General features: G+C 43.6%; 38 protein-coding genes (1 of these 38 running past the window's edge). 18 read left to right on the top strand and 20 right to left on the bottom strand.

The genetic code is table 11. From position 1 onward, the window contains the following. Together RDN93_RS03070 and RDN93_RS03065 are read left to right on the top strand one after the other, a co-directional pair. Window positions 1-236, top strand: the final stretch of a protein-coding gene (locus RDN93_RS03070) for an alpha/beta hydrolase (RefSeq protein ID WP_308744189.1). The gene continues 754 nt to the left of window position 1, outside the view; only the last 236 of its 990 coding nucleotides appear in the window; the start codon falls outside the window, past its left edge; the stop codon is at window positions 234-236. 6 nt (window positions 237-242) lie between these two features. Next, entirely contained in the window at window positions 243-1,136 is an 894-nt protein-coding gene (locus RDN93_RS03065) for a hypothetical protein (protein WP_308744188.1), read from the top strand. Window positions 1,137-1,265: 129 nt separating this feature from the next. Here the strand turns inward: RDN93_RS03065 and RDN93_RS03060 are convergent, their stop codons facing one another. Further along, window positions 1,266-2,474, bottom strand: a complete 1,209-nt coding sequence (locus RDN93_RS03060) for an ATP-binding protein (RefSeq protein ID WP_308744187.1) — start codon at window positions 2,472-2,474, stop codon at window positions 1,266-1,268. A 269-nt stretch (window positions 2,475-2,743) separates the two neighbouring features. Here RDN93_RS03060 and RDN93_RS03055 point away from each other — a divergent pair, with 269 nt between their 5' ends. From RDN93_RS03055 to RDN93_RS02995, 13 genes are all read left to right on the top strand, one after another. Beyond that, window positions 2,744-3,256, top strand: a complete 513-nt coding sequence (locus RDN93_RS03055) for an RNA polymerase sigma factor (RefSeq protein ID WP_022137451.1) — start codon at window positions 2,744-2,746, stop codon at window positions 3,254-3,256. 38 nt (window positions 3,257-3,294) lie between these two features. Continuing rightward, window positions 3,295-4,350, top strand: a complete 1,056-nt coding sequence (locus tag RDN93_RS03050; RefSeq protein WP_308744186.1) for a FecR domain-containing protein — start codon at window positions 3,295-3,297, stop codon at window positions 4,348-4,350. 150 nt (window positions 4,351-4,500) lie between these two features. Beyond that, window positions 4,501-7,860: a SusC/RagA family TonB-linked outer membrane protein gene (locus RDN93_RS03045; RefSeq protein ID WP_308744185.1), complete on the top strand. Its 3,360-nt coding sequence runs from the start codon at window positions 4,501-4,503 to the stop codon at window positions 7,858-7,860. 11 nt (window positions 7,861-7,871) lie between these two features. Continuing rightward, complete coding sequence (locus RDN93_RS03040; RefSeq protein ID WP_308744184.1) at window positions 7,872-9,590, top strand: RagB/SusD family nutrient uptake outer membrane protein; 1,719 nt, start codon at window positions 7,872-7,874, stop codon at window positions 9,588-9,590. 15 nt (window positions 9,591-9,605) lie between these two features. Continuing rightward, complete coding sequence (locus RDN93_RS03035; protein WP_167960575.1) at window positions 9,606-9,986, top strand: hypothetical protein; 381 nt, start codon at window positions 9,606-9,608, stop codon at window positions 9,984-9,986. An 8-nt stretch (window positions 9,987-9,994) separates the two neighbouring features. Further along, window positions 9,995-10,975, top strand: a complete 981-nt coding sequence (locus tag RDN93_RS03030) for a DUF4466 family protein (protein ID WP_308744183.1) — start codon at window positions 9,995-9,997, stop codon at window positions 10,973-10,975. Window positions 10,976-10,981: 6 nt separating this feature from the next. Beyond that, complete coding sequence (locus RDN93_RS03025; protein WP_308744182.1) at window positions 10,982-12,748, top strand: hypothetical protein; 1,767 nt, start codon at window positions 10,982-10,984, stop codon at window positions 12,746-12,748. A 13-nt stretch (window positions 12,749-12,761) separates the two neighbouring features. Further along, the gene (locus tag RDN93_RS03020; RefSeq protein ID WP_308744181.1) at window positions 12,762-14,639 is read left to right on the top strand and encodes a heparinase II/III family protein; all 1,878 of its coding nucleotides are present in this window, start codon (window positions 12,762-12,764) and stop codon (window positions 14,637-14,639) included. Window positions 14,640-14,660: 21 nt separating this feature from the next. Further along, window positions 14,661-15,833: an alginate lyase family protein gene (locus RDN93_RS03015; RefSeq protein WP_308744180.1), complete on the top strand. Its 1,173-nt coding sequence runs from the start codon at window positions 14,661-14,663 to the stop codon at window positions 15,831-15,833. A 22-nt stretch (window positions 15,834-15,855) separates the two neighbouring features. After that, complete coding sequence (locus RDN93_RS03010; RefSeq protein WP_308744179.1) at window positions 15,856-17,100, top strand: glycoside hydrolase family 88 protein; 1,245 nt, start codon at window positions 15,856-15,858, stop codon at window positions 17,098-17,100. Window positions 17,101-17,243: 143 nt separating this feature from the next. Next, window positions 17,244-18,191, top strand: a complete 948-nt coding sequence (cysK, locus tag RDN93_RS03005; protein WP_308744178.1) for a cysteine synthase A — start codon at window positions 17,244-17,246, stop codon at window positions 18,189-18,191. 89 nt (window positions 18,192-18,280) lie between these two features. Further along, the gene (locus RDN93_RS03000) at window positions 18,281-20,047 is read left to right on the top strand and encodes a CotH kinase family protein (protein ID WP_308744177.1); all 1,767 of its coding nucleotides are present in this window, start codon (window positions 18,281-18,283) and stop codon (window positions 20,045-20,047) included. A 53-nt stretch (window positions 20,048-20,100) separates the two neighbouring features. Next, on the top strand, window positions 20,101-21,150 hold the full coding sequence (locus RDN93_RS02995; RefSeq protein ID WP_308744176.1) for a hypothetical protein: 1,050 nt from the start codon (window positions 20,101-20,103) through the stop codon (window positions 21,148-21,150). A gap of 212 nt (window positions 21,151-21,362) precedes the next feature. Here the strand turns inward: RDN93_RS02995 and RDN93_RS02990 are convergent, their stop codons facing one another. The 18 genes from RDN93_RS02990 to RDN93_RS02905 all read right to left on the bottom strand — a co-directional run bounded on the left by RDN93_RS02990 (window position 21,363) and on the right by RDN93_RS02905 (window position 53,487). Next, window positions 21,363-23,753 carry a glycoside hydrolase family 3 N-terminal domain-containing protein gene (locus RDN93_RS02990; RefSeq protein WP_308744175.1) on the bottom strand — a complete coding sequence of 797 codons (2,391 nt, stop codon included), beginning with the start codon at window positions 23,751-23,753 and terminating at the stop codon, window positions 21,363-21,365. Window positions 23,754-23,761: 8 nt separating this feature from the next. After that, window positions 23,762-26,074, bottom strand: a complete 2,313-nt coding sequence (locus RDN93_RS02985; protein ID WP_308744174.1) for a glycoside hydrolase family 3 N-terminal domain-containing protein — start codon at window positions 26,072-26,074, stop codon at window positions 23,762-23,764. A gap of 46 nt (window positions 26,075-26,120) precedes the next feature. Then, on the bottom strand, window positions 26,121-27,761 hold the full coding sequence (locus RDN93_RS02980) for a cellulase family glycosylhydrolase (protein ID WP_308744173.1): 1,641 nt from the start codon (window positions 27,759-27,761) through the stop codon (window positions 26,121-26,123). Between the two features lie 21 nt (window positions 27,762-27,782). Continuing rightward, window positions 27,783-28,172, bottom strand: coding sequence for a hypothetical protein (locus RDN93_RS02975; protein WP_308744172.1), 390 nt, complete (start codon window positions 28,170-28,172; stop codon window positions 27,783-27,785). A gap of 36 nt (window positions 28,173-28,208) precedes the next feature. After that, window positions 28,209-29,831 carry a SusD/RagB family nutrient-binding outer membrane lipoprotein gene (locus tag RDN93_RS02970; RefSeq protein WP_308744171.1) on the bottom strand — a complete coding sequence of 541 codons (1,623 nt, stop codon included), beginning with the start codon at window positions 29,829-29,831 and terminating at the stop codon, window positions 28,209-28,211. 12 nt (window positions 29,832-29,843) lie between these two features. Beyond that, a complete protein-coding gene (locus RDN93_RS02965) occupies window positions 29,844-33,023 on the bottom strand; it encodes a SusC/RagA family TonB-linked outer membrane protein (RefSeq protein WP_308744169.1) in 3,180 nt (1,059 codons plus the stop codon). A 751-nt stretch (window positions 33,024-33,774) separates the two neighbouring features. Then, window positions 33,775-33,921 carry a hypothetical protein gene (locus RDN93_RS02960; protein ID WP_308744168.1) on the bottom strand — a complete coding sequence of 49 codons (147 nt, stop codon included), beginning with the start codon at window positions 33,919-33,921 and terminating at the stop codon, window positions 33,775-33,777. 87 nt (window positions 33,922-34,008) lie between these two features. Then, window positions 34,009-38,049 carry a two-component regulator propeller domain-containing protein gene (locus tag RDN93_RS02955; RefSeq protein ID WP_308744167.1) on the bottom strand — a complete coding sequence of 1,347 codons (4,041 nt, stop codon included), beginning with the start codon at window positions 38,047-38,049 and terminating at the stop codon, window positions 34,009-34,011. Continuing rightward, entirely contained in the window at window positions 38,046-38,525 is a 480-nt protein-coding gene (locus RDN93_RS02950; RefSeq protein WP_308744166.1) for a pyridoxamine 5'-phosphate oxidase family protein, read from the bottom strand. Before RDN93_RS02950 ends, RDN93_RS02955 begins: the two co-directional genes overlap by 4 nt. A gap of 90 nt (window positions 38,526-38,615) precedes the next feature. Continuing rightward, window positions 38,616-40,772 carry a ribonuclease R gene (gene rnr / locus RDN93_RS02945; RefSeq protein ID WP_308744165.1) on the bottom strand — a complete coding sequence of 719 codons (2,157 nt, stop codon included), beginning with the start codon at window positions 40,770-40,772 and terminating at the stop codon, window positions 38,616-38,618. A gap of 239 nt (window positions 40,773-41,011) precedes the next feature. Then, window positions 41,012-42,961, bottom strand: coding sequence for a hypothetical protein (locus RDN93_RS02940; protein ID WP_308744164.1), 1,950 nt, complete (start codon window positions 42,959-42,961; stop codon window positions 41,012-41,014). A gap of 30 nt (window positions 42,962-42,991) precedes the next feature. Beyond that, window positions 42,992-44,035 carry a BACON domain-containing protein gene (locus RDN93_RS02935; RefSeq protein ID WP_308744163.1) on the bottom strand — a complete coding sequence of 348 codons (1,044 nt, stop codon included), beginning with the start codon at window positions 44,033-44,035 and terminating at the stop codon, window positions 42,992-42,994. A gap of 13 nt (window positions 44,036-44,048) precedes the next feature. After that, complete coding sequence (locus RDN93_RS02930) at window positions 44,049-45,386, bottom strand: DUF4302 domain-containing protein (RefSeq protein WP_308744162.1); 1,338 nt, start codon at window positions 45,384-45,386, stop codon at window positions 44,049-44,051. A gap of 11 nt (window positions 45,387-45,397) precedes the next feature. Beyond that, window positions 45,398-46,294: a putative zinc-binding metallopeptidase gene (locus RDN93_RS02925; protein WP_308744161.1), complete on the bottom strand. Its 897-nt coding sequence runs from the start codon at window positions 46,292-46,294 to the stop codon at window positions 45,398-45,400. 20 nt (window positions 46,295-46,314) lie between these two features. Next, the gene (locus RDN93_RS02920) at window positions 46,315-47,889 is read right to left on the bottom strand and encodes a RagB/SusD family nutrient uptake outer membrane protein (RefSeq protein WP_308744215.1); all 1,575 of its coding nucleotides are present in this window, start codon (window positions 47,887-47,889) and stop codon (window positions 46,315-46,317) included. Window positions 47,890-47,910: 21 nt separating this feature from the next. Next, on the bottom strand, window positions 47,911-51,501 hold the full coding sequence (locus RDN93_RS02915; protein ID WP_308744160.1) for a SusC/RagA family TonB-linked outer membrane protein: 3,591 nt from the start codon (window positions 51,499-51,501) through the stop codon (window positions 47,911-47,913). Window positions 51,502-51,653: 152 nt separating this feature from the next. Continuing rightward, window positions 51,654-52,820 (bottom strand): FecR family protein, encoded by a 1,167-nt coding sequence (locus RDN93_RS02910; RefSeq protein ID WP_308744159.1) that lies wholly within the window; start codon window positions 52,818-52,820, stop codon window positions 51,654-51,656. Between the two features lie 64 nt (window positions 52,821-52,884). Continuing rightward, the gene (locus tag RDN93_RS02905) at window positions 52,885-53,487 is read right to left on the bottom strand and encodes an RNA polymerase sigma-70 factor (RefSeq protein ID WP_308744158.1); all 603 of its coding nucleotides are present in this window, start codon (window positions 53,485-53,487) and stop codon (window positions 52,885-52,887) included. 64 nt (window positions 53,488-53,551) lie between these two features. Here RDN93_RS02905 and RDN93_RS02900 point away from each other — a divergent pair, with 64 nt between their 5' ends. Continuing rightward, complete coding sequence (locus RDN93_RS02900; RefSeq protein ID WP_308744157.1) at window positions 53,552-54,559, top strand: NAD(P)-dependent oxidoreductase; 1,008 nt, start codon at window positions 53,552-53,554, stop codon at window positions 54,557-54,559. Beyond that, on the top strand, window positions 54,550-55,515 hold the full coding sequence (locus RDN93_RS02895) for a phosphatase PAP2 family protein (RefSeq protein WP_308744156.1): 966 nt from the start codon (window positions 54,550-54,552) through the stop codon (window positions 55,513-55,515). The genes RDN93_RS02900 and RDN93_RS02895 overlap by 10 nt, the downstream gene beginning before the upstream one ends. A 57-nt stretch (window positions 55,516-55,572) precedes the next feature. Here the strand turns inward: RDN93_RS02895 and dusB are convergent, their stop codons facing one another. Further along, the gene (dusB, locus tag RDN93_RS02890; RefSeq protein WP_308744155.1) at window positions 55,573-56,568 is read right to left on the bottom strand and encodes a tRNA dihydrouridine synthase DusB; all 996 of its coding nucleotides are present in this window, start codon (window positions 56,566-56,568) and stop codon (window positions 55,573-55,575) included. A 124-nt stretch (window positions 56,569-56,692) separates the two neighbouring features. Here dusB and RDN93_RS02885 point away from each other — a divergent pair. Next, window positions 56,693-57,671 (top strand): peptidase U32 family protein (locus RDN93_RS02885; protein ID WP_308744154.1); only part of this gene is annotated, 979 nt, incomplete at its 3' end.

Here is a 57,671-nt window from a genome sequence, read left to right as displayed (position 1 = left end):
TAAATCTGATTCCGAAGAAGAACGTTCCTGCTTCCATGTTGGTATGTGGCACGTGCGATGTTACGGTAGAGTGTGAACAGAGCGAAATGTTCGCATCGGCATTAAAGAAAAGAGGGGGAGTCTGCGACTTGTTGAAGTATGAATACTATGACCATAACGTAAGTTCGAAGACTTCTGACAAGATGGAAGAGATTTTCTTCAAGTCGGTAGATTTCCTGACCAACCATATTAAATAAATCCAAATGAGAAAAGGAATCCTATTCTTAGCCCTTTTTGCCTTTATCGCCTGCTCCAACAGTTCATCGGAAGTGATAGACGAGAAAGAACAGCCGAAACCGGAACAACCGATGGACGGCACATTAATCGCTGACGGTAATAGTGCAAAAACGTATGACTTGATTAAACGTTCGGGCTATAACCACGAAGCTCCCGACTCCTCGCGCGAACATAAGACGGAGCACTTCCAACATATTCAGCAGGTACATGACAACCAGTTGAATAAGTCTGTATTCGCTTTCTTTATCCATGCTGAGATAGACGATGACCGCGGACTGACAAACATCACCGACCGCCAGCGTAATGAGATAAAGACGGATAATAAATCTCCGAAAAGCCTTGTCGGACAAAAGGGAGAGACTATGGTGTTTTGCTGGAAATTCTGTTTGCCGGCGGGATTCCAGACGACAACCAAATTCTCCCATCTCCACCAGTTGAAGGGTATTGATAATTCATCGGGCACGGCAGACGTCAGTTCCCCGCTTATCACCCTGACTGCTTATTCCAACAGCGGCAGCAAAGGCGGTCAGCAACTGCGGATACGTTATGACAAACGTGGTGGAAGCACTACTACTCTTGCCAGTACAGACCTTGCCGGTTTCCTCGGCAACTGGGTAGAGGTGGAAGAGAAAGCCTGTTTCGGTGAGAATGGTTCCTATGAAGTAACCATCACACGCATCAAAGACGGAAAAGTTCTTTTAAAACTCGGACCTGAAAAGATGGATATGTGGCGCACGGACTGTACGGGACTTCGTCCCAAATGGGGCATCTACCGCTACTTGGGCGAAAACCGGAGTTGGCAAGACCAGTTGCGTGACGAAGAAATCCGTTTTGCCGATTTCTCCATCAAGAAACTTTAGAGAGGGATTTTAAAGAAAACCTTAGAAAAGGACAGACTGTTAGTTTTGTCTATTATGGTGGTCTCCTGTCCGGGATATACTTTCGGGTATATTTTCGGGCGGGAGATTGTTATTTTAAGAGATGGGATATTACAATCGGTTCATTTTTAGAAAATCAGCAAGATGCAGATGATGGATACCTTCTACATTACTTCCTCTATTGAATTCGTCAAGACTGACAACATATTTAGGATAATTATCCTGAATATTCATTAGATTGCCAAATTCACGTTTCTGTGTTTTTTCGTCAACAATTAAATAAGTGACCTGTACATAGACTTTCATCCCTTGTTTAATGCCAATGAAATCTATTTCCTGTTGTTCGTTTTGTCCGGTGTAAATTTCATATTGTAATAAACTAAGATGTAGATATACTGCATTTTCAAGTAGTTTATGTATATCTCGCTGGAGATTGAAACCTATATGGCAATTCCTGAGTCCCAAATCCTCGAAGAAATATTTGTCCCCTACTTCAAATTTCTTTAGTCCTTTAATATCAATACGTCCTATTCTGTTTATCAGATAGGCATTATTGAGTGCTTTCAGGTAGTTGATAACCTGAGTGGTAGATATATCAATACGTTGGGATTTCAAATACTTGCTAATGTTATTGGCTGAAAACAAACTGCCGATATTATCAGCAGTGTAGAGAGCCAGTGTCTCGAGAAAATCCACATTGCGTATGCCTTCCCGTTTTATTACGTCTTTTAATAAAATAGTGGCATATATATTTCTCAAATATTCAAAGGCTAGTTCATCCGTCAATTGTAAACGGGAAAGATAAGGAAGTCCGCCATATGTCAGATAAAGCATCAGGCTCTGATTGTTATCGTCCAACTGATGGAATGCAAGAAATTCGGTATAGCTAAGACTATGGATATGGAATTCGATATATCGTCCGGATAAGTAGGTTGCTAGTTCTCCTGACAGCATTTTAGCATTACTTCCTGTTATGAAAATATCACAGCTGTCTTTGGCTTGCAGACTGCGGAGAACATTCTCAAATCCTTCAATATCCTGTATTTCGTCAATAAACAAATAATTATTTTTATCCAATGGCATCCTGTCCTTGAGATACAAGAATAAATCAGAGTCATTATGAATCATCCGGAATTCTTCATGCTCCATATTGATATAGATGATATTAGCTTGAGGATTATCCTTTTTTATATCTTCCATTAGTTGCATGAGGATACAGCTTTTGCCTACTCTTCGTTGTCCTGTAAGTACCTTGATGATACCTTTTCCAATGAATGGACGAATACGCTCTGTATAAATGGGACGATTGATAAGTTTCATGATTTTATAAGTTATGGTTGATAAACGAAACAAATATAGCGATTTTATTAATCATAACTTATAAAAAACGGATAAACTATCGTTTTATTAATCATAACTTATAAAATGATAGTAGCAATGAACCGGTATAATACGTGTAGTCCGGTTCAAAGCAAAAAAAGTATAGAAATTCTTCCCTAAATAATATATTTAAGTAACTTTGCTTCATCTCGAATTCACGTTGAACTTTAAGCTGTTATACTATTGGAATGGGAAAAAGTGCAGATTGGATGAAGGAAGAGAGATTTAAATCCTTCTTTACTCAATACTACAAAGAACTCTATTATTTCGCCTGTGGATATGTGAAAGATACATGCATTGTAGAAGATATCGTCAGCGAGTCTTTCGTCAAGTTGTGGGCAAATATGGAAAATATCCAGGAATTTGCTGTGAGAAGATATTTACTGCAAACAGTGAAAAATGCCTGTATTGACTATCTGCGAACTCAGAAAGAGTTTTTCCCGGTGGAAGAATGTTACACGTTGGCAGATTTGGATGAGAATCCGTTAGACTATCTTATCTCTCAAGAAGATGAATCCCGTATCATTACTGCCATAAAAGAACTTCCACAACGCTATCAGGAAACTTTAAAGCTCCGAAGTTTTGAAAAACTCAAATATAGTGAGATTGCCCAAAAGATGAATATATCCGTAAATACGGTGAAATCCAATCTGCGTGAAGCCATCCTTATTTTAAGGAAAAAACTGGGAATCTTGCTAATCTTTATTTTTTTTCAGATTTAGACCCACCCTTTTTCTAACCAACATCGTCTTTAATATATATGCAGGAAAATAATAACATAAATAGGATAAATGAACTGATATCTTCTTTCTTTGAAAAAGGATTATCGGAAAAGGAACGGATTGAACTGAAAAAGATACTGGAAAATCCGGAGAATAAACGCTATTTTAGGGAAGCCTATAACATCGAACTGGTCGCAAGGAATATGAAGCCTGATGATTATATGGATTCTGCCTACGACAGGGTGATGGATACTATCAAGGGACAATCTCATGCCCGCCCTGTGCAGAAGAGAAGGTATTTGCAGGTGTGGAAGAATATTGCTGCGGTCATCCTGTTTACAGTATCTTGCTGGGTTGCTTATGAATGGGGAAGTCGTACTGATGGTCTTATAGATGGGATGACTGAAGTAAATGCCCCTTTAGGTTCCAAGTCCGTTTTAAGTTTGCCAGATGGTTCTGTTGTTACATTGAATTCGGGTAGTAGCATCGCATATGCCAAATCTTTCGGAACTGAAGTGCGGAAGATTGAACTACACGGAGAAGCTTTCCTGGAAGTACAGAAAGATAAGAAGCCGTTTATCGTTTCTGCCAAAGGAACGGAAATAACAGTGCTGGGAACCAGTTTCAATGTGAAAGCATACGATGACGAGGATATTGTAGAAACGACGCTGGTTAAAGGTTCTGTAAGAGTGAAACCTGATACAAGCCGGGAAATTCCCGAAGTCTACCTGAAACCGAATGAAACCATCCTGATTTGTAAGAAAAATAAGGATGATATACAGGTAGAACTTAAGAAAGATGTGAATACGCTGTTATACACATCCTGGAAAGACCCTAAATGGATAATTCAGAAGGAGACATTAGAAAGTATAGTCAAGAAGCTGGAACGCAAGTATAAAGTGGAGATAAGTATCGAAGACGAACACTTGAAACACTATAAGTTTACCGGAATCCTGATGGATGAAACGATACAGCAGACACTTGATTTGATGAGGGACACAGCTCCTATTGACTATTGCTGGGAACAGGGAGTGATTAAGATTGGAATAGATAAGCAAAGAAGTAAAGACTTTGAAAAGATAATGAGCAATTGACCTTAAAATGTTTAACTTTATAAATTAATATGACGCCTATGAGACACATCTGACCAAGAAAAATGCAAGGTCGAAGAAAAGGGTAATTCCTTCGACCTTAATTAAATTGTCCTAATCACTAATTATTAAAAACAATTTATTCACAAAGATATGAAAAAATATCTGAAAGTAAAATTCTTGCAGTCAAGAATTACGGGATTCCTATGTCTGTTTTGCTGCCTTATCATGTTCATTTCCGAATGTTACGGCCAACAGGCGAAACGGGAAAAAATTACTTTGAATGTCACTAATCTCCCTGTCAGAGAGGTAATCAGGAATATTGAAAAGCAGACTGATTATCGTTTCTTCTATTCGGAGAACCTGAAAGATTTGGATAGACCGGTTTCTATCAAATGTGAGAATGTGGGAATAGAATACGCAATGCAGAAGATTCTGTCCGGCACTTCTCTGGATTATAAGATAAATGAGAACCGGGTTGTTTCAATTGTTCCTAAAACCCAGTCGAAAGAAAAACTGCAACGGTTGAACGGTTCTATTATTGATGAGAAAGGAACGCCCCTGATTGGTGTCTCCGTACTCATAAAGGGCACCTCGCAAGGTACAATCACTGATATTGACGGAAAGTTTCATTTGGATAATGTAGACCCGTCATCCACCGTCGTTTTCTCCTATATAGGATATGAAACGATAGAGAAACCGGTGAATGGGAAAAGAGAATTGACCGTTATTCTGAAAGAAAACTCTCATTTGCTGAAAGAAGTGGTAGTAGTTGGCTATGGTGCGCAACGGAAAGTAAATTTATCCGGGGCGGTGTCGATGGTATCCGTTGACGAGCAATTATCCGGCAGGTCAATTTCAAGCACTTCCACTGCATTAAGCGGATTAGTGCCGGGATTGATGGTACAGCAATCCAGTGGTATGGCAGGTAAGGATGGAGCTACTTTGAGAGTACGCGGACTGGGTACGGTCAATAACTCGGTTCCTTTGATTGTGGTGGATGGTATCCCCGATATAGAAATAGACAGAATCGACATGAACGACATAGAGAGCATATCCGTATTGAAGGATGCCTCTTCATCGGCAGTCTATGGCTCGAGAGCGGCTAATGGCGTTATATTGATTACAACGAAGAAAGGTAAATCCGGGCGGGTGAATGTGAATTATTCGGGAAATTTCTCCGTTGGAAAAGCTACCGGTTTCTATGATTTCTTAGCCGACTATCCAAGGGCACTGACGTTGCATAACCAGGCGGCGACAAATGGTAATAGCGGCGCTATTTATAAGGACGGAACTATTGACGAATGGATGGCAAAGGGAATGGTAGACCCGGTACTGTATCCTAACACTGACTGGTGGGATGTTATCTTCCGTTCTCCTTTTACACAAAATCATAGCTTGTCTGCTACGGGTGGAAATGAGAAAGGGACTTATTATCTGTCCATCGGTCTGCTGGACCAGGAAGGTTTGATGATTAACAATGATTACAGACGCTATTCTTTCCGCGTGAATGTAGACCAAAAAGTAGGCAACCATTTTAAGGTCGGCTTGAACGCAGCAGGACAGTGGTCGGACCAGGTATATCCGTTGGACGAAGGATTGCTCTCTTATGGAAATGCTTCCACATGGGAGATGGTCAGGACAGTGGCGGGCATCTTGCCGCAACACCCGATTACGGGAGAGTATGGCGGTGCGATGGCGTATGGTGAAGATATTCTTGCCGCCAACCTTTTGTCTAAATATAGCGTGAACAATAATAAGCTGGAGCGTAAGGACTTTAACGGTATGGCTTTTCTGGAGTGGCAACCCTTGTCGTTTCTCCAGTTCAGAGCAGATTATGGCCTGACCTATCGGAATGATTTTACAAAATCATGGAGCATGCCTACTATTCTACAGAATTTCCAGACCGGATTGCCTGGCTATGAGACTGTAACAAAGAGTACCGGTATCACGGATTATACACGCGAACGTACAAAAACAATTCTGAACTTGCACGCTATCTATAACCAGGAGATTTTCAGCGGACACAATTTGCGTTTCCAGTTTATATACTCCGAGGAGTATTGGCACGAAAGGTCACAAAGCAGTTCGCGGAATGACAGGTTCCACCCGAACCTGACGGAAATAGACGGTGCGGGAGTGACTACCCAGTCTACCGGCGGTTCGTCCAGTAAAGAAGGTTTGCGTTCCATTGTAACCAAATTGAATTATGATATACATGACAAGTATATGTTGCAGGCATTGGTACGTTGGGATGCATCGTCCAAATTTTCTAAGGGACACCAATGGGGAACATTTCCTTCCGTATCTGCCGCATGGCGTTTTTCGGAAGAAGGGTTTTTCGAACCGCTGAAAGATGTAGTTTCTAATGCAAAAATCAGAATGTCCTGGGGAAAAGTCGGGAACAATTCCGGTGTAGACCGTTATTATCAGAAAGATACCTATAATTCTTATCCATACACATTCGGAGATAACATACTGGTAGAAGGGTATGCCCCTTATAAACTGATTGACTCGAACTTTACCTGGGAATCTACCGCTATGACTAACTTGGGGCTGGAGCTCTCTTTCTTCAACAATCGCCTGAAGATGGAACTGGACTTATATAATAAACTGACAACGAGCATGATTCGTCCGGGACAAGTATCCAGACTCCTGTCGGGACTGGAAGCACCTGACCGGAATATTGGGGAAATGAGAAACCGGGGAGCCGAAATCTCCCTTTCCTGGCAAGACCAGATAGGTGACTTCTCCTATGGTATCGGAATCAACTATTCATATAATAAGAATAAGTTGCTTAAATGGAATGAACGGTTAGGGCGCGGAGATAAATTCCTGGGATATCCCTACGAAATGGTTTATACGTACAAGGCTGTCGGAATCGCGCAGACATGGGAAGAGATAGCCAATGCTCCCTATCAGAATGATAACCTGGCTCCCGGAGATTTATTGATGGAAGATATCAATGGCGACGGAGTGATTGACAGCAATGACAAGGTAGCCATGCCCAATAGCATGCGTTACATCCCTACGAGTGATTTCAGTATCAACTTCAACGCAGACTGGAAAGGATTTGATTTGAGCATGCTCTTTCAGGGTAATGCGGGAAGAAAGAATTTTTGGCTGGATAACTTCAATAATGTAAACGTATACACGTCCCGTTATGCTTTTCAGGAACACCATCTGGATACCTGGTCGCCCGATAACCGGGGAGCGAAATTTCCGCGCCTGACATCAGGCAGTAACGGCGGATTCAATCAGGAACAATCCACTTTCTGGCTGTATTCATGTGATTATATCAGACTGAAAAATATCCAGTTAGGGTACCGGATACCCTCGAAACTCCTTAAACATATAAGTGTGAGCTCGGCACGTATCCATATATCGGCGGAGAATCTGTTTACGATTACTAAATGGCCGGGTTTGGACCCGGAGAAACTTCCTAAAAGCGGTTCGGAAATACCTTATCCGCTCATGAAGAATTATTCTTTAGGTATAAATGTAACGCTTTAAAACTATATAATATGAAAAGACATATCAATAGTATATTATTACTGGTTGTTTTATTACTACAGGCTAGTTGCATTAATAATTTGCTTGACTATCCGGCTACAACAAAAATTAGTGCGGACACTTTTTGGGAAACGACTGAAGATGCGGAGAAAGGGGTGAACGCTGTTTATAACGCAATGAGGAATGCATTCGGACTGTTTTATAGGTTGGATTGTTATCCTAATGCGGACCTCGTTTATTTTCAGAATGCGAACAGCCAGTCGATAACTTCCGATTATTGGAATAAGTGTTATGCTTCTATCAACAGGGCAAATAATGCCATTATGCAGCTACGCAGGATGCAGTCGGAAGCGGTTACGGAAAAAGACCTGAACCTGCTGAAACGGTACGAAGGAGAAGTACGATTTATCAGGGCTCTCCATTATGCGCTTATGATTGACTTATACGGGGATGTCCAGTATCTGGATCATGTACCCACGCAGGAAGAAGCGTATAGCATTGCAAGAACGCCGATTACCCAAGTCAGGGATTTTATAATGGAAGATTATGATTATGCTATATCAGTGCTTCCCGATTCTTATGAATCGAGTGACGACCAGGGGCGGGCAACTAAAGTGGCGGCTTATGCATTCAAAGGTAAACTGGAACTGTTTTGGGCTTGTTGGAAGAAAAACGGACGTCCTGAAGTGGATAATTTCCAGCAAAACGAGTCGGAAGCGAAAGAATATTATGAGAAAGCTATCGGTAATTTTAAAGAGGTGATGAAACCTGCCTATAATCTCCAACTGTTTAAGGACGGCGCTCCCGGAGAATATGTAAATCCGAACTATCTCCAACTCTTTACACTGGAAAATGAAAAATGCTCGGAAGTCATTTTCTCCATCCAGTATGGCGGCCCTAATATCGGACAAGGTGAAGAATTCGTCAAAATCTTCGGAAACCGGAGCGTACTGAACGGATGGGCAAATATGCAACCGACAAATTACTTGGTAAACCTGTATCAGAGTACTAAAACCGGTGATTATGTTGAACCGGTCGTTCTGAATAAGAACCAAAACTTGACCAATGGTTCGGCAAACCCTAAAACATACGATGGACGTGACTACCGCATGCGTGGCACTATCGTTTGGAACGGACAGAAAATGCGTACCATCACTCCCGATGGAATGACGATTGGGGATAGCGTGCCTTTTATGTTCGGTAATAAGAACGGGTATTTGGATTATAATGATAGCAGAACAGGATATATGTTCCGCAAATTTGTGAGACAATATGCTGGCTATTCCAGGTCTAACGGTCCGCAGGATTTCTATCTGATGCGCTTGCCGGATGTCTGGCTGATGTATTGCGAAGCGATGAACGAACTTTGTGGACCGTCGGACGAACTGTTCACCCTCGTTGACAAAATCAGGGGAAGAGGAAAGCTCCCGGCTTTGGACCGTGAAAAATTCAAGACCAAGGAGACATTCTTTGATGCTGTCAAGCAGGAGAGAGCCGTTGAGTTTGTGGCCGAAGGGCAGCGTTTCTTTGATCTGCGGAGATGGCGGCTTGCGGAAAAAGTCTGGGACTATCCGAACGGCAGGGAATTGCGCAGCACATTGAATGACTTTATTCAAGACCAATATAAGAATGCGACAGACCGTACATTCCCCAGGTATTATATCTATAATATCCCTGAAGATGAGCGTGTGTTGAATCCTAATCTGACTCAGAATAAACCATGGTTGTAATTAAAATATAGAGAAATGAAAACACATATCATATCAATTGTAAAGGTGTTACTCCTGACCATTGTCCTGGGAGCTTGCGATACCGACGAAGAAGTGTATCAAGTGACAGACCGGATGGATGCTTATATAAGTTCTGTACAATTATATACGGCGGACAACCGCAATGTTGCTACGCAGGTGACCATTGACGACGCGAACGGGATTATCAACGTAGAAGTCAAGAACGGAGTAAACCGGGCTCACCTGAAACCTCGTTGTTCTTTGGCTCCTGAGGCTACTATCACTCCTAAAATGGGTGTGTGGACTGACTTCAGCGTATCGGTGAAATATACCGTTATCTCCGGAAGCGGAGAGGTATATAAGGAATATAAGATTATTGTTGTTGAAAAGGAATAAAGAAAGATATGAAAAAGATAAGTTGGTTTTCGCTGTATTTACTGCTCTATGCTGTTGCGGTAGCGTTCTGTTCGTCTTGTTCTGATGATGAAAGTCCTTTGCGAAATGACCTTTTACGGAAAGATGTGGGACCGGTTCTGGTAGGAAATACATTGGAGTTTGCCTACGCAATAGGTTCTACGGATGGCACTCCGATAAAAGCGGTAGAGGTTACAGCGTCTTTCCCGGGTGCCGAAGGAACCGGGATTGCCATGAATAGCAGATACACCAATCCGGATAACGGTGAAGAAGAGGAAGTGCGTATTGCTACGGAGACAAGCACGGAAGGAACTGTCTCCAAAGCCTATATTGTCGATACGATTGCTGCGACTATACGTTATTTCTATGTTGTGCCCGAAGCAGCCCGGGGCAGTAAGATAAAATTCCATTTCCGCAGTATTACCGGAACTGGCGAGGCTACTGTCCAGTCTCCTGAATATACAGTGAGCAATGTGGAAATCTTTAAGAATCTGTCATTGTCGTCCGGAGAGAGAAACTGTTTCTCTTTGGAGACGATGCAGTCTTACTCCGTGACTCAGGTAGAAGAAATGGGTATTGCCGGCAAGATTGATTTTATCTATACTTATAAGCCGACAATGGGTTCCGGGTGGTCATTTGCCCACGGACTGGTATCTCCATCCAATGAGAAAGGATATTTGTATCCTGTTGAAATCCCGTCGGGAGCAACCAACCGCACTTTGATGGAAAAAAGGTATTGGCCTGACGGTCAACTGAAGACCAGCGGAGTGCCTACTATCTATGTCGATGAGATAGATTTGCGTCAGGCTGCGCTGGACGGCGTGACCGCACATGCGTATGAATTAGGACAAGACCAGGGAGTCTTGATAAAGAGTCATGACGGGAAGTATATCGCTTATTTGTATATCAACGAGACAAGCAGTAATCTGAAACGTATGAGTTTTGCGATAAAGCGTTTAACTTTAAAATAGTCTGATATGAAAAACTATATAAAAAATATCTATCTGTTAATCCTCTTTCTCTTTGCTGCGGTAGCTTGCAGTGATAATGATGATGTGATAAAGAAAGATGAGCCCGGAGAGGTGATACCGCCAGTAGTGGTCGAGCCTGTAACTGTACTGGATGAGCAATTTGATGATAAGAACAATTATCTGACATCGGGTGGTCAGCCGTTTCCCGCTTCTTTTTCCAATGGTTATTTTGAAAGAACCGTATCCGATGAGGTTATTCAAGATTTGAATCTGAAAGTATTTTTGGCGCAGTGCCGTTTGGAACCGGATGCTCCCGGCGTTTCAGTGAATGGTAGTACAACCTCGGACGGACGTATATTATTGGATGCTAATACCGGAGCCATAGAGACGGGATTGTTGGGCAGTGTTTCGAAAATCTCACTGGTAGCCGCCAATGGTTCTGCCGATAATGCAGGTACAAAAGTCGTATTGATGATTAAGACAAAAGGGGGGAACTGGGAAGTCTATGCGACAAGCCTGCTCCTTTCCGGCACAAATGCCTGTGAATGGGTATTGGATAAGAAAATTATGAAATATCCGATTTACGTGAAGATTGTTGCGGACGGGGCAACCTCTTCTACCGCTTTGGCAATCTATGATTTTAAGTTGGAAGGGACTTTATGCGAATCTCCTGTTGAACCGGGACCGTCACCTGAAAACACCTTGTTCAATGAAGGGTTCTATAATGACGGTGAAGGTATAAAGACCTTTAAAGCCAGCGACGGTTCGGCTTTCCCCGGCGGAAACTGGAATACAAAAGAGGGCTATTTCGAAAGGACAATAGGAGAACAGGTATTGAAAGTGCGGCTGCACGGATGCCGTATCGATTATACGGAGAATCGTATTTCCATTTATGGTGAGGACACCTCTAAGGGGCGTTTGCAGATAGGAACAGGCGGAGGATATATTGAATTCCCCGTGTTGGGTTCAGTAAGTAAAATCTCTTTGGCTCTTTCTGCCGGAACTGCCGGAGATGTAGCCACCCGTGCCTTGATACAGTATCGGGATAAAGGAACCAGCGATTGGAAAGACCTTGCCATGAGTGAGGATGTTACGGCAAATTCACCTGTGAAATGGGAGTTGAATGATGTTTTCGCCAATCCGGTAGCCATTCGTATTATGCAAGACCCTGCTATTACCAAAGGAAATTCATTGGCTATCTATGATTTGGTGATAGAAGGGGCAACAGACCTGCTGCCGGAAGAAGCGGTTGATGTGACATTGATGGATGAACGGTTCAGAGACTTGGCCATATATACGGTAACTGCGACGGGAGGCGCCCCGGACAGATATACTTTCTATGAAGAGTTACATTATGATCGTGAAGTAGAAGGAAGAACTTTACACACTAAAATTTATCAAGGACGTATACAGAACACTACACAACCCCCTGCAAATGCAAATGGTGCGACACAAGGGCGTCTGTTATTGAAGAATTTTGCCGAGGGAGGTGCTTTGGAAACGCCGATTTTCGGTAGAGTCAAATCAATTGTAGTGAAAGTAACTTCGGCTGACACCGGGCAGAAAAGTAAAGCCGTACTGCAAACAAGAGGCGTAGGCGATGACAAATGGACGGATTATGCTGTTAGTGATGAGGTAGATGAAGCAACGGTTTTGTCGTGGGAATTGGAAAATATTTCGGACGAGCCTGTTGCATTGCGGATTATACAACATCCTGATTACACTCACAATATGGGTATTTATAATCTCACGATAGAAGGAACACTTTATTAATCGGATATACAAAATGAGAACAATCAAATTTCTATTATTATACATACTTCTATCCCTCTGTGGGGGGATAGAAGCCAATGCCCAATTGAAGCATTTGGATAAGGCGGCAGATTTCGGCGAACATCCCCGGTTATTGCTGTTCGACAGTGATATTCAGCAAATAAAAAGTAATATTGAAAAGAATCAGCTATGGGGAAAGATAGATGATGTGATTCAGTCGGAATCCCGGAAACTGTTTGAAGTCGATGCTGTGAAGCGGATAAAGACAGGGCGCAGGCTTTTGGCAGTCTCGCGCGAAGCTTTGCGACGGATTTTCTATCTCTCTTATTCCTATCGCATCACTTCGGACGAGCAGTTTAAAGTAAGGGCGGAAAAGGAGATGCTTGCCATTGCTGATTTTGAAGACTGGAACCCTTCCCACTTTTTAGATGTGGCGGAAATGACCCTGGCTATGGCAATTGGCTATGACTGGCTATACCGTGATTTGTCGGAGCCGTCGAGGATTAAAATCAAAGATGCCATTATCAAGAAAGGGATAGACACTTCTTTCAGTACAGATAACAATAGCTGGCTTTCTTCCGGTCATAACTGGAATCAAGTGTGCAACGCCGGAATGGCATATGGTGCCATAGCGGTTTACGAGGACATACCGGAGATTGCAAAAGTTGTTGTGGACAGGGCCGTCTCTTCCATTGCTTTGCCGATGAAAGGGTATGCGCCGGACGGCGCCTATCCTGAAGGATTTACCTACTGGTCTTACGGCACCAGTTTCAATGTACTCTTCCTGTCTGCTGTCGAAAAGCTCTTTCATATGGACTTCGGACTGTCTTCAATGGAAGGTTTCCTGCCTTCCGCTTATTTCATAGAGAATATGATTACTCCTTCAAAGGAGAGCTTCAATTATGGTGACAGTGGTGATGCCACCTCTTTGAATCCTACCCTTTTCTGGTTTGCGGACAAGATGCATGATTCGACTGTCTTGTGGAGCCAGTACCACTATCTCACAAAAAAGAAAGGCAGCTCATTCGCTAAAAACAGAATCCTGCCGGCATTGATGATATGGGGAAAGAATATCGACTTGGAACATATTCTTCCACCGTCCCGCAACTTATGGGTTGGACAGGGCGTGACTCCGGTAGGCTCTATGAGAACTTCCTGGACTGACCCCGATGCCATATTTGTAGGTTTTAAGACCGGACGTGCCGGAGCCAACCATTCCCATATGGATATAGGTTCATTCATTATGGAAGCGGATGGCGTACGTTGGGCGATTGACCTCGGGCCGCAGGACTATACATCTTTGGAAACCGTAGGAATTGACTTGTGGAACAGAAAGCAGAATTCACAGAGATGGGATGTTTACCGGTACAACAATTTCTCGCACAACACATTGGCATTTGACCATAAGAAGCAGAATGTAAACGGCTATACCCGTATTGACAGTTATGGAGACTCTTCCGGATTCATGCATCTTGTTTCAGACCTGTCGAATGCATATAAAGACCAGATGAAATCGTGCAAAAGGGGAATTGCCGTTGTCGATAATCGTTTTGTCGTAGTGCAGGATGAAATTGAGACATTGGACAAACCGACGGAACTGACCTGGACGATGGTTACCAGAGCCGCTGTCAGGAAACTCAATGATTGTACCTTGGAACTGACCGAGAAAGGTAAGAAATTGATATTCAAAGTAGAGGCCAATCAGAAGATAAAGTTGAGAAGTGTTCCTGCCAAATCTTCCAACTCCTACGATGAACCTAATGACGGTGTAACTCTAATCGGTTTTGAGGCTTCGGTTCCTGCTTTGACACAAGCCAGATATTGCGTGAAACTGATTCCCCGGAATACAAAAGCGAAGTATAAAATAACTCCGTTGAAAGAGTGGAAGTAAACTATTAAAATATACTTGAGTATGAATAAGATTATTAGATATTGGGCATTTCTATTATTGCTTTTCACAGCGGTAAGTTGTGATTCATCCGATGATATGAAGGATATTACCATTTCTCTGAAGGAGGAAGTAAAGCCACAAGTGGTTAAGGTATTCTCGCATCCGGGCATCCTGTTCACTTATGAGGATATGGCAAGGATAAAGAAACAGGCTTTTTATTATGCAAAACCCTGGAAACAGGGTTATGAACTGCTGAAAGGCGATGCGAACGTAAATTATGTGGTACAGGGACCTTATGTGGAAGTAGAAAGGACGGAAGGGGTGAATAGTATCGCTGCAGGAGCGATGAGCGGCGACTCGCAAATGGCATACCATTGTGCTTTGATGTGGGTTATCACGGAAGAACAGCGTTACGCGGACAAGGCGATTGAGATACTGAATGCCTGGTCGGGCACATTGAAGGCTTTCATCGGCGGAGATGATATGTTGATGTCGGCATGGTATGGTTTCAATCTGATAAATGCGGCCGAAATACTTCGTTATACGGATGCAGGATGGAAAGAAGAAGATATAGCGCGGGCGGAAAAGATGTTCAAGGATGTCTTTTACGAGTTGATTAAAGACTGGAAACGCGGACGTGCGGGAAACTGGGATACTGCGATTACCAAAATGCATCTGGCAGTCGGTGTATTTTTGGATGATAAGGAGATTTTCGACAGGGCGATAACTTTCTATACTTCAACAACCGAAGGCAGCAACGGTACATTGCAGAATAATATCTATGATACGGGACAGAATTTTGAAAGCGGCAGGGACCAGACACATGCCCAATACGGAATAGGCGGGCTGGCAGAATCCTGCGAAGTGGCATGGAAGCAGGGGATTGATTTGTATGGAAGCATGGACAACCGCCTGTTGAAAGGTTTTGAATATATGGCGAAATACAATCTGGGCAATGACGATGTCCCTTTCCAGAGAAATGTGTACGGAAACTCTATTTCGGCTACGGACAGGGGAAAGCTCCAACCTATCTATGAGATGGTGTACAATCATTATTATAACAGGAAAGGTTTTCCGGAATCGGAACTGGAATACACTCGCCAAGTGGTGGAGAAAGTACGCGGACAAGGTGGCGAGAGCTGGAACGCGCAATGCCTGGGATTAGGAACGCTTTTATTTAATGAAAGTGAGTAGGAATATAATGATAGGAATGAAAATGAGAAATAGCAGATTCGCTTTTTATAGCTTGATATTGCTTTTGTTGGCGGGTTGTACCGGAACGGATAGTAAAAAGCAATTTATAGAGGAGAATATGAACTATGCATGTGAACAAATCCGGTATATGCTGGAGTCTTTGGAAGGAGAGACGAACGGGCGGTATCCCAGAAGTACGAAAAAGGACGGCAGTTTGTCTACGACGGATATTTACGGATGGACAAGCGGCTTTTTTCCGGGCACTTTGTGGTTCTTGTACGAGTTCACCAATGATAGCTGTTGGAAAGAGAAGGCGGTGGAATGTACATTGCCGCTTGAACCGAACCGAACTAATACGAAAGACCATGATGTCGGCTTTATGATGTACAACAGCTTTGGCAAAGGCTTTGCCTTGACAAAGAATGAGAGTTACAGGAACATTCTGGTACAGACGGCGAATTCATTGATGACACGGTATAATCCGAACGTCCATTCCATCCAGTCATGGGAAGGGGGCAAATCGCATCATGACACGATAATCTGGCAATTCCCTGTGATTATTGACAATATGATGAATCTTGAGTTACTCTTTTGGGCAGCCAGGGCAACCGGGGACAAAAAGTATTATGATGTAGCTGTCACACATGCCAACACGACTATCAGGAATCATCTCCGCGAGGATTTCAGTTGTTACCATGTAGTCGATTATGACACCATAACGGGCGAAGTCAGGGACCGTGCCACTGCCCAGGGATATGCCGACAATTCTGCCTGGGCGAGAGGGCAGGCATGGGGAATCTATGGTTTTACAATGGTATATAGGGAAACCGGAGACTCAAAGTATTTGTCCGTTGCACAGAAGATGGCTGATTTCTTCTTGCATAACCCTTCCTTGCCGGAAGACAAAGTTCCTTTGTGGGATTTTAATGCCGGACAAGACGGATATACAAAGAAATGGAAATTTGATGAGACAAAGATAGGGTATATTCCAAGGGATGCTTCTGCTGCCGCTATTGCTGCCTCTGCCCTTTTTGAGCTATATCAATATACGAAGAATCCGGAATATTATGATTCGGCTGTTACGATGATTTATAGCTTGGCGTCTGAGCAGTACAGAGCAGTACCGGGAAGTAATGCAGGTTTTTTATTAATGCATTCTACGGGTAGTCTGCCGCATGGAAAAGAGATAGATGTTCCTTTAGTCTATGCCGATTATTACTTCTTGGAAGCTTTACTGCGTTATCAAAAAATTGGCAAAGAGTCCTAGAAAATAAGAAGATGTAGGTATAACCGACTTTTTCCTCAGACAGATGTGGTATGAAATTACCACATCTGTGGTATTTTCCCTGAACAGAATCCGCACTATCTTTGTAATATCATAAAACAAGAGTAAATTAAAAACAGATATATATGGAAAAGATAGCAAGAAAATTGACGGATTTGGTAGGTAACACCCCGTTGTTGGAACTCAGCAATTATAATAAGAGTAATGGTTTGAAGGCTCGTCTGGTGGTAAAGCTCGAATACTTCAATCCGGCAGGGAGTGTAAAAGACCGTGTGGCGTTGGCTATGATTGAAGATGCCGAAGTGAAAGGTGTTTTGCAGCCGGGAGCTACCATTATCGAGCCTACCAGTGGTAATACCGGGGTAGGGTTGGCTTTCGTAGCTGCCGCCAAGGGATATAAGCTGATATTGACGATGCCCGACACGATGAGCGTCGAACGTCGTAATCTTCTGAAAGCTTTGGGGGCGGAATTAGTTCTGACACCCGGTGCGGACGGAATGAAAGGAGCCATCGCCAAAGCGGAAGAGTTGAAAGCAGCCACTCCGGGTTCTGTTATCTTGCAGCAGTTTGAGAATCCTGCTAACCCCGCCATGCATTTACGTACAACCGGCCTGGAAATATGGAGAGATACCGAGGGGAAAGTCGATATCTTTGTGGCCGGAGTAGGTACTGGCGGGACAGTTAGCGGTGTAGGCGAAGCGCTGAAAATGCGTGACCCGAGTATAAAAATAGTAGCGGTAGAGCCGTCTGATTCTTCGGTATTGTCCGGTGGAAAGCCCGGCCCGCATAAGATTCAGGGAATCGGTGCCGGTTTTGTTCCAAAGAATTATAAGGCTTCCATTGTGGATGAAGTCATCCAGGTACAGAATGATGACGCCATTCGTACAAGCCGCGAACTGGCAAAGCAGGAAGGACTGTTAGTTGGTATTTCTTCAGGAGCAGCCGTATATGCTGCTGCGGAACTTGCCAAGCGTCCCGAGAATGAAGGGAAGATGATTGTGGCATTATTGCCTGATACGGGAGAACGTTATTTGTCTACCATCTTGTATGCTTTTGAGGAATACCCTCTATAAGAAGAATTTTAGAAAAAAAGAGAGAGAATAACCCTGTGGTTACTTGGTAAAACCGTATATTTGCCAAGTAACCATTTTTATTTAGTACTATGATAAACAAGACCTTAGGAATTCTAGTAACCATCCTCTTTCTATTTTCCGCCTGTAAAGACGAAGATTCTCCTCTTTCTTCTACGAAGCAGTTACTTGGCTTTTCTATTCTGAAAGGCGATAATCAAGGTAAGATTACCGATGATGTGGAAGCCTCTATTCAGGGGAGCGTGATAACTTTGGCATTAGATAAATATGATAACTTGAAGTCATTGGTTGCCATATTCGAATATAATGGGAAATCCGTCACGGCAAATGGCGTTGAGCAGGAGTCGGGGATTACCCCGAACGATTATTCCCAACCATTGGTTTTCACAGTCGAAGCAGAAGATGGGAGTAAAGAACAATATACGGTGAAAGTATTGTTGAAAGATACTAGTGTGCTTTCTTCTTTTCGTTTCTTGAAAAAGAATAATGCATTCTTAGCTGCCGATGTTTCATCTTCTATTGGAGAAAAAAGTATCATCCCCCTTGTTACATTCTCACAATCCGAGCTCATTCCTACATTTACTACGAATGCTGTAAAAGTACTGGTGGATGATGTAGAGCAGAAAAGTGGAATAACAAAGATTGATTTTGCATCTCCTGTCATTTATCAGTTTGTAATGCGGAACGGGGAAACCTTTCAATACACAGTAAAGGCTGAATTCTTATTATCTGCTGTTCCTGAATTGACTATTATGACAACAGACCCGTCTATAACGGAAATACCAAGCAAAGATTATTACTTGGAAGCAACTTTGACAGTTAATGGCAAAGGAGTCTATGAGAACTATACAGGGAAAACTGAGGTGAAAGGAAGAGGTAATTCAACGTGGGGATATCCCAAAAAGCCTTATCGACTGAAACTTAGTAAGAAAGCGGAAATCTGTGGTTTTGGAAAAGCTAAGAACTATGTGTTGTTGGCGAATCATATTGACCCTACGTTAATGCTTAATTCAGTTGCTTTCAAGATAGGCCGGTTGTTGGAACTACCTTTTACCAATCACGCAATTCCTGTAGATGTGGTTTTGAATGGCAATTACAAAGGTTCCTATCTGTTGACCGAACAGATAGAAGTTAAAGAAAACCGTGTAGACCTGGATGAGAACAACAGTGTCATGTGGGAACTTGATTCTTATTGGGATGATGAACCTAAGTTTAAATCGACTGCGTTTAATCTTCCTGTAATGGTGAAAGACCCCGATTTAACCACAGAGCAGTTTGAATATTGGAAGAAGGACTTTAATGCATTCGCGACACAATTCGCAAAAGAGCCATTAGCGGGAAATACCTATGTAGACTTGATTGATATTGAATCGGTAGCCAAATATCTGATAACTTTCAACTTGGTGCACAACATGGAGATAAATCATCCTAAAAGTATTTTTCTCCATAAGGAAGGAAATGGTAAGTATGTGATGGGGCCGATTTGGGATTTCGATTGGGCGTATGATTATGAAGGTACGAATAAGCATTTCGGGCGTTATAATACGCCATTATTCTCAAGTAGCATGAATGGAGTCGGAACTGCATTTTTCCAACGTTTCCTGCAAGATAGCCGTGTGAAAGCGATATATAAGAAAATCTGGCAAGATTTCAAGAATAATAAGTTGGACGCATTGTTACAGTATGTAGATGATTATGCTGCAATGCTTAAGCCGTCTGTAGAAAGAAATAGTGAGCTATGGGACAATACTAAATCATTTAATGATAAAGTAAAGGAACTGAAAAATTGGTTGAAAGGTAGAGCAAGCTATATAGATGGTGAGGTCAGTAAACTTTAATATTGCCATAGATTGCGTTAGATAAATACTGCGATTATATTAATTAAAAATATATGATATACTATTATACCCACTCCCCACATGAGCATGGATTAGAAACCAAAGCAATGGTGGAGCATATCAGAAAACGTCCCGGAATGTACATCATCGGAAAGTGTGGAGACGGTTCATTAGAGTACGATGGCATATACACTTTATTCATGTATGCTCTTGAAGCAGTTTTGGAAAATATGCCTATAATAGAGAATACCATTTATATTAATAATACGGATAAAAGTATTTCTATTGATTGTAAACTGGCAGAATGTCCGGATTCCTTCTTTCCTAAAGATGAAAAACTACCACCGATTTATAGTAGCGGTTATATGATTTCAGTAATAGCGGCTTTGTCGAGCGAATATGTATTGGAAGATACTGTCTCTATAACGTTTACTCCGGACGAATTGATTTTTGATAAAGATTTCTATTTCAGAGATAAGTTTATTAATGAGTATATTAAAAGATACTCAACCGTTAATCCTGAAATTAAATTCATATATAAAGGCACAGAGATTTTCTCACCTCATGGTATGAAGGATTTTATTGAATGGAAATTTGACAACTTGCTATTGCCGACAATTCATATCAGCGGAGAGGGAATAGATATAGCCATCAATGCTGTAAAGAACCTGAATGGTAAAATGAGAGATCAATATACTTCCTTTAATAATGTATGGAATGGTCGTTACAGCTCCGAAACAGAATCTTTTATCACTTCAACAGTTAGTGTACTAAACAGTTATTATGGCCTTTCTTTAAATATAGAAGACTATTATGGTCTTATATTACAACCGATTGATGACCATCATCCCGAAGAACATTATATGCACGAGGAAAAGTTTCCGGAAAACCTGGTTGGAGCTTTATGGATAAAGGTCGATGAACCATTTTATAACTTCAGCCAAGAACGAACTCTTAGTTCAAAATGGTTGGATAAAGCTGAATCAATCACTGTAGAGGATTTCGTGAGTAAGTTTATAGAAACAGAGCTGCCGAAATATCTTGATGATAATCCAGCGTGCGCAAAGAAACTTAGAGAGTTATTAACAACGATTCGTTGTTGATATATGCTGTAAATAAATATAAGATTGCTGGTTGATGTAGAAAAAAGAGTGACAGTATATGACAATGATACCATTAGTATCCCGGGCATATACTGTCATTCTTTTTATCGGATAGCATTACTGTCTTGTAAAAGAGAATCTATCAACAAAAATTTCTACTTCATCCCTGAACTGTAGGAATAAGTGTTATATCAGAAAAAACTGATTTGAGTTTATTGTACCTCAAAACTTCCCTTCAACCGGGTATCTTGAGAAGAAGCTCCCACCATCACTGAGAAACTTCCCGGTTCTACGGTGAATTGATTATTCTTATCCCACAATCCCAAGTCCTGAGGAGTAAGGGTGAAGTTAACCGTCTGCTCTTCTCCCTGCTGCAAATGAATACGTTCAAAGCCACGCAATACCTTGTCGTAGGTGGTCACACTACTGAAATCATCGCGGATATAAAGCTGTACTACCTCGTCGCCTGCCCTTTTTCCTGTATTCTTTACGGTACATGAAATAGTAATGTTCTCTAGCGGGCCGATAACAGGCTTTGAGATTTTCAAATCTGAATAACCGAAAGTTGTATAACTTAATCCATATCCGAAAGGATAGAGCATACCGTCAACACGTACTTTACCTTTAGAGTCCGAACCCGGTTTGAACGGGAAAGCAAAAGGAATTTGTCCTACGGATTTCGGGAAAGTAACAGCAAGGCGACCGCCCGGATTATAATCTCCGAAAAGAACTTTGGCAATAGCATCTCCCATAAACTCTCCGGGGAACCAGGCATGAACGATTGCAGGGATATATTTATTTGCCCAGTTAATAGTAGCCGCTCTTCCGTCCACCATTACCAGTACGACAGGTTTGCCCGTTGCATATACCGCTTCCAATAACTGCTGCTGACGCCCGCACAAATCGAGGTTAGTACGTGAGAATTCTTCCCGGACAGTCTTTTCATTTCCACCCAACACAAGAATCGAAACATCCGAACTCTTAGCCAGTTCTACCGCTTCATCAATCATAGCCTGCTCCTGTGCATCCAACGGAACATTGTACAATTCACTTTCCGGAAAATACTTATCAATAATATCACAACCTTTCGCATAACGGACTTCCGAACCGGGCAGATACTCCTTGATTCCCTGATACACTGTCTTGATAGGTGCATGAGCAGGGCCGTATCTACAAGTCAGCTCTTTCACCTCTTCCGCATTCGGGCCGATAACGGCTATCTTGCTGAGGCTTTTCGATAACGGAAGCATCTCTTTCTCGTTTTTCAGAAGCACGATAGACTCCAAAGCAGCCCTCATGGATACATCCTGATGGGCAGCATTGTGTACCACCGCTTCCGGGCGACGGTCATCACCGGGATAAGGATTATCGAAAAGCCCCATCATAAACTTGACACGGAGAATCTCGCCGACACGCTGGTCGAGCGTATGCAAAGAGACTTTGCCTTCATTGATGGCACGACGCAACGGAAGAATAAAATCCTGTGGCGGAGTGAAGTTCGTACGGATATTCAGTCCCGCGTTTACTACTTGTGCTGCCATTTCCTCTTCGGTAGGAGTAATACGGTGCTTCGTGTGCAGGAACTCCACCGCTTCACTGTCCGAAACGACATATCCTTTGAATCCCCATTGCTGACGCAGAATTTCCGTAAGGAAATGATAACTGCCGGACACCGGTTCGCCGTCATAGTCGTTGTATGAACTCATGACGCCCAATGCACCCGCTTCCTGAATACCTTTACGGAAAGGTTCCAAATATAAGGTTTTCATTTCGCGCGGAGCTACGTGCGGGTCGGTACGAGTACCACCGTCACGTCCGCCTACCGGAATACTGTAAACGGCAAAATGCTTGGGAGTAGCAACAATCCCTTCAGCTTGCAGACCGAGAATCATTTGTTTGCCTAACTCGCCCACCAAATAAGGGTCTTCCCCGTAACTCTCTACGACACGTCCCCAACGAGGGTCTTGCGCTATGTCTAAAATCGGAGAATAAATATTCGTGTATCCGAGTGCTTTCGCCTCATCTGCAGTGACTTTCGCGATTTCCCGAATCAGCTTTTTGTTCCACGTGGCACCTTGACCGCATTGAGCAGGGAACATCGTCGCGCGGTCGTGGCACAATCCGCGTATTCCCTCATTCGTAAAATCAACAGGAATACCCAACCGTGTCTGCTCTACAAACCAACGCTGAACAGCATGACGATTCTTCACACTATTGGCATACGGATAAGAGATTTCAGAACCGAACTTACCCAGTCCGTTCGCCTGTTCATCAATATTCCCGATACCGTCTTTCCAGATTTCCCCAGACCATCCCGCAGTAGGCCACGCATCCTTCAATACCCGTCCCGAACCGTACAGAGTAGCCATCTGACAGGTCTTCTCTTCCAGTGTCATCTGCGAAAGCAAATCCGCGATGCGGGCTTCGATAGGAGCGGCAGGGTCTTCATATACGTCCTTTACTCCGTTCTTGTTAAAGTCAATCCAAGTCTTTTTGTACATGTCCTTTGTGCTGTTCACAGGCTTGTTGCCGGTGAGACTGCCGCTCGCTAAGAGGCTGCCGGCAGATAAGAACAAGGTGAGTCCACATAGTAATTTCTTCATATCTATCTTTATTTCACTGTAAGTATAACGCTTTGCAGGTCGGTATCCCTTGAAGAAGCTCCCACCATAATCTTGAAAGTCCCTTTCTCCACACCGTAGTGCATGTCAGCGTCATAGTACGACAACATTTCGGGAGTAAGAGTAAACGAAACCTGTTTCGTTTCCCCAGCCTTCAAAGGTATGCGGGCAAAGTCTTTCAACTCCTTGACAGGACGGGTAGCCGAACTATATTCGTCGCGGATATAAAGCTGGACAGTTTCTTCCCCATCCATCTTTCCGGTATTCGTGACGTCTACGGTTACTTCCACGCTCTTGTCGGGAGTGATTGCCGCTTCAGACAGTTTGAGATTATCATATTTGTACGTCGTATAACTCAAACCGTAACCGAACTCGTACAAAGGTAATGAATTTCCTGTTGCATACGGAAACCAGTGGTTGGTAAATTTATGATTGTACATACATTGAATCTGTCCGGTGCTTCTTGGAATAGTAATCGGCAGTCTGCCGCTCGGGTTCACCTTTCCGTAGAGAATCTCCGCCAATGCCTGTCCGCCTGCCACTCCCGGCTCCCATGCTTCGATGATACAAGGCATATTTTCAGCAATCCATTCGGTAGTCAGCGGACGACCGTTGACAAGTATCACTACCGTCGGAACACCCGTAGCCGCTACGGCTTCCACCAATTCCTGTTGACGTCCCGGCAAAGAAAGCTCGTAACGGTCGCTGTTCTCTCCGCAAGTCTTCTCGTTCCAGTGGTAACGCATGGAGTTTTCTCCTACCACAAGAATCGCCAAATCGGAATTGCGTGCCCGTTGCACCGCTTCTTTAATCTGACTGTCGGATAACAGACGTACATTCCAGCCAAGGTCGAGGAAATTATAATTCGTTTCTGGACTGATAACTTTCAAACCTTCCAGTACAGTAGTAACGTGCTCTTCCGGCTGCTCCATAGCCCAGTCTCCCAGGATAGACTGATTGTCCGCATTATGTCCGGTGACGAATACTTTCTTGTATTTAGAGGCTTCCAACGGCAGCATATTACCCTCATTCTTCAGCAGGACGATAGACTTCCGTGCCCCCTCCAATGCAGTCTTCTGATGTTCCGCATTGAATACAATTTCGTCTTTCTTTTTCAAGTCAATAAACGGATTCTCAAACAGTCCGAGTCTGAACTTGGCTTCCAGTATTTTAGAGACAGCGGCATCTAGCTGCTTTTCGGAAATGCTTCCTTCTTTTACGCACTCAATGATGGCTTCGTAAAATTCTGGTCCGTGCATATGCATTCCCATCCCTGCATCTACACTTATCCGGTAAGCGTCTTTCAGCGTTTCTGCCACGCTGTGATAGTCGTGCATACGTTCGATGTCCATCCAGTCACTGACTACAAACCCGTCGAACTTCCACTGGTTGCGCAGCACTTCCGTCATCAGATATTTGCTTCCGTGACAAGGAATCCCGTTCAGCTCGTTATGAGCCGTCATTACTGTAAATACCCCTGCTTCCAGGCAATCCTTGAAAGGCGGGAAAAATACCTCTTGCAGAGTCCTTTCCGACAACTCGGCAGGCGCGCCGTTGATTCCGTTGGCAGGCTGACTGCCGCCTACAAGATGCTTGGCACAGGCGATAACCTTGTCATCTCCCGTGAAATCCTTCGTCTGAAATCCGCGTACGGTAGCCGCTCCCATCTGTCCCACTAGATAAGGGTCTTCCCCGAATGTCTCGCCTACACGTCCCCAACGGGCGTCACGGGCAACTTCCACATTCGGAGTGAACGTCCAGTGCATACCGCTTGCACGCATTTCGACAGCCGTTTCACGGGAGAGCCGTTCCACGAGAGCAGGGTCGAAAGTGGCAGCTTGCCCGATAGGAGTCGGGTAAATGGTAGAACCACGGTTAAGACCGTTCCCGTGAATGGCGTCAATGCCAATCAACAGTGGAATTTTCAGACGGCTCTGCTGTGCGAGTGATTGCAGATAGTTGGCCTCTTCCGCTTTCACGACGTGCAGGAACGAGCCAATCATGCCTTTCTTCGTCATCTCCTCTACATCTGAAGAATGTAGCCCGGGATAAAATCCCTGTGAATGGCTGTGCTTCAAGTCCTCGGGGGACATGTCTTTTTCTGCCTTCTTCATGTGTTCCAATCCTACGTACTGGCACATTTGGGCTACTTTCTCTTCCAATGTCATTTGGGACATTAAGGCGGATACACGTTGGGACACGGGCAGTGCAGGGTCGGTGTAGTCTTTACTCTTATTCTGGCAGGCTGCTGCGGAGAAGCCGATGGCACAACATATCCCTATAGCAATGAATGTTTGTCGCATATTTCTTTCTTTTTTTTAATGAATACCTGTGTTTTGAACGAATATGTTATTTAGTCAACAAGTCCAGCACTTCCTGCTCAATCACATTTCCTTGCGGGTCGCAGAAACCGAATCCCGCCTTATATTCCCAGTAAGAATAAGCGATATGGCGTTCGCGCAAAATAGATACTACATCCCGTATCCACTGCATCCTGTCGGCGGCCGGAGTCTTTTTGTAACAGCCGAACTCACCGCAATAGACTTGTACGCCGAGGCTGGCGGCTTTCATTTCCGCTTTCAGTACAAGCGACTCGAGGGTAGTTTTATCATACGTCCCCATATAAGGCGTCATCAACTTCTGCATAGCTTCGGATAACCGGTTGAAATCTTCTTCCTCTATCAGTTCGCCCGGATAGTGAATAGGTACGTTCAGGTCTTTTTCTTCTGTCCATTCGGCTTGATAGTGCGTGAGAGGATGTGGATTGTAGAAGTGGAAACTCAGGATGAGGTTCGGGTCGCCGGCGGGAATAACCAGTTCGTTGAAAGTATTGACACTCTGCCAACGATTGGAACCGATGATAAGTTTGCGTTCCGGTTCCGTCTGCCGGAGTTCGCGAATCAACTGTGCGGAGAGAGAATTCCATTGCGAGGCGTAGGGGGCTACCGGTTCATTCAGCAATTCGTAGGCTACGAGGTCGTTGGGGTATTGATTCAGCTCTTCCGCCAAAGTCTTCCATAAGTCGAGATATTTATATTGGGCGTCTTTGTCCGTCCAAAGTTTCGGGACAACAGTTGTTGTGCCACTTTCCGGATAGATTTTATTATCACCTGTCTTGCTGTCGGAGAAAAATACATCGTCAAAATACATGGTTTCTCCTTCTTCCGGACGTAAGGCTACACGACCGCAGTTTTTGTTGTATCCGGAAACATCAACGGCAATTTCTTCCCATTCATTTGTTGTTGTATTGGTATATCCGTAATAGCCGTCATTCTTACTATCGTTATTCTCGTCACTTAGTACGACTGTAATTGTACTTTTGATGTTTTTATATATTTTGGCACGCAGATATTTGAACTGCATTTTGCCAGAACCTACGGGAATGATGCCAAAGTCCTTTTTCTTTGCATTTGACCAGCTATCCACTCCTGTTTTCCGTTCTGCAAAGAACACCCTATTACTGGTATTTATACCACTCTTGCTAGGATTATCTACATTATTGACCGTTACTCCGGGGCCATTTGCAAACCAGTTTGCCCATTTCATGTCTTCAAACGTATCATAGAAACTCTCAATCGGTTCGCCCGATGTGGTAACTGTCGTATTGAAGTTATGATCGCGCAGTACATGCAGGTCTACAATCACTTTCATTCCGGTGTCCCGGCACCATCCGATGGCATTGTGCAGCAGTGCGAATGCTTCCGGTATCTTTTTCCCGTCTTCTGTGAAGAAGAGTTTTTCTTCTATCGGCAGACGGATATGGTCAAAACCGAATGAAGCGAGCTTCTGCGCTTCGGCCTGTGAAAAGCCGTTGGCAGGTATGGCTTCCATTTGCGACAGCCAGTTGCTGATATTGACCCCTTTATTGATGGCAAATGGAATATAACTCTGCGGTTCTCCGCCACCGTTGATTGCTTCTTCTTTCTCGGAACAGGATGCTATCAGGCATGCAAACAGAGATGCCAGATAGATTATAAGTCTTTTTTTCATGCAATTTTTACTTTTAATGGTTTATTCTGCTTCTTCTGTCGGTTGGGTCACTTCGATGGTGGCTTCACGGCTAGTCTCCTTGGTCGGAGTCTTTACAATCAGTTCGAGGTGGAAAGTACCGATTGTTGAGGGGATATATGTCAGTCCCACGCCTTTGTGGATTTCTCTCCCGTCCAAGTACCATGTGCCTTCGCATAGTTCGGCAGGCGTGTATTGTACATTAATATTGAGTATCTGGTTTAGCGGGATACTGAATTTTCCCAGTGTGCCGTCTTCCTGTTTGTCCGGCCAGCGTCCTAATATGCGCGGATATTCGTCAGTGGTCAGTACCGGAGTGTCTATCTCATCGCTGCAACCGCTCATGGCAAATAGTGATACCAGTAATGTGCATATAAATAGTATTTTCTTCATAATCGTTTCTTCTTTTTAGTGTTGATTCTCTTTGGTTTATTTGTCCCACCATACCGGTGAGTTCCAGTCATCTTTGCCATCCATCGCCTGTATGGCGGATTGATAACCTTCGGGATTGTACGAACTCTCGAACAACGGATAGCAGAGACGCAACGGTGTAGTCTGCGAGTCAATCGTCACTGCTCCGTAGTGGGGCGAAGGAAGTAATACGGGAATGTCCGTCCTTCTCCAGTTGGCGTATCCTTCGGGGATATTGTTGAAGTGCAGAATCCATAACTGGGTATTGATGGCGGTGAGTTGCGCATCCAGTCCGTTGGCAGGGAGCGGATTAGCCAGCAAATAGGTGTCGATGGCTTGCTCGTCGAAAGTTTTGGCTCCGAATTTCTCCAAGAAGTGGATGGCTGCACGTACGCCGTTCTCGTAATGTGCGGAAGCGTCGGCACCAGTCGAAATCTCTCCTGCCCAACGGGCTTTGGCCTCTGCCAGCAATAATTCCACTTCCGCGTATGTCATGACTACTCCGGGCATGTCGCCTTTCAGGAAGATATTGTTGAGCTGCGGGCGGGTGGCCTTATCCTGCCATTTGTTGGTCAGCTTGCTCCAATACCCTTCCGGCCATGTCCCGTTGCTGTACCAGAAATATCCCGGGTTGCAAGGTTGGAACTTGGCAGCTTCCGTTTCAATCATTTCCTCTGTCAAATCCACACGTCCGAATGGGTTATTTGCAGAACTTTCATCGTAGCAACGCCCGAATACGAACTGGCGCGGGTCGGAAGTGGCGTCAAGTTGTTTCCAGAATGTGCTGCATATATAAGCTGTGGGATATGCTTCACGGCCTCTCCACATTTGGGCGAGCCCGTTTCTGCGGTATTCGTTGGATGCCCAGTCAAAAATGTCGGTATAGGCTATCAGGGCATCATCGGCGGCGGACTGCATCAGACCGGCTTCCTGACCGATGGCTTTGATAACTTCCTGTTTGGCAAGTTCCGGTTCTGCATTTACGATACGCATGGCATAGCGCAGGTGCAGGGAGTTGGCGAAACGTTTCCATTTGTCAATATTGCCTTGATAGATAATGTCGCCTGTCACTTTGTCGCCGTCAGCGGTAAGGGCTTCTGCTGCTTCGCCGAGTTCTTTCAGGAAATCTTTGTATATCAGTTCCTGTTTGTCATAGGCGGGTTTCACGTTGCCGGAGATAAAGCCTTTTCCGGCTTCGAAGTAGGGGCAGTCACCGTACATGTCCGTCAGTATGGAGAAAAGATAGACTTTGTAGATACGGGCGACGGAGTGGATGTTGATTTCTCTTTCGTTGCCTTTGGTCTTGTCCAAAATGTCGACAATGTTCTTGATGAGTGCCGGGTACATCAGATTCCATGTATTTCCCATTTCGGCGTCGTTCTTGCGGTACTGTCCGCCGTAGTTCGTGGTGTTCCAGTCGCCCTGCATATATTGCGCGAAGGCGGCGAGGTAGAACGGGTAGGGCTGGCACATCTGCCAATGTCCCCATGTCTGGAGTTGAATCATAGACAGTTGATGATTCGGGTCGGTAGATGAGGCCCTGGAAGGGTCTGTGTTCAGTTCCTCAAAGTCGGTGCAGGCTCCCAGTAGAAGGCTGCATATGCATAGTATGCCGAAGGTGATTTTATAGATTGTTTTCATGATTGCTTACTATTAGAATTTTACGTTAACATTGAAACCATAGCTTCTTCTGGATGGCAGCGAGCCGTATTCCAGTCCCATTCCCGAACCGTTGTTGTAGTTGGAATCCGGGTCGATATTCGGTACGTTCTTGTAGATGATGAACGGATTGCGCGCCACGAACGATACGGATACGGCATCAAATACTTTACTTATCCATCTTTTGGGTAAACGGTAAGCCAGCGTTATTTCGCGTACCTTTACGTAAGAGTTATCGTAGATAAACGGTACCGGAGTCTGGTCGGCTATATGTTTCCAATATACTTCGGGGTCTACGAATTTCTTGTTTTCCACGAAACTTCCGTCTGCCATTTCTATGACTCCGTCTACGAGATAACCGCCCGTCGCTTCCCATTTGGCTTCCGTCACTCCGGCTTGCAGACGTTTTTCTTCCGATTCGTACCAGCCGTCACGTCCCGCGAGGGTTGCCTTGTCCTTTCCTGTCATGTAGGAAGAGCGGGAAGACATGGAGTAAACGTCGGCTCCTACCTTGATGTCGAAGATGGCGGACAGGGAGATGTCGCGGTAAGTCAGGTTGGTGGTGATACCGCCCGTCCATTTCCAGGTGGCGTTGCCCAGTACCCGCAGGTCTTCCGTCACTTTCGGGAGTCCTGTGGTGGCATCTACGATAATCTGTCCCGCGTCGTTTCTCAGGAAGTCTTTTCCGAGGATGGAACCGTAGTTCTGACCTTCTACGGCAGCCACTTTTACGTTAATCCAGCGTGCCGATTCCAGTTCAAATTCTTTAATGCCTGAAGCCAGTCTTTTTACCTTATTGCTGTTCTTTGAGAAGTTGATGTTCAAGTCCCATGAGAAATCCTTGGTCTGTATGGGGCGTGTGTTCAGTGCGATTTCTATACCCTTGTTTTCTATTTCTCCGGCATTTATCAGCATGGAGTTGTAGCCGGAAGTTCCGGTGGTGTTCAAGCGCATGATTTGGTTGCTACTCTTTTGGGTATAGTAGGTAAAGTCCAGTCCGATGCGGTTTTTCAGGAATTTCAGTTCCAGTCCCACTTCGGCGGAGTTGGTCTTGGTTGGTTTGAGGTCTTTGTTCGGGATGGTGGTGTTGGCAATTTGTGACAGTGCATAACCTGAGTATTCCTTGGGAGACAGTTCGTAGGAAAGTCCCAGTTGGTAAGGGTCTGTGTCGCTGCCTACTTGCGCCCATGACACTCTCACTTTGCCGTAAGGCAGTATCGTGGGATTAATCTTGAAGAATTCCGAGAACAGGAAGCTCCCTGATACCGATGGATACAGATAGGTGTTGTTTCCCGAAGGCAGGGTAGACGAATGATCGCCGCGCAACGTTGCGTCCAGATAGACGAAGTTGCCATAGGCGAGGTTGATAGAACCGTAGAGCGAGTTAATCTGTTTGCGGTAGGTTCCTTCGGTGATTTCCTTGCTTGTGAAACTTTGCAAAGCTACTACATCACGCATTACCATTTCTTTGGCAGTCACAATCTGGGTCTTGTTGTCTACTTTATAGATATTTCCGCCGATGGTTACTCCGTAGTCGAACTTCTTGTAGCTGTTGTTGTAGATAGCCAGTGCCTCTACGTTGTACATTCGGTTTCGGAAGTCGCTGATTTGCAACTGTCCCTGCTCGAATCCCGGTGAGGACGGGGCGGCGTAGTCTTGGAAGTTCATGAAGTTAATATCCGCGCCACCGGTTACTTGAATCTTGAGATGCTCGTTGACATTGTAGCGTACTAGTGTCGAACCCATGAATTTGTCCTTTCCCGATTCGTTGGTCATTTCGTTGAGCACCCAGTAAGGGTTGAGGTTCCATACATCGCGTCCGTTCCAGTCGTAGTAGTTGCCGTCGGCATCCTTGTAGTTGTCGCGCAGCCATTTTTGGTCGTAGGTAGTTGCCAACGACATCAGGTTCTTCGCAGGATTGGCGCGGTGGTCGGACAGTGCGGGACGGTTCTTTACGTCTTCGCGGGTGTAGGTCACTTTGAAGTCGAGGTCTACTTTTTTGTTTATCGTGGTGTTGGCACGCAGGTTCAGTGTGTTGCGGCTCATCTTCGTATTGGGAAGAATGTCCTTGTTGCGCATATCCGTGTAAGTGGCGCGGATACCTGTATCGTCTTTCACTGTGCTGACAACGATGGTGTTTGTCGTAGTCATACCGGTTCTGAAGAAACCATCGATATTATTGGGAATGACTACATACGGACGGGTCACTCCATCGAAATAGGTCAGATTCAGTCCCGGGTCTATTTTAGGCCCCCAGTTCTTGTTGGACGAATATTGGTCGTCCGTACCATTGATACGTCCGCCGGTTCCTTGACCGTATACGTATTGTACATCGTCCCATTTCGTCAACTGCTTCTCGAAAGTGGTGGTGCTGTTCAACTCTACCGCGAATTTCTTTTTGGTACTTGCTTTCTTCGTAGTGATAAGAATCACACCGTGGGACGCACGGCTACCATATAGAGCCGAAGCTGCCGGCCCTTTCAATACGGACATTGATTCTATATCGTCCGGATTGATGCTTGAGATGCCGTCACCTAGGTCATAACCACCGTAAGTACCTGCACTTCCGTAATTGGAATTATCCAAAGGCACACCGTCCACTACATAAAGCGGCTGGTTGTTTCCCGTCATTTCCGTGCTACCGCGAACGATGACGCGCGACGAACCGGAAGGGCCGCCGGCAGTCTGACTGATAACCAGTCCCGGAATTTTACCAGCCAGTGAGTTGATGACATTCGTTTCCTTGGCTTTTTCCAGCTCTTCGCCTTTCACTTCTCCGATGGAATAACCGAGCGCTTTCCGTTCGCGCTTGATACCCAATGCGGTAACTACTACCTCGTCGATGATTTTACTGTCTTCCTTCAAGACGATTTTAAGAGTGGACTGTCCTTTTACCTGTACTTCTTCGGAACGGTAACCTACATAACTTACTATTAATGTAGCATTCTTCGAAGCATCAATACTGAACTGACCGTTGAAATCGGTGATAACTCCCTGTGTGGTACCTTTGACGGCAATGCTGGCTCCAATCAGAGGTTCGCCTTGCTCATCCGTAACTGTACCTTTCACTTTGGAAGTCTGCTGTACAACTTGGTGGATTACTTCGTCTTCCGCGTATCCATATCTAGGTATGAATAACAACAGACAGAGCATTAGGGTTAACTGCTTTTTCATTTTAATTATGATATTAGATTGTTGATTTACGTCGCAAATATAGGACGTAACTCCGCCTAGCCAGGTTTGAAAGCTATCGGAATAGGTTGAAAAACTATCGGATTTACGTTTTTCCACCTTTTTTGCGCTGCAAGTATAGTGAAAATGGTGGAATAAACAGCGAAAACCGGAAGAATGTGATATAGAGGTACTTGTTTGGGGTATCTTTTATGTTTGTTGTATTCTAATGTGGGTTCTTTGGCTATGGTGTATAGGGTAACTTAAGCTATGAAGTAGGAATGAATCTGTCATCTTCCCTTTATACTTGTGTTAAGCCACCGGCATTATTATTTTACCACGGCCGTGGTGACTATTCGTCACAGCCATGGTAGGAAGCCGTCACGGCTGTGACGAGCTAGTAATACCGATGATTTAACGGAAGAATACCGGCAACATAACCTAGCAATAAAGGAGAGATAAGGTAAGTATATTCCTGTGGATGGGAGCTTCCATTTCTTTAAATAAAGACAGTATTTTCGCCAAGCCTTTCTTTTGCCCGGATCTTTTCCATTGAAGAAGATGTTTCTCGGCTTCTTCCGTCAATACTATCTTATAAATCATACTTCTAACAGGTTTTTGATTTCATCCATTGAATAGGCTTTGGTTCTTCCCTGTTTCGCATCTTCGATCCCATGCATGACGGATTCCATGTTCTCAGAGTCATTAAACCATGGGGCGCCACTCGGACTTGGATTAGTTGAAACTTCCACGCTTATACTATTGCTTTGGCTACTAGAATGTTTTTGATAAAAGCTTTCAGACTTTTGCCCTGTGATGTTGCTATGATAGATAATTTCTGTAAAGTATCTACTGGTAAATCAATGTTCTTTTTCTTCTTTTCTAATGCTATTGTTGCCATAATCTTAAGTATTTGATACAAAGATATATTATGTATACAATGTATATAGGGCTATTTAACACAACTCATTGGATTATTCATAGATTTTTAGAGGAATTTGCTTGGAGAAACTCCGTAATGCTTCTTGAATGCCGTACTGAAATACTTGGAGTCAGTGAAGCCTACCAAGAGGGCGACTTCCTGCACCGGAATCTGTTGTTTCAATAGATTGGCGGCTTCCGTCATACGCAGCAACTTGATAAACTCGGTGGGCGCTTGTCCTGTCAGGGCTTTCAGCTTTTCATAGAACAGGGTGCGGCTGAGTGCCACTTCGCGGCAGAGTTGGTTGATGGTGAAGTCCGGGTTTGCCAGGTTTTCCGTGACGAGTCTGGTACAGCGTTCAAGGAATTCCTTGTCCATGGGGGACAGGAGACTGGCAGTACATTCTGCGTTTTCTTTTTCTTCGTTTGGAGTAGCGGCAGCAGGAGTAGGACTGAGCGAATGGGAAAGGAAGTACTCCCGCATAATCTTGCGGTTCTGCAATACTCCTTTGATTTTGGTCTTTAGGATTTCCGTGTCAAAGGGCTTGGTCAGGTAGTCGTCCGCGCCGCTTTCCAGTCCTTCGAGGATGGCGTCTTTCTCTGTCTTGGCAGTCAGCAGGATGACGGGGATATGCGAGGTGGCGAAGTCCGATTTTATACGGCGGCAGAGTTCGTCTCCCTGGATGCCCGGCATCATGACATCGGAGATTATCAGTTCTACGGATTTGTCTTTCAAGTATTCGAGAGCCGATTCGGCATCGGGCTTGTCGATAACGGAATAGATAGGCGCGAATGTTTTTTTGAGGTAGAAGCGGAGTTCGTCGTTGTCTTCTACTATCATTATCCGCTCTTTGGATTTGTCCGTTTGCGGGGCGTTGTCGGTATTGTTGTCTGTGTTGTTGGTTTCGGACAAGTCGGACGGTTCAATGACTTCTGTAACCGGTTCGGTGGCGGAAATGATGGAAGCGTCTATCCGGGCAGGGACGATGTATCTTGCCAGGTGGCGGTTTCCCTTGCGGAAAGTGAGCAGGAAGGTAGAGCCTTCGCCCTCGTTGCTGCTGAAAGAGATATGCCCTTTGTGCAGTTTCATAAGGCGGCGGGTGAGAAGCAGACCGATGCCGCTGCCTGTCTCTTTGGAGTTGACGGCATTTTCGGCACGGTAGAAGTTGGAGAAGATATAACGCTGCGCTTTGCGCGGGATACCTATACCGTTGTCCTTCACTATTATGGTTATTTTCTTGTCGTTCTGTTCAGCTTTGATGGTGATTTCTCCGCCTGTGGAAGTATATTTCACTGCGTTCGAGAAAAGGTTGTCGAAGATTTTATCCGCTTTGTCCTTGTCCATCCATAGGGAGACGGGATAATCCGGCAGGAATAGCTGCATGCGGATTTGCTTGCTTTCGCAGAGTGTCTGGAAGTTGAGAACCTTCTCCTGTAAGTACGATTTCAGGTCGTATTCGGCTACTTGCAGGGTGAGGTGGGTGGTGTCTATCTTTTGGAAGTCGAGTAGCTGGGTGATTAGGTTGTACAGTTTCTCTGTGTTCTTGCGGGCGATTTGTAGGTATTTTCTTCCCTCTTTGGAGAGCCCTTCTTCTTTGCTCAGGTCGCCGAGGGGAGCCATGATAAGCGTCACCGGAGTGCGGATATCGTGGGCGGTGTTGATAAAGAACTGTATCTTTTCGGAGAAGTGCTTCTTCTCCATTTTGTTGGCGAAGAAACGCCATACGAAATAGGTGATTCCTGCCAGCAGGATGATGTATATCAGCCAGGCGAGGGCAGTGTTCCAGTAGGGCTGCGCTATGTGTATGCGGATGGTTTGCTCGTCCAGTTGCTGTCCGCCGTTCTTGCTCATGCTTTTTACGCGGAAAGTGTAGTCGCCCGGTGGGATATTGGTGTACCGGATACTGAGTTCGCCGGTCGGGGCACTCCAAGTCTGTTCAAATCCCTCCAGTTGGTAGCTGTATTGAATGTCCTGCTGATACTGGTAGGAGACGGAGATGAAAGAGATAAGGAACGAGTTCTCGTTGTATTTCAGTTGAATCGTTTTCCCTTCGTTCAGCATACGGTTGAATTGTATCTTCTTCTCTTCGGTCTTTTCGCGTGATTTTTGCGGGACTTCGAAAGAGGTGAAGTGTAGGGGGGCTTCGTAGAGAGGACGGGTGAAGTTCTCCGGGTTGAAGCGTACGGCGCCGTTGGTGCTTCCGTAGATGAAATCTCCGTTTCTCAGGCGGGTGTAGGACATGAAGTTGAATTCGTTTGCCAGTCCGTCGAGGAAGCCGATATTGGTTATTTCCGGTGTGGGGGACGGGGTGATGTATGCCAGTCCCTTGTCCGTGCTGAGCCATAGATGACCTTCGTTGTCGGGCAGGATGCTGTAGACGTAGTTAGAAGGCAGGCCGTCTGCTGTGGAGTAGGTGACGGCTTTGCCCGTTTGCAAGTCCAGCAGGTTGATGCCGCCGCCGTCTGTTCCGAACCATACCTTATCGTGGGTCGGGAAATACATGGAATAGATGAAGCTGTTGCTCCGGGTGTCGGCATTGGAAGGCGAGGTGAAGTATTGTTTGAAGTTCCCCGTCTGTTTATTCAATAGGTAAAGCCCGTTGGCTGTGGCTAGTGCCAAGGTGTCCTTGCTGACTGTGGTTATTGAGTTTATGAGCGTGATGCCGTATGAGGTGAATCCTTCTGCTTTACCCGCTTGGGATGGGGTATATCTGACGAGGTTGCCGTACATGCCGCCAAACCACAGGTCTTTGTTTTCGTCCTTCAGGATGGAGTAGATGTAGTTGGTAGTCAGTGTGCCGGGACGGTCGGTGGTGAGATGGCGGCGGATGCCTGTGTGCTTGTTGAGGCAATACACGCCTGTGCCGTAACCGCCTGTCCATACATTGCCGTCCCCATCGTTGCAGAGAGTCAGGAATACGTTTTCTTTCAGGAAGTGTTTCCAGTTGCCAGACTTAGTCAAGTGCACGCTGATGCCTTGATTGGTGGCGTACCATAGGTCGCCTTCGTTGTCTTCGAGGATTGCGTTGACGTGGTTGTTCGTCAGCGATTGCGGGTTTTTGTATTCGTGTCGGGTGAGTTCGAAGAAATATTTTTTTGGGTTGGCACAGGCGACACCACCTGTATAGCTTCCAATCCATAGGTTGGAAGAGCTGTCTTTACAGAGGGCATAGATGCCGTTGCCTTTCAGTTCGCCTTCTTCTTCCTGGTTGGCGTTGAGGAAAGACCATGAGGATTTTGCGTCGCGGGTGGTTGCATATACGCCTGTTCCGTCTACTCCCAATAATAGTGTCCGTTCGTCATAAGGGATGATGGAACGATAGGGGAGATGGGGCAATTGCTCCAGTGATTCATTGGACAGGTAGTTACCCGTGCGGGTATCCCGCACTTTTACTCCGGAATTGAACGTGCCTATCCACAGAAGAGATGTTGCGGAGTCGTAGAATATGGACTGGATATAGAAGCCTGGCAATGTGGAAGTGATTTCTTCGTTCTGCGGGTTGAGTTCGTAAAGCCCTTCGGTGGTGGCGATGTATAGGGTTTCGTTTGCTGGGGCGAAGTGTATGGAATTGATGCATTTCCCTTTTAGCAGGTTCTTTATGTTGCTACTGGAGTTGTCGTAGCGGAACAGGCCGCTTTTCAGTCCGAACCAAAAGTGGTCGGACGAATCGATGAAGAGGTCGTTCTGTAAAATTCCGCTTTCTGTTAGTTCCGCTACATCAATTTCGAGTGTGAAGGAGTCGGATATGGAGTCGTATTTGAATATCTTACCGGCACTTGTGTATGCCCAAAGGGTTTCGTGCGAGTCTTTGGTCAGGTAAATCATGCGTCCGGCTCCGTCTACGATGATGTCTTCTCCGAAGAGGTTGTAGTTCTTCACATTTCTGCCGTTGAAGCAGTCCACACCCGAACGGGTGGAAATCCAAATGAAACCTTTCTTGTCTTCGATAATGGAGAAAACGCGTTGGTTGCTCAGCCCTTCCTTAGTGGTGAGATACTGATAGGTAAAAGAATGGCTGTTTACCTGCTTTGGGGGGTGTGAGGAAACGGAAAAAGCAGGCAACAGAAGGATAATTGTGAATAAACAGAATGTCAGAAGCCGTTTCATGGCTTTTCATCAGCTCGCAGACCGAAGACTTTTCCCGTCATCTGGTCTACCGGTACTTTCCATACTTTGACGTTGCGGACAGCCGGGTCGGAATAGTTGAATTCATTGTTTGTATAGTGACGCATAATAACGTCCAATGCGTTACGTTTCTCATCCATACCCTCGATGAACTCTACTTTGCCACGGCACATGGCACTTTCGGAACGCATACTGTAACTGCAAGCTACTTTCTCGTGCTGGTAGACGAGTTTATGTCCGAGGCTGAAAGTAATGCAGACATTATTATTATGTTCCAGCATTTCCACTTTACTGCCTTCGGGGCCGGAGTGGAGATAGATGACGCCGTTTTCATAACCGAAGTTCATGGGAACCACGTATGGATTGCCTTCCATATCGACTATGCCTACAAAGCAAGCGTCACAATGAAGAATGATAGATTCGATTCTTTGTCTGTCTTCAATGATAAAGGTTTTCATAATGGCTGTTTTGTTCACCACAAGGCACAGAGCACACTGAGAAATCATGAAGTAAAAAACTCCGTGTACTCTGCGTCCTTTGCGGTGAATTTATTTCTCTATTAATTCAAAATCAAGTTGTTTCTTTTCCAGGTTGGCACGTGCCACACGAACGGTGATAGCGTCTCCCAAACTGTATGTCTTATTCTTGCGGCGTCCGCGCAGGCAGTAGTTCTTTTCGTCGAATTCGTAATAGTCGTCGTCCAAGTCGCGGACAGGTACAAGACCTTCGCACTTGTTTTCGTTCAGTTCGACGTATAACCCCCATTCAGTGACACCGGAGATAACGCCGTCATAAATCTGCCCCAACCGTTCGCTCATAAATTCCACCTGTTTGTATTTGATGGAAGCGCGTTCGGCGTTGGCCGCGATTTGCTCCATGTTCGAACTGTGGTCACAAAGGTCTTCATACTTGGCTTCGGATACGCTGCGCCCGCCGTCCAAATACTTCGTGACCAGGCGATGTACCATCATGTCCGGGAACCGGCGGATGGGCGAGGTGAAATGCGTATAGTATTCGAATGCCAGTCCGTAGTGACCGATATTGTGCGTTGAATAACGTGCCTTCTGCATGGCGCGGATGGATACGGTTTCTATCAGGTTCTCTTCTTTCTTTCCGTGGATGTCGTCCAGCAGGTGGTTGATGGATTTTGATATGTCCGTCTTGGTTCCGCTTGTACGTACCTTATAGCCAAAGCGGGCGATGAATTGCGACAGGTTTTCCAGTTTTTCCGGATCGGGCAGGTCGTGGATACGGTAAGGAAGTACTTTGGGTTTCTTGTTCTTGGGCACACGTCCTATCTTTTCAGCCACGGTCTTGTTGGCAAGCAGCATGAATTCTTCTACGAGTTTATTGGCATCTTTCGATTCTTTGAAGTAAACGCTGACAGGTTTCCCTTTCTCGTCAATTTCAAATTTCACTTCATAACGGTCGAAGTTGATGGCTCCTGCTACGAATCGTTTTTCGCGAAGTGCTTTCGCAATGGTATCCAGCATGAGTACTTCTTCTTTGAAGTCCCCCTCTTTGGTTTCAATAATCTGCTGCGCTTCTTCGTAGGTGAAACGGCGGTCGGAATTGATAACTGTATGCACGATGCGTGAGTCTTTGACTTCTCCCTTTTCGGTGATGTCGAAGATGACGGAGAAAGCGAGTTTCTCCTCGTTCGGGCGAAGTGAGCAGATGAAGTTGCACAAACGTTCGGGAAGCATCGGGATGGTGCGGTCTACGAGGTAGACGGAAGTGGCACGCTTTTCGGCTTCCTTGTCGATGATTCCGCCTTCTTTTACGTAATGTGTCACGTCGGCGATGTGTACGCCTACTTCCCACAGTCCGTTTTTGATGGGGCGGATGGAGAGTGCGTCGTCGAAGTCTTTGGCATCTTTCGGGTCGATGGTGAAAGTGGTAATCTTGCGGAAGTCTTCGCGTCTGGCAATCTCTTCGGCAGAGATTTCAGCAGGAATCTTATCGGCCGCCGTTTCTACTGATTTCGGATATACATACGGCAAACCGAATTCTGCGAGAATAGCGTGCATCTCCGTGGTGTTATCGCCAGCCTGTCCCAATATATCTATTACTTGTCCGATGGGGTTCTTTGCTTTGTCCGGCCATTCGGTCACCTTTACGATTGCCTTGTCTCCCGTCTTTCCGCCTTTCAACTTGTCTTTCGGGATGAAGATATCATTGGCAAGCGTACGGTTCTCCGTCACCAGAAATGCATAGGACTTAGCCACTTCCAGCGTTCCGACGAATGTATCGTTGGCACGTTCCAGTATTTCGATGACTTCTCCTTCGGCTTCCCTGTTCTTCCGTTTGGCATAGAAGGTTATCTTTACCTTATCGTTATTCATCGCATGGGCGGAATTACGTTCGGCTACGAATACCGGATCGCCTCCCTCTTCGGGAATAAACGAGTTCTTACCATTGCTCTTCCGTTGGAAAGTGCCTATCATCTCCGTTCCGTGACTGTTCAGACGAAACTTTCCTTTTTCTATTTCACTGATATAATCGTCATCTAAAAGGTCATGTAGTATATCGACGCATAGCATTTTCTGCGGATGAGTGGTGAGACGCAATTCCGAGAAAATGTATTTCATGCTTAGAATCTCATTGGGTTTGGCATGGAAAAAGTCTATTAACAACGCTGCCAGCTCTTTCTTACTCATTCTCTTGCCGGCTTTTTTCTCTTTCTTTTCTTTCTTTTTCGCCATAATGTAGTCTTTTAAAAATATGTAGTTACAAAGATAGACGATTATTTTCCTTATGGAAACTTTGGGGAAAGAAAAATAGCGGTGCGGGCTTGTATTTAATAATTTGTGGTAGATTGTTTGTCGTGTACGAGGTTATGAAAACTAATAGGCAGGTTGATAGACGGATATAAGGAGAGCTGCTTCCTCGCGGAGACAGCTCTTCAATTCATTAATGTTAAATTAATATTTAAGAGAGAGATTTATTCACGGATGCAACGAACAATACTGCCTTGTGCTCGTTGTGTTCCCTGTTTGTTACTGAAATATGCACTAGGACTTGATACTGGTGGATCATATCTCATGGATATAGCATTTATATCACTTGTATTAGTTGTCCAATATGTTAATGAATATTTGTTACCGTAACCTTTTCCTCCAATGACACCACTACTATAGGTTAAGTATCCGGCTCCCATAAAGAAAAGATCTTCTGCACCTTTGAATGTACAGCCGAAATTTTTATAATTGGGGTTTGAGAAATTATTATATGCAGCTTGTGGAGGTACACGATAACCTACCGGACATGGGTCATAAATAGATTTATTTCCTAATCCGTTTTCAGGATTTCCCCATAAATTATTATTTCTGTTTTCTATACCTGTTCCTGTTCCGTACCAATCATTATCCGTTCCATAACCGCCTTTGAAGAAAGCTGTAGGAAATACAGTTGAATAATACAATGACAAATCTTCACCTCCTACTTCTGGAGAATATGCATTGGATTGCCATCCATACATTTGGTCGGATACTACGCCTGTTACCACTCCTCCAGAAGGGATTCCATCATAGAAAAATGGGTCTTTGCGTCCCCATTGGTATTTTAATCCATATCCATTTGCGTCTGGAGCAACGCTTAGTGCACCTAAGTTAATTCTCATAAAGTGGAATTTAACTCCGTCAGCATTAGTAATAGCTGCATCTTGTGAAATATCATAATCGGTACTCCAGATATGCCAACTCCACAAAATAGTTCCTTTAGGGAATTCATCAGTTGGTATGCCGTCAGTAACAGCGATCAGGGCATTTCCGCCGATAGTACCGGAAGTAGTGAAAGTAACAAATCCATCTGTTGATAATTTAACGTCTTTGATGACTCCGTTCTGTGCTGAAGTGGATTCCCACACAATAAAGGCGTCTTTCGGATCAATAGATTGTGGTGTTATACCTGTAGTGGCTTTTCCATTTCCCTGTACTTTTGCATCAAATTTGTATGTTGTATTGGGTTGGTTTACCATGTAACTGTTTGAATATCCTTTTTCATTCAGATTTAATGGAGGATCTGTCAGATTCAAATCAACAGAGTATATTTTATTTGCCAGATAGTTACGTCCATCTTCTGTGAATTCCCATGAGTCATTTCCTAGCTTGACTTTGATTTTCAATTGTTTGCCTTCCAATTGTGCCGGATTCATTGCAATACGTGCTTTTATAGGAGCTGCGGCTAATGTTCCTGCTGTCCCTTCCATTTGTAAAGTGATAGAGTTGGCAGAAATATAAGAGGCATCGGCTGTACCGTCTGCGACAACTTTATCTGTTGTCAGATTCACTCCAAAGTCACCGGCTAGCTTAGCATCTTCGGCTGATACTGTGATTTCGGATAATTGTTTACCTATTCCGAATGCAGTTGTGCCTATATTGAACTCTAATACACAGAATAGATTTTTCATTGCAATATTTGCAGTCATCGGACTGGCATCGACCGGAGTTGCTGTTTGTGTTCCATAAAAGAACGAATATTCATTGGTGCTTTGAGTAGGATCGGGCATATTCTGCTTTTGAAGTAAAGGAATACTGACTTTTACTTTTGCAGGATTTTCTCCCAAGGCTTCATTGTAAGGATAATATGCATAAAGTTTGTTTGCTCCTTCACCCGGTTTTATGGCATTGGCCAGTCCGGCGTTGTTTGTACCAGCTCCGCTTGTAATAGCTATAGCTTTGTTGATTACCCCAACTGTACCATTGTCATAAGCTTGCGCACAGTAAAGCCCTATCTTCGAGTCATTATTCCATGCAAAGTCCGAAGGTAAAGAGATTGTAAGGGCGGCATCTGGTGCAGAAATACCCCATGTTGTGTTCTCATCATCGCTGCTGCAACTTGACAATCCGATCAGAGAGGTGACAGCAATTCCTAATAGTAAGTCTTTTCTCATAAATGCGTTTTAATTAAATGGTTTTTAGTTCTATTTGTATAGTAAACAGTTTGCGAATATATATGCTGCTCCATAAGCTTCGTCAAGGAACTCATCAATATATGCTATGAAATAAAAGGCGATTGAAGGATATTCCCCTATTGTGTCGTCAAACATTAAGCCGATTGTTCCGTCTGCTAATATAACGGGGCCAAGTCCTATTTTGTAGCCGGCTTCATGCATTTCTCCCCGGGTATCTTGTATAGCGAGACCTAGGTAAAACATATCATACATTTTTCCGAGATACTGGCCGGCTTCAAAGGTTAGTGTGTTATTTTCGGCTTCTCCTCTTAATGTATAAGGTTGACTGTTGGCCAGGTTTGCTACAGAGTAAGTTCCGTCTTCTTCTTTGGTGATTTTTACATCTTTCAAAGCGTAATATGTTTGAAAATCATTAGTATATTGTCCATTCCACGTTCCCAACATATCATCTACTTCATACTGGAGTATCTGATATTCAAAATCTCGGTTACCATTAGTTACCGTGATTTTGGCGGCACGGATATTATTAGATGTGTTTTGGGTTATTATAAATGTCCCCCCTTTACCGTTGTCATCCTCTTTATACGATAACCAGTTACGGGCTTCTTCCGGTATGTTTACGATACAAGGGAAAGAACCGTACTGTTTAACGTGTAAGGTAGTTGCGGCATTTGTTACGCGCTGTATCCATTTGCTGTCTTCAAAAACAAAAACCGCCCCGGATTGCATCACGGTAAGTTTTTCTTCTTTGACTCCATCAGTAATGACCAGTTGGCTTGAGCGACCGGAATAACCATAGTTAGGTTGGGTGTTGATAGTTATTTTATTATCAGTTATTTCTTCGATGCTACACCAGCCAGTATCTGTCAGCCGGGCACTGACTGTTTTTGATGAACTGATTTCTACATATCCTTTTCCACCTGTGGCATCCATATGTATTTCGGATGCCAGAATTTGCAAGTCAGATACCGAAATATTCTCTTCGTTGTCGCATCCTGTTATCATTGTCATACAAAGGATAATGGATACTATGTTTAAATATATTTTTTTCATACTTTATATAAATCTATTGTTTTTCCTCTGTTTTCTTTTTCATCATGAGATATCTGAAGTATTCAATGTAACCGGCCATTGTGCTTTCTGAATATTTGTCGGATGAATAGGCCCAAACCATGAGGGCAGAGTTCGTCTGAGTAATCTTGTCTACGAGATAGAAACCAAATGGTTCTGTACTTTCGACCTTGCTGATTAATCCATTACGTAATTTGGAGATTATACTTATCTCCGGATGAGCATATCCTTCTGTTCCAGCGGCAATAGCGAAGTAATATTGAAATAGGGGATTTAATCCGAGATCTTGTGAGTCGAGTATTATTTGCCCGCTTCCCTTATCATATTTCAGAATAACTTCAATGCTTATTTGGAAATAAGTCAGTGGTAACGAAAGCTTATAAGTTTCTCCTTCTACCAAAGGGGTGATTGACGCTTCTGCATACCCACTTCCCGTCATGTAACTGTTGAACCCTAAAATATAATCTCCAATAAAATCTTTATATTGAAAGTATCCTTCCGGATAGAACTCATTGAGGGTTACATCGGTGGCTCCTTCGTCTGTACAGGTGAATTTTCGGGTTAGTGTATTCCATGTAAAATGTTGTATGGATATATTGTTGATTATGTAAGGAACTCGTAATTTGAATCCTTTATCTGTATAGATATAAGCTAATGACTCGCTTGCTTCTTCGGCATCGGTGTTATATACATCGAAGATACTTAATGTGCCGGGAGCTCTTTTGAAAACTTTTAGCGTTTCTCCTCCTTTTTGCAGATTATAAGTATTTAAGAATGCGTTTTTTTCGACTTGTATTACATTCTTAAGATAAGTGCCCCAAGGTTCGTCTTCGGGCATCGGAGTCATTTCCATTATATTCTTGTACTTCTTGCCTTGTAGGATTATTTTCTCCGAAGAGGCTTCCAATATGATGAATTCATAGTCACCTTCCAGATTTATATTCATTCCCAAAGGAGCAGAAAATGAATGAAGTAACGGGTTGTATGTGTCGAAGGTAAGCATGGTACTTTGTTCTGTTTTTACTTGATAGAGTGAAGTTATCTTCTCACCAGCTATGTAGTCGTCTGTACCTCCTTCACAAGCAATCTGTACTTGCGTTCCATCAAATTTCATGAGGAAAGTTATTGCTCCGGAAGAGTAATCGCTGCCTACATAGTATTCAAGTTTCCAGCCATTGGAAGCTTCTTTCAGGATTTCTTGGCATTTAGCGACATCAGCTGTAGCTCTATTGGCAGATGATTCATCAAATACGTCCTCTTCGGAAAAAAGACAGGACTGTAATCCGATACTTGTTAATGTCAATAGTATGCATATTGATAGGTATTTCTTCATAATTCTAGTTTTTATTCAATGACACTTAAATCAATTTTGCCTTCTGCTATTTCGTTTTGGCGACGTAGGACGATTTCACGTAAGTCATCCAGATTAATTCCCCATGTTTGCTCCATGTAGTTGTATACTATGTCGAACTTCTGTTGGATAAGTGCCCTTCCTTGTTCTCCTGCATTGGCAAGCATATTATCCCAGTAAGCGGCTGTATTGGTTACATACATCGCAATATTTTCTACAAAATCTTCACGTGACTCACTCATGGCGTAAGGTGTGATAAACCCTTGTTTCCATGCTTCTTCGGTTCTGGTCATATACCAGTCGCTTCCGATATAAGCGTTTTCTGTTATACGGTCGAATGAAGGATCATAGTTTTTGGTCTGGTGTAGGATATGTGCGAATTCATGATGCATGGTCTCAAAGTAATATTCGTTTAATACACTCATATCAATGTATTCCGGATTGATGTCATTTACATTATAAAGAGTGATTTTCATTCCTCCTTCCGCAGTTCCCAGTACCATTGTTCCGTTATCCTCATAGGCAGGCGAACCGATGAAGTGAATTGTCCGGGGAACATATTGGCATAGAAATTTAGGATTACCTGTGATTTCATCGTAGGCTTCCAACCATACATGTTTGACAATTTTAGCTAGAACGACGGATTTTGTGTATTCTGCCGGTATCAATACATGACTCATATCGCTTTCATTGTCTTCCATGCGATATTTTAATTGTATGTTATAAGTATTAGTATAGTTGTCCAGTATCCATTTGTCAAACATGGCACGCTCCACTTCTTCTGTCGAAAATATACTGTGTGCTTTGTCCACATCTTCATCATTGTTACAGCTTCCCAATACACAGGTCAGAATAATTATTAAACTATATATATAGTAATGTCTTTTCATATTTCTTTCCTCCAGATGAATTAGTTATTTCTAGGGTTTGGTTCCATACCTGCTGTGATAACGCTGGTAGGCAATTGAACTGCACGCCTCGGATCATCAACTTCCATTTTATCTGTAATTCCCATTAATGTGTAACCTTCAAAGTAACGGCGGTAAATAACAATGCCGTAACGTTTTATGTCTTGCCATCGAAGTCCTTCTTCCAATGTCAGGAGACGTCTTGCGTGTAAGACACAATGAATAAGATTTTCCTGCATGCCATTTTCAACAGTAAAATCGGGATGCAACTGTTTTTTTACAGTTGGATTTTCCGGCTGATAATAGGACAATTCAGTATAAAAATCATTGATTGACTCCTTGGTTAAGGTTTCTGTATTTGTAGTGAAAGCTTTTTGCCAAGTATCAATATCTGCTGCTGCTTCATCGTAACGTTTCAATAGTGTATATGCTTCTGCACGGCAAAGCAGTGTTTCATCGGTTGTGAAAGGTGGATACATCATATATCCCGACCAACTGTCGCCTGATGCGGAAAATTGTCTGTATATTGCCAAGCGGCGGAAACCGTTTTTTATAGAACCGCCGGGTGCGAAGGGAGTTTGGTGGTAAGAAGTCTGATCTCCCCACGGGCCTTCAGATTTACAGTTTTCCGAGGCTGTGATGTCATTATTGCAATACGCTTCGCAGGCACCATAACCGGGATCTGCAACCATAGGCCAATAAGATGCGGCGGTTATAACCAGTAAGTTAGCTTGATTGTCTGAATTTACATAGGCGTTTGGCTGTATGGAGCCGTTGGGGGACAAAGAGCCTAATGCTGCCCAATCTCTCAAGTGGTGAGAAGCGTTGTTGCCTAATATGGCATTAGCATATTCGATTACTTTCTGGCAATTGGAATAATCCTGTTGCATATAGTAAAGGTAGAAACGTGCAGCAAATGCGTAAGCTGCTTTTTTATTGAAATGATATTTAGGTCTGATATAAATGTTGTCATCAATCAGGGGCAGACCTTCTTGCAGGTCGTTGGCTATTCTCTCGTAAACTTCGGCTACGTTTCCACGTGAATATTGAGGATTGACTGTCGTTTCGGGTTTTGTAATATAGGGTATTCCCAAGTCTTCTTTGGAAGTAGTACCGTATGCTTTGCAGAATGTGGTAACTAGTAAAAAGTGACTATATGCGCGGCATACCAATGCTTCTCCCTTTTGTGCGGACAGTGAAGCGGGATTTCCCATTTGTTCAATTGCTTGTAAAGCTTGGTTGGCAGACGCGATGGCATTGTAGCAGTCTGTCCATAACGCGTGGGGAGAATCTTGATCTTCTTCAGTTGTTTGTTGCCAGCGATAGAGATGCTCATTCAGTCGAAAAAGGTAACTGTATGCTTTGCTATTTTCATCTATGTTGTCACTATAAAATTCCCCGATGTGGCAGTTTGTCGTTTCGGGATAAGCTGATACCAGTATTTTAGTGATACTTTCTTCTGTTGTTAGTTCAGTCCGGTTGTCTGGCATCTCATCTAAGAAATTGCTGCAAGAGGACATTGCCAGGCAGACGGTTACTATGGCTCCTATATAATATAAAAGTGCTGTATATTTCATTGCTTTCATAATTTTTGATAATTAAAGACCTAATCTGACTGTTAACGTAAATTGGCGAGGTACCGGAGAGGCTACGCCACCTGTATTAAAGAACTCAGGGTCTTGACCGTTTAACTTTTTATCCGCATAAATCAGAAACAGATTGGTTGCTTGCAGTTTCAGGGATAAATTAGAAATCTTTGCCGGTGCAATCCACGCTTTGGGGAAATCGTAAGAAAGAGAGATTTCTTTCATACGGATGAAGTCTCCTTTGGCGATTCTTTCCGTTGAGTAGTTATAGGCGTTGTATGCATAAATTAAGTCTCTGTTGTCTTCAAGCTGGCGCTTGGATAGTATTGCGGGAATGTTGGTACGTTTCTCTTCATTTCCTATGGTCCATCGGTTTTTAAATTCGCGTGGCATGGAAGACAGGTCGCTATATTGATATTTGAAGCATGGATTCAAGCGTACTACGTTTCCAAAGGAGTATGTGACAAATACATTAAGTTTAAATCCTTTATAAGTAAATATGTTACCCATACTACCAGTAATGGTCGGGTCGGTCGGACCTTCATATTTTAAATAATCAATATTGTCGCGTGTCTGGAAGTCAATATTGGTACTGGTTACCTCTCCGTTGATATAATATTGTGGAATACCGTTGATATCCAGTCCGGCAAATGGGATTGAGAACAAACCGCGCACCGGATAATTTTGTCGGGCAAAGCCATATCCCGAGACTAAGTCCATCACACTGGAACGAGCATTGAGCTCTGTGATTTCATTTTTAGCTTTAGAGAATATGAAGTCTGTATTCCATGTGAATTTTTTAGTTTGAATGTTTTTGGTCGAAAGAGTAAATTCGATACCATGTGACTTCATAGAAGCAATGTTGGCATATTTATAGATCGCACCACCTACTCCTTGTGTTGGGGTTATACCAATCAAGTCGTAATTATTACGTTTATACCAGTCAATTGCAAAATTGATACGGTTATCCAAAAATCCCATGTCTGCACCGATATTCAACTCATGCTTTTTTTCATAAGTCAATTCACTGTTTTCAGGATCGGATACGTAGAGACCAGTTTCTTGTCCGCTTGTGAATGGGCGGTAGGGTGAATAACTGGTGATGATGGCATGTGAATTAGTTACGTAATCCGGTCCTCTGTCTGCTGTCAGAGAATAAGATGCTTTAAGAGTAAAATGGGTGAGGGGCGGATTCAAAGTCTTGAAGAAATCTTCTTCATGCATATTCCATGCACCGGATACGTTCCATGTTGGTAACCAACGGGCAGACCGGCTTTTACCCATGCGGTTGGTTCCTTCATAACGGAAAGTTCCATTTATAGTATAACGGCCGTCATAAGAATAGGTGGCATTAGCGAATGCTGCAACGCTTCGGGTAGTAGTGTGGTTTAGTCCATAATATTTACTTCCCCCTTCAATCCCTTTTTTAAAGTATTCGTATACATAAGAAGGTGTCTCTCCCATTGTATATTGCATACCCCATCCTTGGAAATAGTCTTGCATGCGTTTGAGGTCATTTACTTCCATACCTGCAAACAGGTTGGTTATATGTTTCTCTGCAAATAAATGATTCCAAGATGCTGTGGCACGGAAATCGACTCCTAACATTCGATAATTTTTGCGTTGGTATATACCACCTTCCGGCAGTACACTGATAGGTAATGCATAGGGATTATCCGGGTCAGTGTAGAGTAGGTCGTTTTTATCACGAATGGTGGCATCATCCATGCCGGTACGATAGGCTGTTGCTTGATTTGAATTATCTTTAATATAATGCTCTTGTGAAGATGATTGGTATCTGATAGCCCCTAATGCACTCAGTTCCAGTTCCGGGAGTGCTTTCCATTTTAATTCTCCCTGAAACTTTACATCAACTACATTTAAGTCCATATAATTATTATCCAATTCATGGAGAATATTAAATGGGGCGTAATTGGCTATGTAGTTTACTGTAGGATCCAAAGCGCGGGATGTATTCAAGGCATATGAATAAGGATTGATATCGAACTGGCGTGTTACTTCTCCACTTGCCGCATTTACTTCCGAACTTAATGTTCCGGGAGCTTTTTGCTTGCGGTATGATGCGTTTGATATCAGGTTGATTGACAGATTTTTGTAGATGTTGTAACTTGTGTTCAGATTAGCAGTATATCGTTTAACTTCACTTTGTCTATACCACCCGGGGTCTGACATGGCACTTAAAGATGCATAAAATGAAGATTTCTCACTTCCTGATGTGATACTGACAGAGTGATTTTGTGTGACGTTGTTGGAAAATAAAACATCAAACCAGTCTGTGTTTCTCATTTCTGCTTCACGCAGGTAGGCGTTACGTGCTTCTGGAGTATTGGCGAGTCCGAATTGGCCGGTTGTTGGATTGTATTGATTGATGAGACGATACATACGTCCATAAACACCACTGTCTTTTGCCCGGTATGTATCACTATTGTTCAGCCAGCCTTTCTGCTCCATTTCTTTATAGATACCCATTTGTTCTTGTGAGTTCATGATATTGAATTCTTTATAGCTAGGTACCATTCTCATTGTAAACTCACCGGTATAACTAATCTTGCTAACTCCCGCTTTCCCTTTTTTGGTAGTAACTACAATAACTCCCGCCATGGCACGTGCACCATAGATGGAGGTTGCCGAACCGTCTTTTAGGATTTGAAAGCTCTCGATGTCATCGGAGTTTAATCCGGCGATAGCTGAACTGATCAATGTTTCTGCATCTCCTGAAGATAAGTCGTCCGGACCAACGTCAATAGCGTCTTCCATGATAACGCCATCGACTACCCACAAAGGTTTGGAACTGCCGTAAATAGAGGTGGCTCCACGTACACGGATTTTTGGAGCGGTTCCGAAAGTTCCTGATACATTTTGTACGGATACACCTGCTGCACGTCCTTCAAGTCCCCGGCTGATGTCGGGCAGACCGTCGAGCTTTACGTTGTCTGCTGTTAATTGGTTGGTTGCTCCCGTAAACAGGCGCTTGTCCATTTTCTGCATACCTGTTACCACAACTTCGGAGAGTGTTTGTACATCAGGCATCAATGTAACATTCATTGTAGGGGTGGGAGCAAGGTCTTGCGGCTTCATTCCTATATAGGAAAATTGCAGTACGGATTTATTCGATACGTTTTCTATTGAGAATTTTCCGTCTATGTCCGTCAATACACCAGATTTACTTCCCTTGACGAGAACGGTTGCACCGATAAGGGGCTGATTGTCGTCACCGGAAATTACAACTCCTTTTACATTGAATACTTTGGCTTGTTTGGAAGGACCTTTGGGAGTGATAGTGATAAATTGGTCTTCGATATGATATTCTAATGGCTTGTTTGCTAAGATAATATCAAGAGCCTGCTCAATATTTTTGTCTTTGGCGGATCCGGAAACTGTATACTTTTTGACGTCATCGTACGTAAAAAGGATCTTGTATCCTGAGATCTTTTCCAAGCGTTTTAGTACGGACGGTAACCGTTCGTTGCTAAACTCAATCGTGATTTTCTTTTGTGATTTTGCTTGAGCGTTTACTTGGTGAGGTAAAAAGCATAATACGCATAGAAAACACACAATAAATAGATTCCAATTTTTTCTCATACGTTTCATTCTAATAACACTAATTTTAATATGTTTGTAATAATAGTGCGTATGAAACGAAAAAATGGACACCCCTTTTGCGAATTATTTTTTAATAAAAGTGATAATTTGTTGTTTCTTGTATGAATTTGTTATACTTATGCAATGAAAAGTTAGTCTACGGTGAGCGTATTGCCCTGCAAGGTTACTGTTACTTTTTTCATTCTGTTAAGTAATGAAATAGTGTGTTCCAAGTTTTTGGAACGGTCGGAAACGAAATGCATCTTATAGTTCATCGCTTCTTTACTCCTAAATTCGATATTTACATTATACCAGCGTCCCAGACTTTGCATAATGTCTTTTAATGCGATGTCATCAAAGTAGAAATACCCGTCTTTCCAATAGACATAAGAGTCTAGATCCACTTCGGTGAGTACAAAATTGCCGTCAGATTGCAGGTGGGCGTCTTCTCCCGGATAAAGTCTGGTATAAGAGCCTCCTTGGGTATTGCTGACTTCCACTTTTCCATTGATAAGTACTATGTGAGTATCTTCGGGAGAATAACTGCGGATATTGAACTCTGTGCCAAGAACCCTGGTTTGCACAGTTGGGGTTTTTACAACAAAGGGGCGGTTGGGATCTTTGGTTACTTTAAAGTAGGCCTCTCCTTCTAAAGTGACGACACGTTCTTTACCTACAAAGGCTGTGGGGTAGACAAAATTGCTATTGGCGTTGAGCCATACTTCTGTTCCGTCACACAGTACGACCTTGAAACTTTCACCTCGAGGGATGGTAAGCACATGCGTCTGCGTTGTTTTCGAAATAACTTGCCTGTAATCTAATTCTTTCTTTTCAGATTTTGTAGTTGCCGTTTTAGGCGGAATCTGATTGTCTGCTATCACCGGTTCGCTCAACATAATTTTTTCTCCATTGTCTTTCTGAAGAATAATATGTTGGGGAGCCGTATCGGCGGTGAATACTGTAATAGGTTCGATGGAAGGCGTTGTCAGGATGTTTATGAAATAATAGCTTCCAAAGAGAATGGCAACCATGGCGGCAATACCGATTCCGGTCTTCCAGTGGATAGAACGCATGCGCGATACGGCTTTCTTCTTTTTGAACCGTTCTAATTCCGCTTCTATATCCGGCAGTTCCGTTCCGCCTTTTTGTTGCAGGAAAAGGCTGCTGTCCATTATATCACGGCAAGCTTGTAGACATTCTTCATCTTCAAGCAGTTCTTGCAATTGCTTGTCGCTTATTTCTGCCGGACTCTCCATGATGTCAAGTGCCTTCTTTACAGATTCTTCTGTATTATTTATATTGTCAGTATGTTCATTCATCGCTTTCGGATACTATATCAATCTTATTATATTACGTTTAATCACCTGTATAAAGACACCTGCTTTATGATTTTTTTGCACATTCCTCACGTATTACTTGCAGAGCTTTCACTATGTGTTTTCTTACTGCGCTAACACTGATATTCAATTCCTCTGCCACTTCCTGGTATTTTTTACGTTGGATGTAGCATTCTTCTAAAATATGTCTTGTGTGTGGTGTAAGTTTTTCCATGGCTTTACTGATATGCATCATTCTTTCATCTTGTTCTTGATATTCTGTTTCCACATAACTTTTAGTTAGTTCGGAATAGATTTGTATATACTGTTCGTGTGTATTTTGATGCCGTAGGAAATCAATGCTTTTATTGCGGACATATATGTATAGATAGGATTTTGCTGTGGCTTTATCTATTTTGGCGTAATTGGTCCAGATAAATTCAAAGGCATCACTTACGATATCTTTGCTAGCCTCCATATTATTAATCAGATGAAATGCGTAATAATAAAGTTGAGGATAGTACTTTCTAAAAAGAAAATCAAAATCGGCCTTATCTTCCACGTGATTTAAAAATGTTGAATAGTAAATAAATCGAGTTGCAAATAAACAAATAATAATTGAGAAATGCAAAATGCTTTTTATTTTATATTTATTGTATCTTTGTGGCATTATAAAAAGAATGTTTGGTGAGAGTATTTTAATCAATTATTTACGCAGGACCTAGAAAATCATAATGGAGAGTATTTTAATAACGGGCGCAAGCGGTTTTATCGGGAGTTTCATCGTGGAGGAAGCGTTGAAACGGAAGTTTGGCGTGTGGGCGGGCATTCGCTCCACCAGCAGCAGACAGTATCTTAAAAACCGGAAAATTCATTTCTTGGAACTGGATTTTGCACATCCCAACGAACTTCGTGCCCAACTCTCCGGGCACAAAGGTACGTATAACAAGTTTGATTATATCATTCATTGCGCCGGCGTGACAAAATGTTCCGACAAAAAGACTTTCGACTATGTGAACTATCTTCAGACAAAGTATTTTATTGATACGTTGAGAGAGTTGAATATGGTTCCGAAACAGTTCATATATATAAGTACGTTGAGTGTATTCGGGCCTGTGCGCGAGAAAGATTATACTCCGATAGAAACGGATGATACTCCGGCACCTGACACGGCCTATGGTTTCAGCAAACTGAAAGCCGAACTGTATATTCAGAGTATTCCGGGATTTCCCTATGTCATTTATCGTCCTACCGGGGTGTACGGTCCCCGCGAGTCTGATTATTTTCTGATGGCGAAGTCTATTCAGAAACATATTGATTTCTCGGTCGGTTTTAGACGTCAGGACTTGACTTTCATCTATGTGAAAGATATTGTGCAGGCAATTTTTCTGGGTATGGAGAAAAAAGTAACAAGAAAAGCGTATTTTCTGACAGATGGAAAGGTCTATAAAAGTAGTACATTTTCGAAGCTGATACAAAAAGAATTGGGGAACCCATTTGTTCTTCACATGAAATGTCCATTAATTGTGCTAAAAGTTATATCTTTGCTCGCTGAATTCGTTGCTGCGCGTTCCAAAAAGTGCAGTACGTTGAATTCTGATAAGTATAAGATAATGAAACAACGGAACTGGCAATGTGATATAACTCCGACAATCAACGAATTGGGATATGAACCTGAATATGATTTGGAGAGGGGCGTTCGTGAAACCATTGCCTGGTATAAAAATGAAGGATGGCTTTAGACTTATTTAAGCGAGTAGAAACCCGGAAAGGGTTGTTTGCTGTGGAAAAGATTACATTGATTTATAATCTGCTGACTTCCATATTGATTCTATTCCTGTTTCAGCGGATGGATCATCCATGGCATATGTTGCTCGATAGGGCTATGATTGCCGCAATGACTTTTCTGCTGATGTATCTCTACCGCCTTGCTCCCTGTAAATTTTCGGCGTTTGTGCGTATCGTCATTCAGATGAGTTTGTTGTCTTACTGGTATCCGGATACTTTCGAGTTCAATCGTTTCTTTCCGAATTTAGATCATGTATTTGCAACTGCCGAACAGTTTATTTTCAATGGTCAGCCTGCTATCTGGTTCTGTCATACATTTCCACATCTTATAGTCAGCGAGGCATTCAATATGGGATATTTCTTTTATTATCCGATGATGCTGATTGTGGCTCTATTCTATTTTATTTATAAGTTTGAGTGGTTCGAAAAGATGTCTTTTGTGCTTGTCACTTCCTTCTTTATATATTATCTGATTTATATATTTGTTCCTGTTGCAGGTCCTCAATTCTATTTTCCGGCTATTGGTTTTGATAATGTATCCAAAGGGATTTTCCCTGCCATCGGCGATTATTTCAATCATCATCAGGAGTTATTGCCCGGACCGGGATATCAACACGGATTCTTTTATAATCTGGTAGAAGGTTCTCAGCAGGTAGGCGAACGGCCTACGGCGGCATTCCCCAGTTCGCATGTCGGCATTTCTACAATCCTGATGATTATGGCGTGGCGTGGCAGCAAGAAACTGTTTGCTTGTCTTATACCGTTCTATATGTTGCTTTGTGGAGCTACCGTCTATATTCAGGCACATTATGTCATTGACGCCATTGTCGGTTTCTTCTCCGCATTTCTGCTGTATGTAATGGTGACCTGGATGTTCAAGAAGTGGTTTGCACAGCCGATGTTCAAATAAAACAGCATTGATCCGTAAATATTACTTTCACGGATACAATGCTATGGATATAATGAATTAGTTTTCCGGATTACTTTCTCTGTTGGTGAGTATTTCATTAAATATTTGAAACAGCTCCTCTTTGGTTTCTGCCCGAAGCATGGCAATACGTGTGTTGCGGAAATTGGGAATTCCCTTGAATAGAGGACTTGCAGCCAGGTGACGGCGTACGTGCAGGATCCCCCTGCGTTCATCAAGCAGGTTTACACTGTCAATCACTTCCTGGCGGAGCACATCCATACACCATTCAAAACTCAGCGGCGGCAGTTCTTCGCCTGTCTCCAGATAATGCTTCACTTCTTTAAATATCCATGGACGTCCGAAACTGGCACGGCCTATCATGACAGCATCCACTCCATAACGGTCGAAACACTCCTTGCAGCGTTGAGGCGTGGTCACGTCTCCGTTACCTATAATCGGAATATGCATCCGCGGATTGTTCTTCACTTCTCCTATCAGTGTCCAGTCCGCTTCTCCAGTGTACATTTGTGCGCGGGTACGACCGTGTATGGTTAGTGCGGCGATACCGCAGTCTTGCAACTGTTCCGCCAGTTCTACTATGATTTTATTGTTGGCATCCCATCCCAAACGGGTTTTAACCGTTACGGGAATTTTTACCGCATCTACTACGGCACGGGTAATTTCCAGCATTTGGGGGATATTCTGCAACATTCCTGCTCCTGCACCCTTTCCGGCGACTCTTTTCACCGGACACCCGAAGTTAATATCTAAAATATCGGGTTGTGCCTGTTCCACGATTTTGGCTGCTTCTACCATCGTCGCAGTATCCTTTCCATATATCTGGATGGCAACAGGGCGTTCTTCATCACTGATACTTAACTTTTGTGCCGTCTTGCTGACCGCACGTATCAGTGCGTCACTCGATACAAATTCAGTATATACCATGTCCGCCCCAAACTTTTTGCACATCAGGCGGAAGGCCGGGTCGGTCACGTCTTCCATGGGAGCGAGCAGGATAGGGTGTTCACCCAAGTCTATATCGTTAATCTTCATATATGATTTTGCTATTTACTGTTGATGATTGAAGTAACTTCTTGTTTTCGCTGCAAAAATACGGAAAAAAGCCTACCTTTGTACGCATTCATTTGCTTAACTGATACAAATAAGTATATATTCTATGAGTCTTAGTTTGAAAGATTTTGAAATTATGGCTCCTGTAGGTTCGCGCGAATCTCTTGCTGCGGCCATTCAGGCAGGTGCCGATTCTATCTATTTCGGTATAGAGAACCTGAACATGCGTGCCCGTTCGGCCAATACATTCACGATTGATGATTTGCGGGAGATAGCTCGTACGTGCGATGAACATGGGATGAAAAGTTATCTGACGGTTAACACCATTATCTATGATAAAGATATTCCTTTGATGCATACCATTGTCGACGCGGCTAAGGAAGCGGGAATTTCGGCTGTGATTGCGGCTGATGTGGCGGTGATGAACTATGCCCGTCAGATAGGGCAGGAAGTGCATCTTTCCACCCAGTTGAATATCTCCAATGCGGAAGCATTGAAATTCTATGCGCAATTTGCCGATGTAGTGGTGTTAGCCCGCGAGTTGAACCTGGAACAGGTAGCGGAGATTTACCGCCAGATACAGGAAGAGCATATCTGCGGTCCGAGTGGTGAACAGATTCGCATTGAGATGTTCTGCCATGGTGCGCTTTGCATGGCTGTTTCGGGCAAATGTTATCTTTCCCTGCATGAGATGAACCATTCCGCCAACCGGGGTGCTTGTATGCAGGTGTGCCGTCGTTCTTATACTGTCCGTGATAAGGAAACGGATGTGGAACTGGATATTGATAACGAATATATCATGTCACCGAAAGACTTGAAAACCATCCACTTTATGAATAAGATGATGGACGCGGGCGTGCGTGTATTCAAGATTGAAGGTCGTGCCCGTGGTCCTGAGTATGTGCGTACGGTAGTAGAATGTTATAAGGAAGCTATCAAGGCCTATCTGGAAGATACGTTCACCGATGAAAAGATTGCAGTTTGGGACGAACGCTTGAAGACCGTTTTCAACCGTGGTTTCTGGGACGGTTACTATCTCGGACAGCGTTTGGGAGAATGGACCCGCAATTATGGATCGGCGGCAA

This window comes from uncultured Bacteroides sp. (assembly GCF_902491285.1).
Taxonomy (GTDB): Bacteria; Bacteroidota; Bacteroidia; order Bacteroidales; family Bacteroidaceae; genus Bacteroides.
This window is presented reverse-complemented; position numbering and strand designations above follow the sequence as displayed.

Bases quoted from the DNA above. Each gene is read 5' to 3' on its own strand.
- RDN93_RS03065 (WP_308744188.1), top strand. From the start codon at position 243: ATGAGAAAAGGAATCCTATTCTTAGCCCTTTTTGCCTTTATCGCCTGC.
- RDN93_RS03060 (WP_308744187.1), bottom strand. From the start codon at position 2,474: ATGAAACTTATCAATCGTCCCATTTATACAGAGCGTATTCGTCCATTC.
- RDN93_RS03055 (WP_022137451.1), top strand. From the start codon at position 2,744: ATGAAGGAAGAGAGATTTAAATCCTTCTTTACTCAATACTACAAAGAA.
- RDN93_RS03050 (WP_308744186.1), top strand. From the start codon at position 3,295: ATGCAGGAAAATAATAACATAAATAGGATAAATGAACTGATATCTTCT.
- RDN93_RS03045 (WP_308744185.1), top strand. From the start codon at position 4,501: ATGAAAAAATATCTGAAAGTAAAATTCTTGCAGTCAAGAATTACGGGA.
- RDN93_RS03040 (WP_308744184.1), top strand. From the start codon at position 7,872: ATGAAAAGACATATCAATAGTATATTATTACTGGTTGTTTTATTACTA.
- RDN93_RS03035 (WP_167960575.1), top strand. From the start codon at position 9,606: ATGAAAACACATATCATATCAATTGTAAAGGTGTTACTCCTGACCATT.
- RDN93_RS03030 (WP_308744183.1), top strand. From the start codon at position 9,995: ATGAAAAAGATAAGTTGGTTTTCGCTGTATTTACTGCTCTATGCTGTT.
- RDN93_RS03025 (WP_308744182.1), top strand. From the start codon at position 10,982: ATGAAAAACTATATAAAAAATATCTATCTGTTAATCCTCTTTCTCTTT.
- RDN93_RS03020 (WP_308744181.1), top strand. From the start codon at position 12,762: ATGAGAACAATCAAATTTCTATTATTATACATACTTCTATCCCTCTGT.
- RDN93_RS03015 (WP_308744180.1), top strand. From the start codon at position 14,661: ATGAATAAGATTATTAGATATTGGGCATTTCTATTATTGCTTTTCACA.
- RDN93_RS03010 (WP_308744179.1), top strand. From the start codon at position 15,856: ATGAGAAATAGCAGATTCGCTTTTTATAGCTTGATATTGCTTTTGTTG.
- cysK (WP_308744178.1), top strand. From the start codon at position 17,244: ATGGAAAAGATAGCAAGAAAATTGACGGATTTGGTAGGTAACACCCCG.
- RDN93_RS03000 (WP_308744177.1), top strand. From the start codon at position 18,281: ATGATAAACAAGACCTTAGGAATTCTAGTAACCATCCTCTTTCTATTT.
- RDN93_RS02995 (WP_308744176.1), top strand. From the start codon at position 20,101: ATGATATACTATTATACCCACTCCCCACATGAGCATGGATTAGAAACC.
- RDN93_RS02990 (WP_308744175.1), bottom strand. From the start codon at position 23,753: ATGAAGAAATTACTATGTGGACTCACCTTGTTCTTATCTGCCGGCAGC.
- RDN93_RS02985 (WP_308744174.1), bottom strand. From the start codon at position 26,074: ATGCGACAAACATTCATTGCTATAGGGATATGTTGTGCCATCGGCTTC.
- RDN93_RS02980 (WP_308744173.1), bottom strand. From the start codon at position 27,761: ATGAAAAAAAGACTTATAATCTATCTGGCATCTCTGTTTGCATGCCTG.
- RDN93_RS02975 (WP_308744172.1), bottom strand. From the start codon at position 28,172: ATGAAGAAAATACTATTTATATGCACATTACTGGTATCACTATTTGCC.
- RDN93_RS02970 (WP_308744171.1), bottom strand. From the start codon at position 29,831: ATGAAAACAATCTATAAAATCACCTTCGGCATACTATGCATATGCAGC.
- RDN93_RS02965 (WP_308744169.1), bottom strand. From the start codon at position 33,023: ATGAAAAAGCAGTTAACCCTAATGCTCTGTCTGTTGTTATTCATACCT.
- RDN93_RS02960 (WP_308744168.1), bottom strand. From the start codon at position 33,921: ATGGCAACAATAGCATTAGAAAAGAAGAAAAAGAACATTGATTTACCA.
- RDN93_RS02955 (WP_308744167.1), bottom strand. From the start codon at position 38,049: ATGAAACGGCTTCTGACATTCTGTTTATTCACAATTATCCTTCTGTTG.
- RDN93_RS02950 (WP_308744166.1), bottom strand. From the start codon at position 38,525: ATGAAAACCTTTATCATTGAAGACAGACAAAGAATCGAATCTATCATT.
- rnr (WP_308744165.1), bottom strand. From the start codon at position 40,772: ATGGCGAAAAAGAAAGAAAAGAAAGAGAAAAAAGCCGGCAAGAGAATG.
- RDN93_RS02940 (WP_308744164.1), bottom strand. From the start codon at position 42,961: ATGAGAAAAGACTTACTATTAGGAATTGCTGTCACCTCTCTGATCGGA.
- RDN93_RS02935 (WP_308744163.1), bottom strand. From the start codon at position 44,035: ATGAAAAAAATATATTTAAACATAGTATCCATTATCCTTTGTATGACA.
- RDN93_RS02930 (WP_308744162.1), bottom strand. From the start codon at position 45,386: ATGAAGAAATACCTATCAATATGCATACTATTGACATTAACAAGTATC.
- RDN93_RS02925 (WP_308744161.1), bottom strand. From the start codon at position 46,294: ATGAAAAGACATTACTATATATATAGTTTAATAATTATTCTGACCTGT.
- RDN93_RS02920 (WP_308744215.1), bottom strand. From the start codon at position 47,889: ATGAAATATACAGCACTTTTATATTATATAGGAGCCATAGTAACCGTC.
- RDN93_RS02915 (WP_308744160.1), bottom strand. From the start codon at position 51,501: ATGAGAAAAAATTGGAATCTATTTATTGTGTGTTTTCTATGCGTATTA.
- RDN93_RS02910 (WP_308744159.1), bottom strand. From the start codon at position 52,820: ATGAATGAACATACTGACAATATAAATAATACAGAAGAATCTGTAAAG.
- RDN93_RS02905 (WP_308744158.1), bottom strand. From the start codon at position 53,487: ATGCCACAAAGATACAATAAATATAAAATAAAAAGCATTTTGCATTTC.
- RDN93_RS02900 (WP_308744157.1), top strand. From the start codon at position 53,552: ATGGAGAGTATTTTAATAACGGGCGCAAGCGGTTTTATCGGGAGTTTC.
- RDN93_RS02895 (WP_308744156.1), top strand. From the start codon at position 54,550: ATGGCTTTAGACTTATTTAAGCGAGTAGAAACCCGGAAAGGGTTGTTT.
- dusB (WP_308744155.1), bottom strand. From the start codon at position 56,568: ATGAAGATTAACGATATAGACTTGGGTGAACACCCTATCCTGCTCGCT.